This window comes from Streptomyces colwelliae, assembly GCF_048158785.1.
Lineage (GTDB): Bacteria > Actinomycetota > Actinomycetes > Streptomycetales > Streptomycetaceae > Streptomyces.
This window is the reverse complement of the sequence record NZ_JBLTJC010000055.1, coordinates 1-40633: the sequence shown is the minus strand read 5'-3', so window position 1 is coordinate 40633 and position 40633 is coordinate 1. Positions and strand designations below refer to the sequence as shown.

Below are 40633 nucleotides of genomic sequence, written 5' to 3'. Positions count from 1 at the left end.
CCTCCACCAAACCCGGCGCCCTGGCGCTCGAAGCGGTGAAACAGGCCCAGCTTCCCGACGGTCGCTTCTACACCTGGACGGCGGGCGAGTCCTCACTGGCCACCGGCGTTCGCCGCCATCTCGTCGGCGACCGCCACATCCCCAAGTCCGACATCTGCTTCCGCGGCTACTTCAGCCACGGCAGAGCCAGCCTCTGACCCCATCGCGTCAGCTGGTCGAAACCAATCGCCCGGACGCTCCGTCAACAACGTTCGTGGTCAATACATCTAGCTACGCACCATCAAGGATGACCTGGCCGTGAGTGGGTCGTCCGCCCACCCGAACGTTCGACTTCGCGATGCCTACGATGGCTCGCACCAACGCGGGGCAGGTAGCGATCGGCGGCCCTCCGGATCGAGCAGGTCATCACGGACAGGAGTGACCTGGCCAGGCCATCGACCGGAAATTTTCCTGATCGCCTCAACTCCGTCGGCCGGACGCAGCGACTCCAGCAACCGCACCAGGGCAGACGGAACAGGACCACCCAGCACCCCTCCGGCTGAACTGCCCATTCTCCAGGGGGACTTACTCAATGGCCCGCTTGTACAACCTACTCGTTGGTCAACCCGTTAACGGAGCCTTCGGACTGCTCAGCCGAGATCCCGTGCCCTCAGACGTCATCCGCTTATCGATCACGGGGCTGGGCTGGTCGAACAGGATTCCTGATCGGGTGATCGCGTGAGGGCCGACGCATGGCAGCAGAGCCTCTTGGTAGTTCGGGGGTGCGATCCCAACCGAGTACCAGGAGGTCCTGTTGCTGCAGTCTTTCGCGTCCGCGCGCGTGGAGTCCAACTCGCTGCCACCGTCGTGTGACTGCTTCGCGCACAGGTTCGGCAACGCGGCGGACGGGCCGGACCGCACTCCGAGTTATGGCTCCGACATGACGGAGGCGGAATGGCGGGTGGTGCGGCCGTTGCTGCCGGTTCCGGCCTGGCTGGAGGGGCGGGGCGGGCGGCCGGAGGGCTATTGCCACCGTGTGATGCTCGACGCGGTGCGCTATGTCGTGGACAACGGCCCGAAGTGGGTCAACCTGCCCGCGGACTTCCCGCCGTACCGGCGTGTGCATGCCTTCGCCCGTCGCTGGCAGGTCGCGGGTCTGCTTGCTGAACTCCACGACCGGCTGCGCGACCGCGTCCGGGAGAAGGAGGGCCGCCTTCCGGATCCGACGGCCGCGATCGTGGACTCCCAGTCGGTGCGGGCGGCGGTGAACATCCCGCGCCAGACCTCCGGCTGGGACGGCGGCAAGAAGGTGGGAGGCCGCAAAAGGCACCTGGTGGTGGACTGCCTCGGCCTGGTCCTGGCCGTCGCGGTGACCGCGGCGAGCGTGCAGGACCGCGACGCCGCCGTGCCGCTGCTTCAGCGGCTGCGAGGGCAGTACTTCTCCATCCGCCTGGTGTGGGCGGACGGCGGCTATGCCGGCCGGCTCGTCGACTGGGCCCGCGAGAAGCCCCGGCTCACCCTTCAGATCGTCAGACGCACCGATGACACAGCGGGGTTCGTGGTGCTGCCGCGCAGGTGGGTGGTGGAAAGGACGCTCAGCTGGCTGATGCGCTCGCGTCGCCTGGTGCGCGACTACGAGACGCTGCCGGCCATGCACGAAGCCATGGTGCTGTGGTCGATGACCATGCTCATGAGCGGTCGCCTGGCCGGACGTCGCCCGGTCGGCTTCAGACGGTCGACACCGCGAGAGCGGTGAACACTCCCGGCCGCACCTGGAGTGCCCACCCTCGCTCCACCAGGCGTTTCGCCTTCGACCGCAGTCCCTCGACCTTCGCCGGGACGGCTTCCATCCCGAGAGCGACGGCCAGTTGCTGGCAGCGCATGCCCTCGCCCGCTTCAGACTCCAGCACCGACAGGATCCGCTGGTAGTCCGGCGCGAGGGCTGTCGCCGCCATGCCCGTCTCCCGCCGGGGCACTGTCGAACCCGCCACCGTGCTGCCCGTCGGCTCCGCGACCGTCGAAGGCGGCCCGGCCAGCACCTCGGTCACTGTCATCCGGGCATCCACCAACCGCTGGAGCTCGCGTTCCGCCTCTCCGAGCGCGGCCTGCACCCGCTCGGCCTCCTCCCGCAACCGCGTGATCTCTTCCCGGACCATCTTCTCCCTGGCCTCCAGCAGACCGAGTACCGACGCCACCAGCGACCTCCACGAGCCAGACGAGCGGACGAGCCACGCCCATCTCTCCCGCCACGAACGAGAGTTCATGCCCACCCACCCGAACTAAACGATCACGTTCGGAAAGCGGATGACGTCTCAGCCAGACCCATCCGCTGGCTAGGGCGGCGTTCTGCGGGCTCTGGCACAGATCTTGTTTGCGCCGTGAGGCGCTGTTGATTCGAGTGGAGATGAAAGACCTGCACCAACGCCCTGTCGCAGCAGGGTTGTTGAAGCTGAGCGCAGTCTGATCCGGGTGGTGCCAGGGAGGACGGAGAGCGGCCCTGACAAAGCCGGGACGTGCCAGTACTGCCAGATGGTGCGGGTCCGGCGAGCGTGATGGAGAGGAGTACGCGAGAAACCGGCGTCTTACGTCTCTTAAAGCGACACCGGCTCGAACCTGGTGGATCTGGGCCGGGCGTGGCGCGCATCGCAAGTCATGAGCGCCATGAGGAAGCCAACCTCGCCGGACCCCGCCGTGAGGAGCAGCGATTGCGAACCGCTGCTCTTGAGGCAACGTTCCGCGTCGAGTTGATCACCACCGACCCAAGGCTCGTAGAAGCAGGTCGCCAAGCCCTCAACGCCATCGACCGGATGAACAGGGCTGACACTCGGGACCAGCTGGACCAAGAACGGTCTACTTCCCGGACTCTGCTTTACGGCTTCGCTCAGCCTCGAAGCCACATGTTGTCGGTCCAGGGCACGGTGGGTGACTACGCCTCCCCTGGGCTTGCACCTGCGGCTGCCTCCCCATAGACGATGATCAGCTGTGCCGCGGGACGGGCTGGCGGTCATACGCGGGTTCCCGTGATGCTCTGGTGGTCAGTAGCCCGTCCCGCTGGTGGTGCTACCTGAGTTCAACGGAGTAGCTGCTGCCGTCGAAGGTCCATCCGTCGGTGCCTGCGCCGATGTCCTGCACGATGACGTCGTCGATGAAGTGGTCCTCGAACTCGGTGTCGGTGAGCTCGCCAGCCATCCAGAGTCCCTCGATCGCGTCCCAGTCGCCCCGGCTCCCGTCGATCCGCAGGGGCGCGGCGCGTGTTCCGCGCTCGCGGCGGTCGGTTCCGGTGGTGACGTAGCCGCTGATCTCCCACTGACCGTCTTTGACGTGGTCGGGGATCAGGTCGGCGGGGACGATCGCAACGTTCTCGTAGGCGGTGTGGATGAGGTCCCGGTAGCCGCGGCGGACGTTGTACTCGGGATCGGACAGCCAGTTGAGGAGTGTTTTGGCGGTGACGTCGAGGCCGGCCTCGTCCAGAGCCTGGTAGCCGCGGTGGGATGCGGTGAGCTGGGAGAGCTGGGCGTGCCAGTGCTTGGCACTGTAGGACGAGAGCCGGTGGCGGGGTGTGACCTGGGAGCGCAGGAGGTCGCCCAGGGCGGCGCTCAGGGATCCTCCGCGGCCGGTGGGCCCGGCCATCAGTCGCCACCCTCAGGGATCATCTCGCCCGCCTGGATGAACTTCGCCTTGACCTCGCCGAAACCCGTCCCGATCCGGTACGTGGCGGGCGGCGTGTTCTCGGGTGCCCAGAAGAGGGCCGCGTCGACGTTGCGCAACGCGATGAGCGTGTGCCCGGCCTGGACCGCCTTGAAGGCCGCCATCCAGTGCCGCACGGACGCCTCTGCAACCATGCTCATGCGCCAGTCCGGCCTCCAGAACGGGGACCGCTGTTCCTGCCGCTTGGGCCACAGCAGACGCAGCGCGATCGACAACCGCGTCTTGTACTCCTTGTACGGCTCACCGCCGGCCTCGACGAGCTCAGTACGCGCCTTCCGGGTGGCCTCGTAGAACGGCTTGAACAGGGACTCGTTGGCCTTGCCCGTCCACGAGTCGTGGATGGTCGGCATCGCGGCGAGGTGCTCTTCGCGGACAAGCCTCGCCAGCTGCTTGATGTGCGGGGTGGTCACCCAGACGCGGCCCTGCTCGTCGGGCCGGTCGATGATCCGCCCCAGCGGGTGCGGCATGTCGGCGCGCGGCCACTGCGGGATGTCGATGAGGTAGATACCGGCACCCGCCTTGTCGAACGCGGCAAGAGGCCCCGTGTGCAGCAGCTTGTTCGGGGCCAGGGGGACGGCTGAACAGGCGGACGGGTAGGAGCCGTTGCGGTCGATCAGGCACATCACCCCCGCGCCGAAGGAGTCGGGCACGTCGAGCTGGTCACGCCGGACCCGCTTCCCGTTCTCCCGGTTGAAGGGCACGCGCGTGCTGGTGACGTCGGGGTGGACCCAGTGGGGCTCGCCGTCCATGTGCTCACTGATCAGCGGCCACGGACCGCTCTCCCGTGCCTCGGTGCCGATGACCGGGATCGGGTGCATCTTCGAGCGGCCGACCGCGTCCTTGAGGATCTTCAACGCCGGGAAGATTGCTGTCTCGGGCTCGTCCTCCTCGTCTCCAGGCTGAAGTTCCACTTCCCGTTCTGTGTCGTCTTCGTCGTCCGCGACGTGGCCGCTGCCCGCAGCGGACTGCTCGGCGCTCCCGGCAAGCTCGGCGGAGTCGTAGGCATTCAGCGCGGCGGCGAGGCGGCGTCCCTCGTCAGTGTCCGGCAGTTGGGGCGGCGCCGCAGCGATCTCGGCGAGCGACGGCCCGAGTTTGTCAAGGACGTCCTGGGCACCGTTGGTGAGTGCGGTGCGCAGCGCGGCCAGTACATGGGTGACGGCAGCGGGCAGTCCCTGCCGGGCGCCGGACGTGTAGGCAAGCGCCGCCTCGGCCAACTCCCGCTCCACGGCACTGCCCAGAGGCCCCGCGGGTTGGTCGCCAGCCGCAGAGACGGCGGGGGCGCCGCCGGCGTCGAGGAAGCGGGCGTGCAAAAGGTCGGGGCTCAGGTACGCCGAGCCGATCGCGCCGAAGTCACGCTCGGCGACCGTCACCTGGACCTTGGCAGGATCGTCGGTGGGCGTGAGCATCAACGTGACGTCGGCGTCCAGGAGACCCAGGAGCGTGAGGTCGTCGCTGTCCACGATGGCAAGGACCGGCACGTGCAGGGTGCGCGCGAGGGAGGCCAGAACCTGGGAGGCATCCGGAAGACGGTCCCCAGACAGCGGCAGCCGGGCGCTGCGGGCGGCCTGGAGACGATCCACTACCACCAAGGCCAGACCCTCCATGTGCGGGGCGGTCTCCGCGATGTCCTCGGCGGTCAGATCGCTGCCGTCGTCGATCATCAGTAGGTCGCCCGCCTGGACCAACTGGTGAGCGACCTGCTGCTCGTGCTCGGTGAGGCGGCCCTGCTTCAGACGCGGGTAGTCGCCCCCGGTCTCTGCGGAGACGATCCGGCGGAAGATGTCGTCCCGGTTGGGTCCCGACGCCGCGTACAGGACCGTACGGCGGTCGACGAGCGCGCTCTGCCGCGCGGCAGCCAGTCCCAGCAGGCTTCCGCCGACGTTCGGGGCGGCCGCCACGAGTGTCAGTCGGCCCGGCTGCAGACCGCCCGTCGCGGCGTCCAGCCCGGCCAGCCCGAAGGTGGGACCTCCGGCAGGGCCGGAGGTGAGTACGGACATGGCGTCGCCGAGCGTGGTGAGCCGGCGCGGCGTAGTGCCGCGGTCCTGTGTGTGTGGGCTGTTCACCGCACCTCCTGCGGACGCCGCGCCCGGGTGCGCAGCAGTGTCGGACGAGACGGCACTTGAGTCGGTAACGGGGAGCAGTACCGCGACGGGTGTCGTGTTGCGCCGGAGCACCTGCGGCTCGCCCCGAGCCGCCCGCGTGATGAGGTCACCGAACTCCTTCTGCGCCGCACTCAGGACGTGAGACGGGAACGCGCCGGGCTGCCTGGCTGCCGGAAACCCGGCCAGGGGCACCAGCAGCGCACGATCATCCCGCTTGTTGATCAGAGTCGAGACCCCGTCCTCCTCGGCGCGCTTCACCAGAGCGAAGAGCTCCGTACGGGCCTCGGTCGCGGTCATCGCGGTCCCAGCCGGCGGCTTCTGACTCTGGCTCACTCACCCTCCTAGAACACTCAACTCCCCACCACGATAACAAAATTCACTCACTAACCTGATCAGGCTCACACTTTTTTCCTGAAGATTTCACTTACTTATCCGACTCCGGGATTGCAGCAGCGCGTTCTGCACGAGGCGCGGCAGGATGTCCTCGACCTCGCCGGCCATGACGTGCAGCGCCACTGGCCGACCTGCTCCAGCACGGCCCCTCCACACCCATGTGGCGCCCCCTCCACGACCCCAACCGGCGAGTCCGCTGGACAGTCCTGGCCCCGGCCGACGTAACGCGCTCACCAGTTGTGGCCACGGTGAACGCGGCGTGGTCGGTCCCGGCGTCAGTAACATGCTGTTGGAAACGTCGGCTCCGTCGGCGGCCGTCTTCCTAGATCTTGTCGTTGCTGAACAGAGCTTTGTCCAGCGCGCCTTGGACGTTGCTGCGGGCCAGATCGCTGGTAGCGGCTGGGAGCAGGGCGAGGGCTCCGGAGGCAAACAGAAGGATTCGTACGCTATCGCCAGGCACGGGTTCGACGCCGGGAAGAAGGGGGATGAGGAGCCCCGCCGCAACGAGTACGGCCGGGCCGGTGAGCCTGTTGGCGGCACGCCGAAGCTGCGAGGCAGCAGTCAGCTCGGGTCCGTGTCGCAGCAGTTCGTCCCAATCAGATCTGACTACGGCGAGCAGCCCTGCCCGCAGGGAGTCGCAGATGCGGTCGTAGCCAGACAGGGAGTGGACTTGGGCGAGGGAGCGACTGTGCAGACGGAGCTGTTCGGCCAACTTGCTGTGCTTGTGGCGGATTTCGGCGCGCAGTCCGCGCTCGCGGAAGCGGACCGCACGGAGAGGTACTCGGTTGTTCCCAACACGGCGGGCACCGGCATCAATGTGGTTGCGCAAGTAGGCGACCTCCGAAGGTCTGTCCCAGTCGTCGCGTGACCGGTACAGGTTGACCGTGCTCAAAAAGAGGGATCGGATCGCTTCGTCATCGCTACAGTTCCACGGGGCCGGGCGGACGGACTGTATCCAGCCGTCGCCAACCACCATCACGCGGACCAGCACCCCGCCGAACCCGAGAGCCAGGGCGATGAGGATGTTCCATCCAGTGGGCCATGAAGCGTAGACGTCGGCAATGGTTGCCGCGGCCCATGGACAGCCCACGAGGATGACAGCCAGCAGCGGGACCGTCGCGTAGGGAAGGCCCCAGGCGACCCGACTACCGTCACCGAGGGCGGAGCGCAGTATTCGCATGGAGGTGTTCAAGCGGATGAGCAGGGCGCCGAGGCCGATGAGCGGGACGCTGATCAGCGCCTGGGTGCGGACGGACGAACCCAGGCCCTCCCCTGGCACGTGGGATACGAGCCAGCTCCCCAACTCACTGCGGACGCCCCTGTTAACAAACCAGAGCAGACTGGCGCAGCCCATGAGGGCAAACAGCAGCGTGAGCGCGATGGCGGCGGCAGCGCGTCGTTCCCGGCTCCACAGCAACAGCTGTCCGTCCGAGCAGGCATGGTAGGCGGCCGAGGTAATCGCTCCGCGTTCCTGTGCGGTGAGCCCTGGTATCTCGTGGACCCGCAGGAGTACCTAACGGCGCCAGGCGTTCTCGTTACCGTTCCGCCTGACGACGGGTGATGAATCGGAACCAGATATCCACGCCTCGATATTGGAGGACGGGGTGGCCACGCTGCCAGCACGGCGCCTAGATGATCAATTCCAAGGGGTCAGTGGTCATAGGCGGTCAGCCTCCCACGGATGCTTCCCAGATGGGGCCTCACCATAGCCGCTACCCGCCCGTTCCTGGCACGGACGTGTTCCGCCGGAGTTTCCGTCAGAGTGCTGGTTGATCCAGCCCAGGTCGCCGATGTCGAGGCGGCCGACATGTTCGTGAAGTACAAGGAGACGGCTCGGGGCGGGCTTGCGGTGAACATCATCGAGTGCTGAGAAAGTAGGCCCTGACCAGCGCGTTCGTTTCTTTCAGCGCTGTCAGGGCCTTCCCTGCTTACTCGGCGGAAAATCCCCGAAAAGTCCCTGGGACAGGCTTGAAAGTCCCCGAAAAGTCCCCAGGTTGCCCCCGGTTCGGCGATGGATTTCAAGGGGTGTGGGCACGAACACGGGGAACAACGCCTCACCTACCAGGCACGACCCCACACAGGCGTCCTCCGGGAATCCCGGGCCGCCAGGGGTGGACCGCACCGGGTTCGCTGTAGGGCGCACTACGTCTCATCAGTCGTGGAACGTGATGGGCTGTTCCAGCCAGCCAAGGGCGTGGAGATCTCGGGCAAGCCATTCGTAGGCGAGGTTGGATGCTGGGCGGTGGTCGCCGAGCAGCAGGACACCGTCCTCCACCATGGGCAGGTGGTAGGCCGTACGTGATTCGGGTCGGGTACCGCTCGGCGCGTACCAAAGTGGCCATTGACCTGGGTAGGTCTCGGTTCTCAACTCAATGTCAGGCACTGCAATGGACGACTTGTTCGGGTTCGGGTGCCAGGAGAAGCTCAAGCTGGCGGGGTACCCGTCCTCGCTCTCTGGCGGCTGAGTGATGGTGCCGCGGATGTCCACGGGCAGGATGCTGTACAGGCCGAGGGCGGATCCGAAGGCGGAAAAATTCGTCTGGACCAGGTCGAGGTATCCGGCGACGGCATCAACGAGTACTCGGGTGGTCAGATCTTCGGCGAGTTTCGGTGAATATCCCTGCGAACGCCACTGATGTCGCAGCATTGGCTGATCAGGGAAAGGCCAGGGGCATTTGAGGACCGCGCCTTCGAAGCGTGCAAACTGAGCGTCCAGCCAAATCACGTCGGCCGAGTTGACCATGTGGCGGCCCTTTTGCCATCTGGAGGATACGGAGTTGCGGACTTTTTCCATCATGGGCGCAACGCTCTTTCGGACCTCGTCGATTGGGATCGACTGACGGCCGAGTACGAACCCACTGGTGCTCGTGACGAAGCAGCTCAGGAACCACATGCGTTCGCTCGTGAGGGGGCTGTCGGCGCTGGTGGCAAGTACCCGCCGCCGCACGGCCTGTTCGAGACCCTTTCCGATCCGGGCGCGCGCCCATCGCCATCGCCCGAACTCCCCGGACGGATATGAAAACGCAGTGGAGCGCCAGCCGGATGCTCGCAAGTCGCGCACCTGGTCGAAGTCCGGCAGTGCGACGAGGGGAGGTGCTGTCCGTTCCCGATGTTCTGCCAGGGTCATCCAGTCGCCCGTCAAGTCCACTCCCCACTGCATCAGTTCACCGTCGCGGTGGTTCGCCAGTGCTGTGGCCGATGGACCGAATCCGTTGAGCAGCGCCGTGTAGGCCTCTCGCAGTTGAGAGCCGGCCGCAATGGAAGCGCCCGCTCGCCCTCCGGAGCACGGCGATACGGTTCTGTCACTGGTGAGATCGACATTGTTGCCTATGCGCGTCCCGGTGCGCATATCGCGGGATTCGATCTCGTTGATCGCCCAGGACAGTGCTGCGGGGTTGGCTTGCGCCAGGCGGCACAGAAGCGTCTCGCGCCCGGATTCTCGGGAACTGGTTGCGATCGCGCTTGCGATGGCGTAGCGCCATGCAGGGAACGAGTATCGGTCGGCGGCCTGTTCGATTCCGAACGCTTCGGTGGCTATCGCTTGGGCACCGAAGTGCTGCTCGAAGACGGGCAGGGCGAAACTGAGCCGCCCGTCGCGCTCCACAACCAGGCCGGTATCCGTCAGCTGCCATACATTTGCTTGGTTCCCCAGAGCCGCCGCCCGTACCGGACCACGCGCCTGAAGGATCAAGATTGCCAACCGCGCCAGCGCATCCCACACCGTGGGGCTGGCCGCAGCCGGCCGACGGTTGGCGATGATCGTTTGCGGAAGGTCTTGTAGCAGTTGAAGCCGCGACACGTCGGCGGTGCGGCCCGCAGCCAGCCTTGCGGCCAGCGCCAGCGCCGTTAGCGGTCGCTGAACCAGCTCGATCGTCTCTGGGGTCCAGATCTGCCGCGGCGGTTCGCTGCCCAGCGCCACTTGTACCAGCTCGACCCCGCGCCGTGTCGGCCACGGTTCGATCTCGATGACCTCCGCGGACGCCAGATCCAGACCGGGCTGCGCGGTCGCCACCACCGCCACGTGCGGCCAGACCTCGACCAACTGGCGGGCGTCCGCCACCAGTCGGCGAGCGAGTGGCGGATCAACATGATCCAGATCGTTGACCACCACTCGGCACCGGGACTGCGGGTCTTTGCCCAGCCGGGCGCGCACCGCATCCTCAAGTCCTCTTGCGGCCTCGTAAGCTTCCAGCCACACCGGAATGTCCACCGCGTCGTCGTCGTAGGCCTGCTGCAGCCCTGCTTCGAACCAGCACCACGCCTCCTCGGTCTTGCCGGCCCCCATCGGGGCAACCAGCACCCGGAACTGGCCCGCGCGCGCCGAGACCAGTAGCCCCGGTTCGGTACCCATCCAGCGCAGTAGTTCCTCGATACGGCCGGGGGCCACGGCGTTGAGGCGCGTGGAACGGGCGGCGCGGACACGACGTACGGCAAGCTCAAGCGCGTCCGCTCTCGGACGCTGCTGTGGTGAGAAGGGCATCGCGCTCTTGATCGCAGCGACAGCATCGTGAACTACTGAGACGAGGCTCGCGATGTCTTCAACCTGTTCATCGGAGAGATCCCAGCCCTTCTGGAACCGCGCGAACTCGGCCGACTGCGCCTGCTTCCACTCGTGCAGCAGCGACGAGGGATAGTGGTCTGGGGTGACATCGATCTCCCGTGCGTGCGCCTCGCACATGGGCAGAAGGTTGTCGAAGTGGCGATTCTCCTCAGTCGTCATGCCCGGCTTCCACCGAGGCCCACCCTCGCTGCGGGCATGGATGTGGGCGACATTGCTGTTCAGAATCGTCTCACCGGTGTCCGAGTTCACCCGGTACAGCGGCTCCCGGCATTCAGGCTTCGCGCATCGGAACGCGGTCCCGTACAACTGCTTGAACGTCGCGGGCGTCGGCGGCGGGTGTTCTGCGAGATTCGACGGCTTCTTCTTTGCCACTGCCCCATAGTCGCAGGTGCCACCGACAGCGCAGTGGAGAGACCAACTGCCAGTTGGCCACTCGGGTGAAAGGCCGACGGTGACGGTGGAACTCACCGTCAGAGGTCGCCCGCCACGGCCTCGACTGCCGCGGGCATCCCCGGCAGACGGCCATCAAATACCGACGGCGGCCGGACAACCGTCGCCTTCACCGGCGTTGGCCTCGACTGCTTCGCCCTCGCGGTCCTGGCCATCGGCCGGAGTGGACACTTCCGCCCTCAGCGCCTCCCTGAGCAACAAGTCGGCAGTTCAGAAAGCCAAGCGACTCCTGCTCACCAGAAGGCACATCACCGCATCCAGGTCTGCTGGAGAGTCACATCTGCGCGGTTTTGATTGTCGAGACTGCACAGCCCTCGCGCTGGCCGCCTCACCCGAATACAAAGCTGACAGGGATGCCTCCGCATGCTCGCCGCATACTTGGCCACTCGGCCGTGTTTTGAAAATCGGCTCCGTTCCTCGTCGCGGCTCCTGACGATCTCGGTGTGGGGCGAGGGGATCTTTCTGACGAGCAGTGGGCGGTGTTGGAGCCGTTCGCCGGCGACCGCCTTCGACGTGCTGAAGTCCGTGCTGGCGTAAGGAGACCGGGGTCCCGGGGAGAAAGGGCCAACTGGCCCCACAGCAAGGCCAGTTGGCCGGGTCACCGGCCATCACCACGGCCGCACCATGGCGTGCGCGTCTCCGGCCCGCAGGCGCGGGGCGTCCGGGGCGGGAGAGGTTCGACGAAGGGAGCCGGATCATGACCGGCACCGGAACGCTTCTGGCGAAGGTGGTGGGGTCGGAGCACGTTCTCACGGAGGACCGTGTGCCGGAGGAGTACGGACACGACGAGTCACTGGCCGCCGTGGCACGGCGGCCGAGGTTCGTGGTGCGGCCCGCGTCGGCCGCCGAGGTGTCGGGGGTCGTCGCGGTCGCCGCCGCACAGCAGATCCCCGTGACGGCGCGGGGTTCCGGCACCGGGCTGTCCGGAGCCTGCGTACCTGGTGCGGACGGCGTCGTCGTGTCGTTCGAGCGGATGAACCGGGTGCTGGAGATCGACACCGACAACCACGTCGCCGTCGTCCAACCCGGTGTCACCCTGGCCGAACTCGACCGCAGGACCGCCGAGTTCGGGCTGTGCTATCCGGTACGCCCGGGTGAGCAGAGCGCGTCGGTCGGCGGCACGATCGGCACCAACGCCGGCGGCATGCACGCCGTGCGGCACGGCGTCACCCGGCACCATGTCCTCGGCGTGGAGGCCGTGTTGGCCTCCGGGGCGGTCGTGCGCACCGGCGGGAAGTATGTGAAGACCAGCACCGGCTACGACTTGACTCAGTTGATCGTCGGCTCCGAGGGCACCCTGGCCATCGTCACCGAGGCGGTCCTGCGGCTGAAGCCCCGCGCCGGGCACGGCGCGACGGTGCTGGCGCCCTTCGCCACGGCCGAGGAGATCGCGCGAGCGGTACCGCGCCTACTGGCCGGAGGCCTGGACCCGCTGGCCCTGGAGTACGTCGACATGCTCACGATGGCCGCGATGACCGCCCAGCAGGATCTCGGGCTCGGCATCCCCGAGCAGCTCCGCGCCACCGCGCTCGGCTATCTGGTCGCAGTCCTCGAAGCGCGGTCGGCCGACCGCCTCGAAGCCGATGTGGAAACTCTGGGCGGGCAGTTGCTCGACCTGGGCGCTGCCGACGTCTATGTACTACCGGCAGCGGCGGCACGCCAGTTGATCGAGGCACGGGAACGAGCCTTCTGGGCCGCCAAGTCGGCCGGCGCCGACGAGGTCGTGGACATCGTCGTGCCCCGCGCGTCCCTCCCCCAGCTGCTCGCCGAGGCGGACGTGATCGCCCGGAGCAGTGGATCGATCATCACCGGCTGCGGACACGCGGGAGACGGCAACGTGCACCTCGCGGTCTTCCAGCCGGACGAGAAGCTGCGGGACGAAGTCCTACGGCGGCTGTTCCGCGCGGGAGTCGACCTCGGCGGGGCCGTCTCCGGCGAGCACGGCATCGGTACGACGAAGAAGCGCTACTTCCTGGAGCTGGAAGACCCCGCCAAGGTCGAGCTGATGCGCGGGATCAAGCGAGCCTTCGACCCCGACGGGATCCTCAACCCCGGCGTCCTCTTCGACTGAACCGGAACGAGCACCACTGCCGGAATGAACACGACTGAGCGCGTGAAAGGCGGAATCACCGTGAACGGCGCCCATGCCGTCGCCCGGACCCTCGTCGACTCCGGAGTGGAGGTGTGCTTCGCCAACCCCGGCACCTCCGAACTGCACTTCGTTGCCGCCCTGGACGACGAACCCACCCTGCGCGCCGTGCCCTGCCTGTTCGAGGGCGTGGCCACCGGCGCGGCCGACGGCTACGGCCGGATGACCGGCCGCCCCGCCGCCACCCTGCTGCATCTCGGCCCCGGACTCGGCAACGGCCTGGCCAACCTCCACAACGCCCGCCGCGCAGGCACCCCGGTGGTGAACCTGGTCGGCGACCACGCGACCTTCCACAAGAAGTACGACGCGCCACTGGAGTCGGACGTCGACGCGCTGGCCCGTACCGTCTCCGGCTGGGTCCGCCGCTGCGACGCCCCCGCCAGGGTGGGTACCGACGTGGCGGAGGCGGTGGCCACCGTGCTGCTGCCCGCCGACGTGTCCTGGTCGGAAGGTGCCCGGCCCGCGCCGCCGGTCGCCGCCCGGCCGCCGACTGCCGTACCCGAGCGGACCGTTGCCTCGGTGGCCGCCGCCCTGCGCACCGGCGAACCCGCGGCTCTGCTCCTCGGCGGCGCCGCCACCCGCGAACCGGCCCTGAGCACGGCGGGCCGGATCGCCGCCACCACCGGTGCCCGGCTGCTGTGCGAGACCTTCCCGGCCCGCCTGGAACGCGGCGCCGGCCTGCCCGCCGTGGAGCGGCTCGGCTACCTCGCCGAAGGGGCGATGGCCCAACTCGACGGCGTACGGCACCTGGTGCTGGTGGGCGCCCGCGCGCCCGTGTCGTTCTTCGCCCACCCGACCCTGCCCAGTGAGCTGACCCCCGACAGCTGCCGGATCCACACGCTGGCCACGACGGCCGACGGCATCCCGGCGGCGCTGGACGACCTGGCGGACAGACTGGCCGCGGTCGCACCGGCGGTGCTCCGGGCCGCCGTACGGCCGCCGCTGCCCACCGGCGAACTGACCGCCGAGACCGCGGCGGCCGTCGTCAGGGCGCTCCTGCCGGAGTGGGCAATCGTGGTGGACGAGGCCAACACCTCCGGCCTCTGGCTCCCCGGGGCCACGGCGGGCGCGCCACGCCACGACTGGCTCACGCTCACCGGTGGGGCCATCGGCCAGGGCCTGCCGCTCGCCGCCGGCGCGGCGAGGGCCTGCCCGGACCGGCCGGTGCTGTGCCTGGAGGCCGACGGCAGTGCCATGTACATCATCTCGGCGCTGTGAACCCACGCCCGCGAAGGGCTCGACACCACCACGGTGATCTTCGCCAACGGCTCGTACGCGATCCTCGACATGGAGTCACAGCGCCTCGGCACTACCGCGGACGGTCCAGCTCACCGCGACCTGCTCGATCTGCCCCGGCCCGGCCTCGACTTCGTCGCCCTCGCGCGGGGCATGGGTGTACCAGCGTCGCGCGCCGACACCTCCGGGGGCTTCTCGGCCCAACTACGTAAAGCGTTCGCCGAGCCGGGACCGCATCTCATCGAGGCGGCTGTGCCAGCTCTGTTCTGAGCTTGCGGCGAGGTCGTTCGTGAGGCCGCTGAACTCCGCTCTGGCCAGCACCATCGAGATAAGCCTCGCGCACGGGGCACGGCCAGACACCCCGTTCCTCCGGCACCCACCGGAACCGCCTGACCAAATGTCAAGCGCGCACGCTCTCGCAACGTAACCGCGTCCTGTGCGTCCTTCGCCCAGGATGCTCAAGCAACGACGGTGCACCTTTGTCCCACGGGAGACAGCCGTTCCTATTTCTGTGCGCTGGTGTCACAGCTATGGTGACCCGTCAGAGCTGCGGGATGGTCGGCTTGCGCCGGCATGAGGGGGGACCGTGATTCCAGCGCTCACTGACAGTGGTCTGCTACCGCCTGGCCGTCACATCTCGTCGATGGCCGAGATCGAAGAGATCTTCGTTGAGGCGGCTCCGCATTCCACTCACCGGAGGCGCATTTTCCGCGCCTTCCAGCTGTATGCCGACATGATCGGCGACATTCTTGAGCACGGCACCTTTTGGGTGGATGGTGGATTTTGCACCTATAAGGAAGCTCCGCCGGACGATCTGGACCTGGCCGTTCTCATCGACCCGTCGCTACCACTGACGGACAAGGATCACGAGAAGCTCATTCCGTTGTTCACGCTCCAGGGCGTGGAGGCGGAGCTGCCTCAGCTACGGGCCAACCGCGTCCAGCCCATGGGCGGGCTGATCGACAGCTTCGTCGTCATCGCGGGCGTCGTCGAGCAGGAGGAGTATTGGGATGGGATCTGGTCGAAGGTGAAGGGGCCTGACGGAGAACCCGCTCCTGGGGCGATCAAGGGATATCTGGAGGTGAGCTGGTGAGTAACGAGCTTCGCGACGCCTACGTCCGCGCCCTCCAGACAACCGAGGGCAGCGATCCACTCTCCCAGCTTGCCCGGGCCAGCCTCCAAGCATCGGCCATGAAGTTCAGCGGGCTCGGACTCCAGGAAGCCGCTACAGGCCCTGGCCTCAACTTCCGCCTGTCCGACACCACCCATGGTGGATTGATCTCGGCCAACGAAGTCGGCGACTTCCTTCAACGTGTGCAACGCGCTGTCGCTCGACTCGCCAAAGCGCGGCGCAGTCGCGTTGCGGATGTCATGAAGCTGCAGCTTCTGGACTTTGAGGTCGCCCGACTGGATGTGGCCGCCTCCGTGCCGGGATCGGTCATCGTTGACCTGCGACCTCACGCCCAGCCAGACGGCGAGGAACGAGGAGAGCTTCCGCCGGCCGGGGTGTCGTGGGCGGAAATCGGCGCTGTAGAGCTTGTACGGGCTCTTCCTGAGGGCCCCAATGACGAAGAGTCCATGGACTCACTGTTCAGCGCGTCACCCGTGGTGCGACGAGCCGTGGCTGACTTGATCTTCGGCCTGCCCAACCAGAATCTGGATATCAGCCTGGCCGTGAAGCGCGGGACAGGAGAGCGCATCGTCTCCAGCCTCTCTGCCGGGCAGTCCGAGTCTCTCCGCGAGCGGCTCAATATCATCCGCGAGGAACGAGAGATCGTCCGGATGCAGGGACGCCTCGATGGCCTCCGTACGCGTCGGCAGATCTTCTATTTCGAAACCCGAGCCGGCGTGGAGATCCATGGATTCGTGGACGAATCACTGGTCAACACCGTCAAAGCAAATCTTGACGAAGAGGTCGAGGTAGCACTGGAAAGCTTCGTCCTGCGCTCAGCCGCGGGCAGGCGAAGTCAACGCCGCTATCGGCTCATCGAAGTGGCCGGCCAGCAATCCCAGCTCCCACCCGCGAGCGAGTTGGATGACGAGGCCTAGGATCCGGGCGGCAACGGTCGGACGGTAACCGATCAACAGCCCTCACCGGACAGGGAATTCCGCGCGATGCCGGCGAGGGACGCCAAGATCGAAGACTGGACGTCCTGGCTGGTATCGGCTGAATCACGCGCTACCGCCATTACCCTTGCTGGCATACGCTCGCCGTGCAGGGCTTTCGCCTTTCTCGTTGGCCCGCATCTTTCGGCCCCTTGCCCCCGGGTCGCAGTGACTATCTGACCACTGTGAGCGGCTGGAGCCGTATCGCCGACTACGTAGCTCCAGCCCCTCGTCCTTCCCAGCCTTTTCGAGTCCAGGGTGCACTCCCGCGTCGCGCCTCTGGTGGCTGGTGAGGACGGTCAAGTGCGAGGTGGCGCCGGAAGGGGAGTCCAGCGCCGCCTCGCCACTCTCGGGCGGCGCCCGTGCTCGCCCCGTCAATCGGCCGCCAGGTTGAGTTGACGGACCGAGGTCCTCTCAGTGGGGAAGGGCCATGAGGCGAACCTCGACCTGATCTTCCAGAACGAGAAGCCAGCGCTCAGGACGTCCTCAAGGTGAGGCAGGCACAGGCCCCGTGGCCATGGAGCGACACTCCTTGATCACGGAGGAGACCTGTGCCCGCACTGCCGTCGCGTCCGACCGGGTCAGTCACCTGCTGTCGCTGCCCCCGGTCGTGTCCATGAGTGCCGCCCGTCCGGCCTCCAGGCGTGCCGCCGGTATGCGGAACGGCGAGCAGGAGACGTAGTCGAGCCCCACCCGGTGGAAGAAGTGGATGGACTCGGGGTCGCCGCCGTGTTCGCCGCAGACCCCGGTCTCCAGGCGGGAGTTGACCGCCCGGCCCGCCTCGACGGCCAGTTCCACCAGCCGGCCCACGCCCTCCTGGTCGATCGTCTCGAACGGCGACACGGTGAAGACGCCCTTCTCCAGGTACAGCGGGAAGAAGGAGGCCTCGGCGTCGTCGCGGGACAGGCCCCAGGTGGTCTGGGTCAGGTCGTTGGTGCCGAACGAGAAGAAGTCGGCGTACTCCGCGATACGTCCCGCGGTGAGCGCGGCGCGCGGCAGCTCGATCATCGTGCCGATCGGGCAGTCGAGGGTCGTGCCGGTCTCCTCCTGGACCTCGGCGAGGACGGCTTCCGCCTCGGTGCGCGCCAGGCGCAGTTCCTCGACCGTGTCGACGAGCGGGATCATGATCTCGGCGCGCGGCCGGCCGCCGGCGCGCAGCCGCGCGACCACGGCCTCGGCGATCGCCCGCACCTGCATGGCCATCAGACCGGGTACGGCCAGGCCGAGCCGGACGCCGCGCAGTCCGAGCATGGGGTTCTGCTCGTGCATGCGCTCGACGGCCGCGAGGAGTTCGCGGTCGTGCGGGTCGGGGTGCTCGGTGCGGGCCAGGCGTACGGCCAACTCCGTGCGGTCCGGCAGGAATTCGTGCAGCGGCGGGTCGATGAGCCGGATGGTCACCGGCAGTCCGTCCATCGCCGTGAGGATTCCGGTGAAGTCCTCGCGTTGCAGGGGCAGTAGAGCGGCCAGGGCCTCCCGGCGGGCGCTGTCGTCGCGGGCCAGGATCATCGCCTCGACCAGCGCCCTGCGTTCACCGAGGAACATGTGCTCGGTACGGCACAGGCCGATGCCCTGCGCCCCCAGACTGCGGGCGCGTACGGCGTCCTCGGGGGTGTCCGCGTTGGCCCGGACTTCGAGGCGTCGTACGGAATCGGCGTGGGTGAGGGCGCCCAGGACCGCCTCCGTGAGCGGGCCGTTCGCGGCGCCGGTCTCCAGGGCGCGGCCGACGTCGGACGCGGTCAGCGGGAGTGCGCCGAGGTGGACGGTGCCGGCGGTGCCGTCGACGGAGACGGTGTCGCCCTCGTGCACCAACACCCCTGCTTCCGTGGTGAATTGACGGGCTGTCGGGTCGACGGTGAGGGCTTCGGCGCCGCAGACGCAGACCTTGCCCATGCCGCGTGCGACGACGGCCGCGTGGCTGGTCTTGCCGCCCCGGCTGGTCAGGACGGCCTGTGCGGCGATCATGCCGGGGAGGTCGTCGGGGGTGGTCTCCCGGCGGACGAGGACCGTGTCCTCGCCGGCCGCGGCACGGCGTACCGCCTCGGCGGAGTCGAAGACCACGACGCCGACCGCCGCGCCCGGTGAGGCGGGCACGCCCTGGGCGAGGGGTATGTCGGCCGGGGTGGTGTCGAAACGGGGGAACATCAGGCGGGTCAGTTCGGCGCCGTCGACGCGGACCAGGGCCTCGTCCGGCGTGATCGTGCCCTCCTCGCGCAGGTCGTGGGCGATGCGGAAGGCGGCCTCGGCGGTGCGCTTGCCGACGCGGGTCTGGAGGATCCACAGCTTGCCGCGCTCGACGGTGAACTCGACGTCGCACAGGTCGCGGTAGTGCCGCTCCAACGTCCGCAGGTGATCGGCGAGTTGGACGTAGACGCGCGGGTTGAGCCGCTTCAGCTCGCTGAGCGGCAGTGCGTCGCGGACGCCCGCGACGACGTCCTCGCCCTGGGCGTCGGGCAGGTAGTCGCCGTACATGCCGCGTTCGCCGGTGGCGGGGTCGCGGGTGAAGGTGACGCCGGTGCCGCTGCTCTCGAATGTCACAGGGGAGCTGAGGTTGCCGAAGACCATCGCCTGGACGTTGACGGCCGTGCCGAGGTCCTCGGAGATGTGTTCGCGGCGGCGGTAGATGTGGGCACGTTCGCCGTTCCAGGAGTCGAAGACCGCGCGGATGGCGCGGGCCAGTTGCTCGGCCGGGTCCTGCGGGAAGTCCTCGCCGGTCTCCTTGCGGATGATGGCCTTGAACTCCTCGGTGATCAGGACGAGTTCGGCGGTGTCGAGGTCGTGGTCACCGGTCACCTCACGCCGTGCCTTGTGCGCGGCGATGGCCTCCTCGAACAGGTCGCCGTCCACGCCCATCACGGTGTGGCCGAACATCTGGATGAGGCGCCGGTAGGAGTCCCACGCGAACCGCTCCTGCCCGGACGCCTCGGCGAGCCCGGTGACGGAACGGTCGTTGAGGCCGATGTCGAGGATGGTGTCCATCATCCCGGGCATGGAGAAGCGGGCGCCCGAGCGCACGGACACCAGCAGCGGATCGTCGGGCGCGCCGAGGGTGCGGCCCATGGCCCGCTCCAGCGCGGCCAGTGCGCGGGCCGCCTCGACGGCCAGCTCAGGCGGTTCCTCGCCCGTCTTCAGGTAGGCCTTGCAGGCCTCGGTGGTGACGGTGAATCCGGGCGGCACGGGCAGCCCGAGCCGGGTCATCTCGGCCAGGCCCGCCCCCTTGCCGCCCAGCAGGGCCGCCATCTCGCGGCTGCCTTCGGCGAACTCGTACACGTACTTGGTCGGTGCGGTCATCAGGACTCGGGCCTCTCACTCGTGGGGTACGACGGCCACCGGGCAGCCGACGTGATGGATGGCGGCGTGCGTGACGGGCCCGATGCGCGGGCCCGCCGGACGGTCGGTGAGGTGCCGGCCGACCACGAGGAGGCTCGCTCCCGAGGCGGCCCGGAGCAGCGCGGACCGGGCCCGGCCCTCCGCGACCGTCTCGGTGACCTCGACGCCGGGGTACTTGTCGCGCCACACCTGGAGTACGGCGGACAGGAAGCCGAGCCATTCCTCGGCCCGCCGCGCTCCGCCCATCAGGCCGATCTCGCCGGGGCCGAGCCCCAGCGCGGACGGTTGCCGCCAGGCGTGGACCACGCGGAGCCGCGCGCCACGGACCCGGGCCGCCTCGAAGGCGAACTCGATCACCGCGTCGCACCGCTCGCCCAGGTCGACGCCCAGGACCACGTCCCGGTAGCCGGTCAGGACGGAGGGGCGGCCGCCGCGCGCCGGAAGGTGTTCGCCGGCGGCTTCCTCGTCCACCCGGACGAGAACCACGGGACGGGTGGCACGGGCCACCACACCCTGGGCGACCGAGCCCACCAGGAACCCGGTGAACCCGCTCAGCCCACGTGAACCCAGCACCAGCAGCTCGGACTCCTCGGCCGCCTTCAGCAGGGCGGCGGTCGCGGGACCCTCCACCTGCTCGTCGTACGGGAGGACGTTCGGGGCGACGGCACGGACCCTCGCCCTGGCCTGCCGCAGGACACGGCGCGCCTGATGCCTCCCCCACTGCCTTAAGGGCGTGGGAGGTACCCCCATGGCGGCCGTGACGGGCTCGCCGTCCTCCTGGCGCGGGTGCCAGTTCCAGACGTGCACGAGCCGCAACGGCAGGTCGCGGCGTGCCGCCTCGCGGGCGGCCCAGTCGGCGGCGGCGAGGCTCTCGGCGGAACCGTCGACTCCGGCGATGACGGGCGGCAGCATGATCCGCACCTCCTGCGCTCGGTCTGCTCCTCCCCTCCAGCGTCGTCCCGCGGCCTACGGGCAGGTAGGGGCCGCCAGGTCTCCGACCGGGGTCCGTTCGGCCCCTGCCCGGGCCCGCCCCGCACGGTCAGGGTGGAAGGGCCACGGACCTGGAGGGCGGCACACCATGGAACGAGTGATCATCGCCGGAGTCGACCGGTCGGCACGCAGCCGTGTCGCCGCGGACTGGGCGGCGCGCGAGGCACTGCGGCGCGGACTGCCCCTGCGGGTGGTGCATGTGGCACCGCCGGAGAACCTGGACCCGGTGGAGCGGTGGCCCTACCGCCCGGACACCGTGGCGGACCACGTGGTCGCCGAACTCACCGCCCGCCACCCGTCGTTGACGGTCCGGGCGGTGAGCCTCACCGGGCCGCCCGTCCCCGAGCTGCGGGCAGTGGGCGCACACGCGGAACTGGTCGTGCTCGGCCTGCGCGGCGAGGGCCGGCACGCCGGGGTCGCCCTGGGGTCGACCGCGGCGGCCCTGGCCACCGGGTGCGCCGGCCCCCTGGTGCTGGTGCCCGAAACCCTCGCGGGGACGGACGCCCCGGACCACACCGACGCCGTGACCGTGGGTGTCGATGCCCGTGACCCGGCGGGCGGCGCGCTCGGCTTCGCCTTCGAGGCCGCCCGCCTGCACCGCGTCCGGCTGCACGCGGTGCACGCGTGGGCACTCCCGGCGGGCGCCGCCCCGTCGCCCGTACCGGTGTCGGAGACGGACCGTGCCACCTGGGAGGACCACGAGGAGGACCTGCTGTCCGACGCGCTGCGTCCGTGGCGCGGGAAATACCCGGACGTCGACGTCCGGGAGGACGTACTGCTGTTCCCCCCGGCCGGGGCACTGGCCCACGCCTCCGAGACGTCCGGACTGGTGGTGGTCGGACGGCACACCGCCCCGGGCTCCACCGCCCTGGCCCTCCTGGAGCACGCGCGCTGCCCTGTCGCCGTCGTGCCGTCATAGACCGGGGCGGTGAGAGGCATGAGGACGCGTACGCGCATCGCCGTCATCGGCGTCGGGAACGAGTTCCGGCGCGACGACGGTGTGGGCTGGGCCGTGGTCGAACGGCTCCGGAAGCGGGCCGAGGCCAGGCCGCACCCTTTGGACACCGTGTGGGCGACCTGCGACGGTGATCCCGGCCGGCTGATCGCACTGTGGGAGAGCGCCGCGCTCGCCGTGGTCGTCGACGCGGCCCACGCGCACCCGGGCACCCCCGGCCGCGTCCACCGGCTCGAACTCGACGCCCAGCGCCTCGACGGGCCGCGGACCACCAGTTCGCACGGACTGGGTCTGGGCGAGGCCGTCGAACTGGCGCGGGTCCTCGAACTTCTGCCGGGCCGCCTGGTCGTGTACGCGGTGGAGGGCGCCGACGGTTCGTTCGGCACCGGTCTCTCCCCCGCCGTCGCCGCCGCCGTCGACCCGCTCGTGACGGCAGTCGAGGACGAACTCACCCGATATCAGGACGAGTTGGCCGGGGGGCGGTCGTGATGATGCGGCGTTTCCAGGTGTACGGCACCGTCCAGGGTGTCGGCTTCCGTCCCTTCGTGTACCGCACTGCGGCCCGGCTCGGCCTCGACGGCTGGGTGGCCAACGTGAATGGTCATGTGGAGGGTGAGATCGCCGGACCGCCCCACGCGATCGACGAGTTCGCGGCCCGGCTGCGGACCGACGCGCCGGTGCTGGCGCGGGTACGCCGGGTCCAACTGGCCGACGGCGGACGGCAGTCGGCGTACCGTCCGGGATTCCACGTCCGGCACAGCGCGCCCCCGCACACAGACGGCGCTGCACGCGAGGTCCCGCCCGACGCGGGGATCTGCGAGGCCTGTCTGCGCGAACTGCGCGATCCCCGCGACCGGCGCCACCGCTACCCGTTCATCAACTGCACGGACTGCGGGCCACGGGCGACCATCATCGAGGACCTGCCCTACGACCGTGTCCGCACGACCATGAGCCGCTTCCCGCTGTGCCGGGACTGCGCGGCCGAGTACGCCGCCCCGGCCGACCGGCGCTTCCACGCCGAGCCCATCGCCTGTCCCGTCTGCGGACCGGAGCTGGCCTGGGGGGAACTGCGCGGTGAGGCGGCGTTGCGGTCTGCGGTCACGTGCGTCGCCGGGGGCGGGATCGTCGCGCTGAAGGGGCTCGGCGGCTACCAACTGGTGTGCGACGCGGGCGATTCGGTGGCCGTGGCGGAGCTGCGGCGCCGCAAGCGCCGCCCGACGAAGCCGTTCGCGGTGATGGTCCGCGACCTCGGCACCACGGCGCGGCTGGCCCGGATCGGTGCCACCGAGCGCGGGGTTCTGACGTCCCCGGCGCGTCCCGTGGTGCTGCTGGCCCGGATGCCGTGGCACGGCACGGACCCGCTCGCGCCCGAGGTGCATCCCGGCCTGCGCCGCATCGGCCTGTTCCTGCCCACCACCGGCCTGCACCACCTCCTGCTCGACGAGCTGGCCAGGCCGCTCGTGATCACCAGCGGCAACCTCGGCGGCGAGCCCATCACCATCGACGACGAGGAGGCCCGGCGCGTCCTTGCGGGCGTCGCGGACGGCTTCCTCACCCACGACCGACCGATCCGCTCCCGCTACGACGACTCGGTGGTGCAGTGCACCGGCCGCACCAGGATCACGGTCCGCCGGGCGCGCGGGCTGGCCCCGGCCCCGCTGCCGCTGCGCGTGCGCGAACCCGTCGCCGGGGCCGGCGCCCAGCTGAAGCACACGTTCACGCTCGCCGCCGACGGCCGGGCCCATCTCGGGCCGCACACGGGCGACTTGGCGGACGTCGCGGCCCACGAGGCGTTCCTGGCGTCGTACGACCGGCTCAAGCGGCTCACCGGCATCGAGCCGGTGGCCCTCGCGCACGATCTGCACCCCGGCTATCTGTCCACGCGGTGGGCCGAGGCGCAGGGGCTGCGCCGCGTCCCGGTGCAGCACCATCACGCGCACGTGGCCGCCTGCGCGGCCGAGCACGAGGTGCGGGGTCCGTTCCTCGGGGTCGCCTACGACGGCCTCGGGCTCGGCGACGACGGCACGCTGTGGGGCGGCGAGATCCTCGTCGCCACCCTGAGCGGCTACCGCCGCGTGGGCAGGTTCGCGACAGCTCCCCTGCCCGGCGGCGACGCGGCGGTACGCCATCCCTCCCGTACGGCCCTCGGCCGGCTGCTCGGCGGTGAGACCCTGGGCTCCCCGCTCCCCTACCCGTGGCTGACCCGGTCCTTCACGGACCGGCTCGATCCGGCGGAAGTCGACATCGTGCGCGCCATGGTCACCCGGAACGTCAACTGCCCGCAGGCCTCCAGCGCCGGACGGCTCTTCGACACGGTCGCCGCCCTGCTCGGCCTCGCCGACCGGGTGAGTTACGAGGGCGAGGCGGCCGTCCTGCTCGAAGCGGCGGCGGGCGACGAACACGCCGTACCGCTCGCCCACCGCGTCGTACGGGCGCAGGGCCTGTGGGTGTACGACCCCACGCCCACCCTCACCGACCTGCTGGAACGGCAGGCCGACGGGGAACCCGTGGCCAGGCTGGCCGCCGCCTTCCACGTGACGCTCGGCCTGGTCACCGCGGAACTGGTCGCACGGGCGGTGGCCGACGGCGCACCGCACACCGTCTGCCTCGGCGGCGGCTGCTTCGTCAACCGGCGGCTGCTGACCGAGGTGAAACGCCGACTGCACGCGCAGGGACTGCGGGTGCTGGTCGGCGGTCAGGTCCCCGTCGGGGACGGCGGAATCAGCTACGGCCAGGCGGCGGTCGCGGCCGCACGGCTGGCCGGGGAGAGGTGAACACGCATGTGCCTGGGCATACCGGGACGGATCCTGGAGATCCACGACGACGCCGGACTGCTGATGTCCACGGTCGACTTCGGCGGCATCCGGCGCGAGGTCTGCCTCAGCTGCACACCCGAGGCGGACGTGGGGTCGTACGTCATCGTGCACGTCGGCTTCGCGATCACTCTGGTCGACGAGGCGGAGGCACGGCGCACGCTGGACGTGCTGCGGGCGATGGCGGGCGCGGTCGAGGGCGAGCTGGGCGAGCCGCTGCGGTAGCGCTCCGCTGGGTGCAGCCGGGAAACCGCTGGTCGTTTCGAGACCGCGGGCCGCCCGTGGCCGGGCGCGCAGTTCCCCGCGCCCCTTCGGGGGCGCTGGTTGTCACGTTCCTTGCTGTTGATCCGGTCGGCTCGGTCGGCAGGGCCGGTCGGCCCCTGCCGCGGGCGCTGCCGCGCGTCGGAACCTGAAGGTGGACAAGCGCGATCCGCCCGGTACGAGGAGGACGACGACATGACCGCCACCACAGCCCCGGCCGCCGTACTCGACCGGCACGGTCTGGACGCCCTGGTCGCGGCTCTGGTCGCACAGGGACGCACTGTCGTCGGACCGACCGTCCGCGACGGTGCGATCGTGCTGTCGGAGCTGACCTCGGCGGAAGCACTGCCGTACGGCTGGGGCGTCGAACTGGACGCCGGACGCTACCGGTTGGTCCCCCGCGAGGACGGGGCCGCCTTCGCGCACAGCGCGGGCCCGCAGTCCTGGAAGTCGTATCTGCACCCCGCGCGTGAGCGGTTGTGGAGCGCCGACCGGACATCGGAGGGCGGCATGGTGTTCACCGGGCAGACGGCCGAGCCGCCGTCGTACGCGTTCCTCGGGATCCGGCCCTGTGATCTGCGGGCCATCGCGATCCAGGACCGGGTGCTGACCGGCGGAGCGCACGAGGACACCGGGTACGGGAAACGCCGGCGGCGCGCGCTGCTGATCGCCGCCGAGTGCACCGAACCCGGCGCGACCTGCTTCTGCGTGTCCATGGGCGGCGGCCCCGCGGCCGATCCCGGCTACGACCTCGCTCTGACCGAGGTGGTCGACGCGGACGGGCACCGGTTCCTGGTGCGTGTCGGCAGCAGGGAGGGCGCGCAGTTGCTGGAGCAGGTGCCGCACCGCACGGCCGACGCGCGTACGGAGACCACCGCCCGCGAATCGGTGGACGCGGCCCGCGACCGTATGGGCCGCTCCATGCCGCCGGTCGACCTGCGGGCGCTGATGGGCGGGAGCCTGGACGCCGAGCGCTGGAACGACGTCGCCGAGCGCTGTCTGACCTGCGGCAACTGCACGATGGTCTGCCCCACCTGCTTCTGCACCACCACGGAGGAGGTCACCGACCTGACCGGTGACCACACCGAGCGCTGGCAGCGCTGGGACTCCTGCTTCGACCTGGACTTCTCCTATCTGCACGGCGGGTCGGTCCGCTCCACGCCCCGCAGCCGCTACCGGCAGTGGCTGACCCACAAACTCTCCACCTGGCACGACCAGTTCGACACCTCCGGCTGTGTGGGCTGCGGGCGCTGTATCGCCTGGTGCCCGGCCGGTATCGACATCACGGAGGAAGTCGCCGCGCTGGACGCCGAACACGGAACGGAGACGGACTGATGCCTCCCTCGATGGCTCTCCGCATGAATCACGCGCTGCCCCACGACCACCGTGACCGACTGCTGCACATCGGTCGCGAGGTCCAATTCCCGCCGGGTACCCGGCTGTTCGAGGAGGGCGGGCACGCCGACCGGTTCTGGATCATCCGGGACGGCACGGCCGCCCTCGACATGCACGTGCCCGGCCGTCGGCCGCCGGTCGTCGAGACGCTCGGGGTCGGGGATCTCGTCGGCTGGTCCTGGCTGTACGAGCCGTACGTCTGGCAGTTGGGCGCCGGGTCGGTGACCCAGCTGCGGGCCTACGAGTTCGACGCGGTCGCCGTCCGGCTGATGTGCCTGGACGACCCCGCCTTCGGCCAGGCCGTCGAGCACTGGGTCGGCCGGGTGCTGGCCCACCGGCTCAACGCGGCCCGCGCCCGGCTGATCGACCTGTACGGGACGTACGAGACCAAGGAACCGCGATGACCGCCGTACCGGTCCCCCATCGCGTGATCGCCCGCCGGCAGGAGACCGGCGACACGGTGACGCTGCGACTCGAACCGGTGGACGGCGCACTGCGCGACTTCGTGCCGGGGCAGTTCGCGATGGTGCACTGCTTCGGTCGCGGCGAGATTCCCGTCTCGGTGAGTTCCGTTCGGGCCACGGGAGGTCTCGCGCACACGATCCGCTCCGTGGGCGCGGTCTCCGACGGGCTGTGCGCGGCCCGGGTCGGTGACGTCGTCGGCATCCGCGGCCCGTACGGAACGAGTTGGGGCCTGGAGCAGGCGCGCGGCCGGGACGTGCTGGTCGTGGCCGGCGGCATCGGGCTCGCCCCGCTGCGGCCGCTGATCCTGAGCGCGCTGGCCGAGCCGGAGGCGTACCGCCGTATCAACGTGCTGATCGGGGCCCGCACCCCGGACGACCTGATCGGCCGGAAAGAGATCGAGAGCTGGGCCACCGCCTACACCGGCGTGATGGTCGACCAGCCCGACGCGGACTGGCACGGGGACGTCGGCGTGGTCACCCAGCTGCTGGGGCGGGCGCACTTCGATCCGGACGACACCACGGCGTTCGTCTGCGGTCCGGAGCCGATGATCCGCGCCACCGCCCGCGAACTCGCCCACCGCGGTGTGCCCCGTGACCACATCAGGGTCTCGCTGGAGCGCAACATGCGCTGCGCGACCGGGCATTGCGGGCACTGCCAGCTCGGTCCGCTGCTGGTGTGCCAGGCCGGTGCGGTCGTGGGCTGGGACCTGGCCGAACCCCTGCTGTCCGTAAGGGAGTTGTGAGATGGCACCTACACTCGCGGTGTTCAAGCTGGCCTCCTGCGACGGCTGTCAGCTCACCCTGCTGGACTGCGAGGACGAACTCCTCGCGCTGACCGGCGCGGTGGAGATCGCCCACTTCCCGGAAGCGTCGAGCGCGATGGCCCCCGGTCCGTACGACCTGACCCTCGTCGAGGGCTCGGTGACCACGGCCGAGGACGCCGAGCGCATCCACGCGATCCGCGCGGACTCGCGCCACCTGGTGACCATCGGGGCGTGCGCGACCGCCGGCGGCATCCAGGCACTCAGGAACTTCGCGGACGTGGACGAGTACCGGCGTACGGTCTACGCGCACCCGGAGTACATCTCCACGCTGGCCGCCTCCACGCCCGTGTCGGCCCATGTGGACGTCGACTTCGAGCTGCGCGGCTGCCCGGTCGACCGGCGGCAGCTCATCGAGGTGATCACCGCGTTCCTGGCAGGGCGCAAGCCGGATGTCCCGGACCACAGCGTGTGCTTCGAGTGCAAGCGGCGCGGCACGGTCTGCGTCACCGTCGCCCACGGCACCCCCTGCCTGGGCCCGGTCACGCACGCGGGGTGCGGGGCGCTGTGCCCGGCCTACCACCGCGGTTGCTTCGGCTGCTTCGGCCCGTCCGGTTCGGTGAACCTGCCGGCGCTGATCCCGCTGCTGCGCCGCGACGGCCTCGACGAGGACGCCGTGGTCCGGTTCCTGCACACCTTCAACGCCCCTGCTTTCGACAAGGAGTTGGGAAAGTGACGCACCGCGGATCCCGTGTGCTGCACGTCGGCTCGCTGTCGCGGGTCGAGGGCGAGGGGGCTCTCAGCCTCCATGTGCACGACGGCACGGTCACCGACGCGCGGCTGGAGATCTACGAGCCGCCGCGCTTCTTCGAGGCGTTCCTGCGCGGCCGTTCGTACACCGAGCCGCCGGACATCACGGCCCGGGTGTGCGGAATCTGCCCGGTGGCCTACCAGATGAGCGCGTGCGCGGCGATCGAGGACGCCTGCGGGGTGAGCGTCGACCCGGTCATCCGTGATCTGCGCCGGCTGCTGTACTGCGGCGAGTGGATCGAGAGCCAGGCCCTGCACATCTACCTCCTGCACGCCCCGGACTTCCTGGGCCGACCCAGCGCGATCGACCTGGCGCGCACGCACCGCGCCGAGGTCGAGCGGGGGCTGCGCCTGAAGAAGGCGGGCAACTCGTTGATGGAGCTGCTCGGCGGACGGGCCATACATCCGGTCAACGTCCGCCTCGGCGGCTTCCACCGCGCTCCGGCGCGCACCGAACTGCGGTCGCTGACAGAGGAGTTGAAGCAGGCCCTCGACGACGCGTGGCAGACCGTGCGCTGGGTCGCGGGCTTCGAGTTCCCGGACGCGAGCGTCGAGGCCGACCTGCTCGCGCTGACCAAACCCGGCACGTACGCCATCGAGGGCGGCACCCCGGCCGTCCTGCGCGCCGACGGCACCACCTCCTCCTCCTCCTTCCCGGTACGGGACTTCACCGAGCACGTCGTCGAGACCCACGTCGCCCACTCCACCGCCCTGCACTCACGGCTCGACGGGCGCCTGCATCTCACCGGCTCCCTCGCCCGGTTCGCGATCAGCGGGCGACTGCTGTCGCCGGTGGCGCTGGAGGCGGCCGTCGAGGCGGGGCTCGGCGATCCGCGCGAGGGCGCGGTGTGCCGCAATCCGTACCGGTCCATCCTGGTGCGCGCGGTGGAGACGGTGTACGCCGTCGCCGAGGCGCTGCGCATCATCGACGGCTACGAGCCGCCCGCGCGCCCGTACACGGACGTGCCGCCGGTCGCGGGCGTCGGGCACGGTGCCACGGAGGCGCCGCGCGGGCTGCTCTACCACCGCTACGAACTCGACGCCGACGGCATCGTCAAGAGCGCGCTGCTGGTGCCGCCCACCGCGCAGAACCAGGGCGCGATCGAGGACGACCTGCGCCGTCTGGCCCAGCGCGCGATCGGTGAACACGACCCGGACGACGACGAGTTGACGGCCCTGTGCGAGCGGGCGATCCGCAACCACGACCCGTGCATCTCGTGCTCCACCCACTTCCTCGACCTGACCGTCGTCCGTACCTCGGACACAACCGCGGGAGGCTGTGATGTCTGAATCTCCGTACACCGTGAGCGATGTGATGACCCACACCGCCGTCGCCATCGGAAGCGAGGCGCCCTTCAAGGAGATCGTCGAGCTGCTGGACCAGTGGAAGGTCAGTGCCGTGCCGGTGCTGGCGGGCGAGGGCCGCGTGGTCGGGGTCGTCTCCGAAGCGGATCTGCTGGCGAAGGAGGAGTTCCGGGACACCGACGAGGGTGACCCCGAGGCTCGGACCAAGGCTGTCGCCGTGTCCGCGGGCGAGCTGATGAGCGCCCCGGCGGTCACCGTGCACGCGGACGCCACGCTCGCCGAGGCCGCCCGCATCATGGCCCGGCGGCACGTCAAGCGACTGCCCGTCGTGAACGCGGTCGGCATGCTCCAGGGTGTCGTCAGCCGCAGCGACCTGCTGAAGGTGTTCCTGCGGGGCGACGAGGAGCTCGCCGAGGAGGTCCGGCACCACGTGCTCGGCCGGCTCCCGGTCACCACCGCCCTGACGGTGAGTGTCACCGAGGGCGTGGTCACGCTCGGCGGTTCCCTGCCCGACCGGTCGCTCGTGCCCGTGGTGGCCCGGGCGGTGCGGGCCGTGGAGGGGGTCGTCGACGTCCGGCTCGACCTCACGCACCGATGAAGTACCTGGACGAGTACCGGGATCCGGAGCTCGCCCGGCACCTGCTGGACGAGCTGCGGCGGACCGCCACGCGGCCCTGGCGGATCATGGAGGTGTGCGGCGGCCAGACCCACACCCTGGTCCGCCAGGGCATCGACGAACTGCTGCCCGCCGGAATGCGGATGATCCACGGCCCGGGCTGCCCGGTCTGTGTCACCCCGCTGGAGACCCTGGACCGGGCCATGGCCGTCGCCGCCCGCCCCGGCGTGCTCTTCACCAGCTTCGGCGACATGCTGCGGGTGCCCGGCACGGACACCGACCTGCTGTCGCTGCGGGCGCGCGGCGCGGACGTACGGGTGGTCTACGCCCCGATGGACGCCGTACGCCTGGCCGCCCAACACCCCGACCGCGAGGTCGTGTTCCTCGCCGTCGGCTTCGAGACGACGGCGCCAGCCAACGCGATGGCGGTACTGCACGCGGCCCGCCTCGGACTGGCCAACTTCTCCATGCTGGTCAGTCACGTCCTCGTGCCGCCGGCCATGACCGCACTGCTCGACGATCCCGACTGCGAGGTGGAAGCCTTCCTCGCCGCCGGGCACGTGTGCGCGGTGATGGGCTGGACCGAGTACGAGCCGATCGCCGCCCGGTACCAAGTGCCCATCGTGGTCACGGGGTTCGAGCCGCTGGACCTGCTGGAGGGCATCCTCATGGCGGTACGGCAGCTGGAGTCGGGCCGCTACGAGGTGGAGAACCAGTACGCGCGGGCCGTGCGGCGGGCGGGCAACACCGCGGCGCAGGACGCGGTCCGCCAGGTGTTCCGGGTGACCGACCGGGCTTGGCGCGGTATCGGCGAGATCCCCGACAGCGGGCTCGAACTCGCCGATGAGTACCAGGAGTTCGACGCCGCCCGGCGCTTCGACGTGGGCGGACTGTGCCCGGTCGAGGACCCCGAGTGCATCGCCGGGACCATCCTCACCGGGGCCCGGCTGCCCACCGACTGTGCCGCGTACGGCACCCGTTGCACGCCCCGTCATCCCCTCGGCGCCCCGATGGTGTCGTCCGAGGGCACCTGCGCCGCCTTCCACGCGGCCGGACGCACGCCCACGAGGAGCACGGCATGAACATCCAGTGCCCCACCCCCGCCCACGAGGACGAGGTCGTCCTGCTGGGCCATGGCGCCGGCGGACGGCTCACCGGGGAACTGCTCGACGAGCTGGTGCTGCCCGCCGTCGGCGGCGGGACGGGACCCATGGAGGACGCGGCGCTCCTGCCGGGACACCCCGGGCTGGTGATGAGCACGGACAGCTTCGTCGTGAGCCCGCTGTTCTTCCCCGGCGGGGACATCGGGTCCCTCGCCGTGCACGGCACGGTCAACGACCTGGCGATGCGGGGCGCGTGGCCGCTCGCGCTGTCGGTCTCCCTGATCATCGAGGAGGGACTGCCGCTGGCCGAACTCCGGGCCGTCATGGAGTCGTTGGGGAAAACGGCCCAGGACGTCGGCGTGCCTGTGATCACCGGGGACACCAAGGTCGTGGGGCGCGGTGCGGCCGACCGGCTGTTCATCAACACCACCGGCGTCGGACAGCGGCACGAACTCCTCGCCCCGTCCGCCGCGTCGGCGCGCCCGGGGGACGCCGTACTCCTGTCGGGGCCGATCGGACTGCACGGCACGACCGTGCTCAGCACCCGCGAGAACCTCGGCTTCGAGGGCGACATCGCCTCCGACTCCCGGCCCCTGCACCGGCTGGTGCGGGCCCTGGCGCCGCTCGGCGGTGCCGTGCACGTACTGCGCGACCCGACGCGGGGTGGGCTGGCCGCCGCGCTCAACGAGATCGCCCGCGACTCGTCCGCCGCCGTCGAGATCGAGGAGAGCGCGGTTCCCGTGCCCGAGGCGGTCGCCTCGGCCTGCGACCTGCTCGGCCTGGACCCGCTGATCGTCGCCAACGAGGGCTGTCTGGTCGCCTTCGTCGACGCCGACGCGGCCGGGGACGCGCTGGCCGCGATGCGGTCGGTACCCGAGGGGGCGCAGGCCGTACGGATCGGCGAAGTCCTGCGGGAGGGGCCGCGGGAGCGGGTGACCCTGCGGACCCTGGTCGGCGCCCGGCGCATCGTGGAGATGCCGCTCGGTGAGCAACTCCCCCGAATCTGCTGACCGTTGACGCAGGGGCCCGTCAGCCGGTCCTGTGACCCCACCGCGGACCGACGCGCGCCCACTCGGCGTCCCACTGGTCCAGGCGCCGCTGTTCCAGCCGCCAGGACATCCCCCGGCCGACGAGGAGCACGGCCCCGCCGGCGCCCACGGCGGTCCACACCGCCAGCACCACACCTTCGAGTCGCGCCTGAGCCGAGCTGACGGGGGTGGGCACCAGACGGCCCCCGGCGTCCAGCCATACCTGTGTGGTGGACCCGGCCATGCTGTCGGAGTCCACGTGGGCCAGCCCCGTGCGCTTCGTCCCGTCCGCCGCGGTCCAGCGCACGGTGGCCCGGTAGCTGTCGCTGCCGTCGCTCGTGCCCACGGTGCGCACCGCGTCCTCGACGAGCACGGCCGGCACCGGGTGCCGCTCGGCCCGCAGGGCGTCGACGTGCCGCTCGACGGCGAGGGCCGTCCACGCGCCCGTGCCGACCGCCGCCAGGACCGCGAGGATCCAGGCGGCGAGCAGCAGCCAGGCCTCGACGACGTGGCTGCGGCGCCTCAGGAGGTTGGGCCGAAGCCGCCAACAGCGCACCTGGGCAGGCTTTCCGCGCCTGCTGGGGGTCATGGTCCTCACCTGACCGGCAGGTCACTGCGGAGCAGCGTCTCGGCGGGCCCGCGGCGTGGCGTGGCCCATGTCTGGTTCGTGTGGCCGAGGCGCAGGACCAGCTGCGGGAACCGGCCGAAGGCGATGCGTGTACGGACCTCCGCACGCACCGCGGGCACTTCGAGGGGCTGGGTGTGGAAGGCCGCCCGGACCCCGTGGGCCGCCGCGTACAGCAGCACGCGCTGGAGCGCCTGCCCCGCGCGCAGCCAGTCCGCGCGGGTGTCGTAGGGGGTGGTCAGCACGACGACCGTGCCGGTGCGCGACACCCATTTCTGCGGCGGGACGGCGAACTGCCGGACCAGGCCCAGGTAGTCACGGCCGGCCAGCAGTACGCAGTCCGGGTGGTACAGGCACGCCTCGGCCGGCACCCCGGCCGGCCCGACGCACCCCGCGATCTCGGCGGTGTGCCCCCGGTCGGCGCGGTGCACGTCCTCCGCGGTGCGCACCAGGTCCGCGAGCTGGTCCAACTGGTCCGCACCGTCGACGACTTGGAGATCGGCCCCCTCGGCCCGTGCGTGCTCCCGCAGGTCGTCGAGCAGCTCCTCCCCAACCCGGTCGGCCCCGAACGGCCCGCGGTGCGTGTGCCGGTGCGCCATCGCGCCCGCCATCAGCGCCTCGTCGTAGGTCGCCGGGGCGTGGGCGGCGAAGGCCACCCGGGCCAGATAGGCCGGGTTCCCGGTCTCCGGCAGCAGGTCGACGGCGGGCCGGAAGCCGAGGTCGCGCACGGCGATCCGCGCGTTGAACAGGGCGGCCCCGCAGGCGATCACCGTCTCCCGGCCGCCCGGGTCGGTCAGCGCGAGGCGCCGCCCGCGGTCCGCGTGGATCTCGAAGCCGTGGTCGTGGCCCTCCTCGGCAAAGAACCAGGGCTGACTGTTGTGCGGCGAGGGCGCGAGGGACGCGGCGTGGGCCAAGTGCAGGGCCGCACGGCCGTGTTGTGCGTGGGCCAGAGACATGGTGCCCCCTTCGTCGACCGTTCCCTTCAAGGGTCCTCGCCCACCGGCCCCCGGCGCATGGGCCTTCCGTCCCCGCGTCGGGCCTGCTCGGCCCTCTCCGTATCGGCGTCGGGGCTGCTGCGGACTCGGGCGCGGCGGTTGCTCCCAACCGCCCGAGGTTGCGCGGCCGTTCGGCCCTGGGCCTGGGTCGTGCGGCCCTGGCGGCGTGCTCCGGGCAGGAGTTCGCTTGAAGTGTCGGAGGAGAATGCCATGAACAGCACATCATCACTCGCGTCCCGCAGGCACCGGCGCCGTTCCACCGTGCTCACCGCGGCCGTGACGCTGCCTCTGCTCGCGGCCACCGCGTGCGGTACGACCACCGGTACGGGAAGAGCGGCCGCCACCGGCCCGACCTCGCCGCCCACAACCGGTACGGCCACGTCGGGCGGCACCTCGGGCACCCCCGCCCCGTCCAGGACGACGGCCCCGCAGACGACGACGGCCCCCGCCACCGGCAACTCCGGCGGCACCAGCGGTACTTCGGCGACCCGCGTCCGTACGGGGGTGTACTTCCTGCACGGCGAGAAGGTCTCCCCCGCCCCGCGCACCGTGACCGCGCCGACGACCGCCACCGCCGCCGTACGGGCTCTGCTGGCCGGTCCCGACCGCTACGAGCGAGCCCACGGCCGTACCACCGCTGTCCCGTCCGGAACCCGGCTGCGCTCTCTCGTCGTCCGCGACCACGTGGCCACGGTCGACCTCTCCGGCCGCTACGACGACGGAGGCGGCAGCCTGTCGATGCGGGAGCGCCTCGCCCAGGTCGTGTTCACGGTGACCCGTTTCCCGACCGTCCACAAGGTCGCGTTCGAGGTAGACGGCAAGGCGGTCACGTCCTTCGGCGCCGAGGGCATCGTCCTGAACGGGCCGGTCGGCCGGGCCGACTTCGAGGACCGGGCGCCCGCCGTGCTGGTGGAGTCGCCGATGACCGGTGACACCGCGCGTACCCCGCTGAGGGTGTGGGGTAGCGCCAACACGTTCGAGGCGCGGTTCCGGCTGAAGGTCACGGACGCCACCGGGCGCACCGCCGACGACGTCATGGTCAAGGCCACGTCCGGCACCGGCACGCGTGGCACCTTCGACGTGACGTTCCCCTACAAGGCAGCCCGCACCGGCGCGGGTCTGCTCACCGCGTACTTCCTGTCCCCCAAGGACGGCAGGACGGTGACCGTCGACACCGTACCCCTGACGGTGAACCGCTGACACGGACCCGCGACACGGAACAGCCCCGGCGCATCGGGTTTCGCGCCAGGGCTCTTCGTGAGGGAGGTACAACAGGTCAGCCCTCCTCTCGCCCCGTCAGCAGCTCGTCCGCGATCCGTGCCGCCCAGTCCTCGATCGCGCCGAAGTCGCGGAAGTCCCCGCCCTTCCCGTTGCGCACGATCGACTGAGCGATACGTCCCTTGGCTCCTTCCTCCAGGCAACCGCCGAAGGTGACATGACCCCTGACGTCGAGCCGGATCATGGCCCGCCGTACGCCGTGCACGGGCGGGATGTCCCGCTCGGAGGCGGAGGCGTCGAACGGTCCGCTGCTGAAGAACCACAGCGGGCGCTTGGCCAGTTGGCGGCCGTGCCGGCTCAGGAACCGGCGGGCGTCGCGGTGCCAACGGCCGGCGTACAGCCCGCCGCCGACCACCACGGCACCGTACGGCGTCACGTCCACGACGGACCTGGCGGGCAACAGGTCGGGGACGAGCCCCGCTTTGCGCAGGACCTCGGCAACGGCCTCGGCGATCTGCGCGGTGGATCCATTGGTCGTCCCGTAGGCGACCAGCACGCTGGTGGGCATGGTGTTCTGCCTCCTCTCACTTCACAGGTGACGCAGCCAGTTCTCGGAGACTCCTTGGTACTGCTGGTCCTCCGGTTGGATGCGGGAGTCGTCCGTCCGGTAGGAGAGCTGGTCGACGACCGCGACGACACCGTCGATCTGCCGGACCATGGAGACGGCGATCTCCGTCTCGCTCTTGCGTTCCATGTGACCGGCGAGCGTGACGACGCCTTCCACCACGGAGACGTCGACGCTGCTCGGCGCCAGCCACAGGGCACGCACCAGGACCTCGGCGACGACCTCGTCGCGGATCTCCGCGTCGGGCCGCAGGAAGACCTGGAGCACGTCGCGGCGGGTGACGATGCCGACGAGCCGGTTCTCCTCGTCGAGGACGGGCAGCCGCCCCACACGGTGCTGGGCCATGGTCCGGGCGGCCTCGACGATGGTGTCGTCGGCGTGCACGGTGACGGGCGGCGCGGTCATCAGCCGGCCGGCGGTACGGGCCGTGGACTTCGCGGCCCGCTGCCTGCCGCCGCGCGTCAGGTCCGCGAACCGGAACCGCTTCCTCGGCTCGTACGGGTCGGGCGCTTCGGCCTGATGGGCCATCAGGTCCGTCTCGGAGACGACTCCGATGACCTGGTCGTCCTCGTCGACCACGGGCAGGCCGCTGATGCGGTGTGCGCCGAGCAGGCGTGCCACCTCTTTGAACGGCGTGCCGTACGTGGCGCGCACGACCTCCGCGGTCATCACGGAGCCGACCTTGTTGTGCTTCATGGTGTTCCCTCCTCAGCGAAGTCGGCGCAGATACGGGTCCTGCGGCCCGGTGGGCAGCAGGCGGACGCGGGCATCGAGGACGGACACTCCGCCCGGTGCCGCGAGTACGGGGTTGAAGTCGGCCTCGGCCAGCTGCGGCAGGTCGCTCGCCATCCGGGACAGCCGCAGCAGGCGGATCGTACGAACCCTCCGGTGGGCCGCCGACGGCACCCCTGTCTTCGGGGAAGCGGCAAACTCTCAGGTCACCGCATTCCGTGTCGGCGGCTCTGGGCTCAGCCCTTCGCGAACAGTGCGTCCAGCGCGTCAGTGGTGGACGGGTGTCCGCCGGGTCGGCCGGTGTGTGCGGACCAGCGGTGAGGCCGGCGGCCGCTGCGGTGTCCGGTGGGCGCGCATCCGCAGCACCAGCGCGTCGAGTACACCGCTGAGTACGGCGGTGGCCACGGTCGCGATCACCAGCAGGACGGCGAACTGCCTCCAGAACTCCGGTGTCAAGGTCGTACCCACGGTGTCCACCCCCTCGTGCTCAGTCGATCGAGTACCTCTCTCGGTTACATCGAACCGCCGACAACCCGGTGGCACAGGGTGCCGTAGGGCTCTACCGGGGCGCCGATCGGCCCGGCCCGCGGGCCGGGTGGCCCATGGTCCGTCGGGACACACGGGCGGACGGTGGAGGTGGTAGATACGTGCGTTTTCCGGAGGTACGCCATGAACGCTTCCCCGACCACGAGCATGCCGCGGGCTCTGACCGCGGACCACCGCGAACAGCTGATGAAGCTCGCCCGCGAGGTGTCGATCCCGCAGGGCACCCGGCTCGTCCAGGAGGGTGCCCACGTCGACCGGTTCTGGATCATCCGCACTGGCACGATACGACGAGTTCGTTGTGCCCCAGCGACTCGCTGACGGCGGCCTGGCGGCCGGGCACGTGCATGTCGAGGGTGGCGGGAACACGCCCAGATGGTGCTCCGCCTGGGCTACGGCAAGCAGGGGCCCGCCTCACCGCGCCGCTCGGCGCGTCAGGCGTTGGAGCAAGGCACACCGCCGACCGCTGTGTCGGGTGTGCCCGCCCGTTGAAGCGGCCGTCGGCAGAGATGGCGGACCTGGCCCGATCGTCCGCCGCACGTGCCAGTGGCCGGTGGAACACCAACTGGTGTTCCACCGGCCACTCGCTGCTCTGCTGCGGCCGTCCGCCGGGGCTAGCAGCGAACGAGGGCGACGGGGCAGTCCGCCTCGCGCAGAGCCGTCCGGCCGACCGGGTCCAGCAGGCCGCCTCCGAACCGGAACCGGCCACGCACACCCACCACCAGGAGCTGGCTGTCACCGCTGGCCTCGACGAGAGCCCGGCTGGATCGACCGTGTGGCCGACGGCAGCTCAGGTTGACGTCCGGGTACCGCTTGCGCAGCTCGGACAAGGTCTCGGCGAGCGCGAAGTCCTCGTCGTCGCCCGCCACGGCGGTACCGGACCCGCCGTACGGCCGCGTGGCGACGAACGGCCGCGTGGCGACGAACGGCCGCAGATGCACGGCCACCAAGTCGGCTCCCCGCAACGAGGCCTCGGCGAAGGCGAATTCGGCGGCTTCACGAAGTGTCGACATACCGTGGACGGCGAGCAGCACGGGGCCGGCCGGGTTCGGCCTGCCGCGCACCACCAGCAGCGGCCCGGACGCTCGTGCGGACAGGCGCCCGGCGAGCGAGTCGTCGCCCAGGGTGCCGTGTCCTCGGGTGCCGTTGCTTCCGACAACGGTCAGGGACGCGCGGTCCGACTCAGCCGCCAGCAGGTTCCCTGGTTCACCGACAAGAACTTCGCGCGAGATCCTCACGCCCGGTGCGGCGCTGTGCGCACGTCGCTCGGCCTCGGCCAGTGCACCGGCCCTGACCGCATCCCACGAGGGAACTGCGGACGGTGCGTCTGCGGACGGCCAGCCGATGACCTGCATCAGATCCAGGCCGACGCCGAGCCGCTCGGCCTGCTGCGCGGCGACTTCCACCACCGCCAGACTCGACCGCGAACCGTCCACGCCCACGACCACGGGTCCACTCATCACAGTCCACCCCTCTCCAGGCACCCTCCCTGGACGGAAGAGGCGCTCCACCGGACTCCAGACTCGTGCGGCCCCCGGCACTGCCACAGGGGCCGGACGGACCCATCAACACACCAACAGGTCCCGATTGCAGACCCGTTGGGTCCGACGCGTACCCGGTCGATCAGCCCCCCTCGACGGACAGCCCGCGCGGCCGGAACGCACGGGGTGGGGTGACGGACGGGCCTCTGCCGCCGATCGTCGTCCCACCCCGAACCTCAGTGTTCGGTGAGCCTGGAGCCGTCCGTACGCAGGACGGCCAGGCGGTTGCGGTACTCCTCCTCGTCCATCTCCCCGCGGGCGAACCGGTCGGCGAGCACCTGCTCGGGCGGGGGCGCGGCGACGGTGTTCGAGCGCTGGGAGGTGTGGATCTGGTTGCGGATGAGCAGGACGGCGACGGTCAGGAGCACGGCCCACAGCAGGACCGAGCCGATCGACATCGCGAACCAGTCCCAGCCGCTCATGTTGTGTTGGTTCCAGTACGTCATCACGGTGGTCGCTCCTCAGACGTGCGAGATCACGGCGACCGGGCAGTCGACGTGCTGGATGGCGGCGTGAGTCACCGGGCCGGTACGGCGGCCGACAGGCCGCTCGGCAATGCGATGGCCGACGACGAGCAGAGCTGCCCCGGAGGCGGCCCGGATCAGCGCGGTCTGGGGCCGGTCCTTGGTCACCGCCGCGACGACCTCGACATCGGGGTACTTGTCGCGCCACAGCCGCAGCGCGCCGTTCAGGAGGTTCTGCCATTCCTCCGCCCGGTGCGGGTCGTTGAGCAGGTCGACCTCGCCGGGACCGAGTCCCAGGACCGGCGTCTGCCAGGCGTGGACGACACGGAGCCGCGCGCCGCGCAGCCGGGCCGCCTCGAAGGCGAACTCGATCTCGGCGTCGCCCGGTGCGTCCAGGTCGACGGCCAATACCACGTCCCGGTACCCGGTCCGCCGGCCGACCCTGTTGTCGTCGGTCGGCAGGAGTTCGTCAGCCGCCGTCTCGCCGCCCCGGACGAGAACCACGGGACGCGTGGCACGGGCCACCACGCCCTGCGCAACCGAGCCCACCAGGAACCCGGCGAACCCGCTCAGGCCGCGCGAGCCCAGCACCAGCAGTTCGGCCTCCTCGGCCGCCTTCAGCAGCTCCGCGATCGCGGGCCCCTCCACCAACTCGTTGGCCAGGCGGACGTCCGGGCACACCGCCTGGACCCGGTCCTGCGCCTGCCGCAGGGCGCTCCGCGCCAGATGCCGTTGGACGGCGCTTTCGGACTCTTCCTCCGCCGGGCGCGGATGCCGGTCCCAGACGTGCACGAGCCGCAGCGGCAGGCCGCGACGCGACGCTTCACGGGCCGCCCATTCGGCGGCGGCCAGGCTCTCCGCAGATCCGTCCACTCCGGCCATGACGGACGCAAGCATGATCAGCACCTCCCCTTGCTCGGTGTGTTCCTCGATGCCAGCGTCGTTCGTCGTCCGCCGGGGTGGGAGGGGTCTCCGGGGCCTCTCACGGGGCCATTCGGCCCCATCCCCCTGTCGCCGACGGTCAGTTGGCGAGTTCGAGCCGACGCGAGTCGCCCGGCTGGACGCGGATCGCCCGGTCGGGCAGTCAGGCAGTCGTACGTCGATCGCGGACGGTCCGACGACGGCACGGCGATCGACGGTCATCCCGGCTGTTCGTGGGACACCGCTCGGCGTGGTGCGGCTGAGCCGCGGGTAGGGACCTGATCGGGCGCAGGTGCGGGCACGCGGTTCAGGCGGAGTGCCATCACCGGGCACGCGGCGACCGCGCGTCGGGCGTGGGGGAGCAGCTCGGGCGGGATGGTGGGGCCGTGGAGCACGGGGTAGCCCCATTCGTCCAGGCCGACCAGTTCGGGCAGCAGTTCGGCACAGAGTCCGTGTC

Annotated in this window: 36 protein-coding genes and 2 pseudogenes; 21 read left to right on the top strand and 17 right to left on the bottom strand. The window is 70.3% G+C overall.

The features are described 5' to 3' along the window. Both ACNFOC_RS14480 and ACNFOC_RS14475 read left to right on the top strand, forming a co-directional pair. Positions 1–197, top strand: a 197-nt coding sequence (locus ACNFOC_RS14480) for an SIP domain-containing protein (RefSeq protein ID WP_416959519.1), incomplete at its 5' end; no start/stop codon positions are given. 596 nt (positions 198–793) lie between these two features. Continuing rightward, positions 794–1735: an IS5 family transposase gene (locus tag ACNFOC_RS14475; protein ID WP_416959518.1), complete on the top strand. Its 942-nt coding sequence runs from the start codon at positions 794–796 to the stop codon at positions 1733–1735. On the opposite strand, the gene ACNFOC_RS14470 is transcribed toward ACNFOC_RS14475, so the two are convergent. Then, positions 1707–2174, bottom strand: a complete 468-nt coding sequence (locus ACNFOC_RS14470; protein WP_416959517.1) for a hypothetical protein — start codon at positions 2172–2174, stop codon at positions 1707–1709. The genes ACNFOC_RS14475 and ACNFOC_RS14470 overlap by 29 nt on opposite strands. Positions 2175–2531: 357 nt before the next feature. Between ACNFOC_RS14470 and kilB the strand changes: the two genes are divergently transcribed. Then, on the top strand, positions 2532–2948 hold the full coding sequence (gene kilB, locus ACNFOC_RS56070; RefSeq protein ID WP_521985183.1) for a plasmid transfer protein KilB: 417 nt from the start codon (positions 2532–2534) through the stop codon (positions 2946–2948). 91 nt (positions 2949–3039) lie between these two features. On the opposite strand, the gene ACNFOC_RS14465 is transcribed toward kilB, so the two are convergent. From ACNFOC_RS14465 to ACNFOC_RS14450, 4 genes are all read right to left on the bottom strand, one after another. After that, positions 3040–3609, bottom strand: coding sequence for a hypothetical protein (locus tag ACNFOC_RS14465; RefSeq protein ID WP_416959516.1), 570 nt, complete (start codon positions 3607–3609; stop codon positions 3040–3042). Then, on the bottom strand, positions 3609–6122 hold the full coding sequence (locus tag ACNFOC_RS14460) for a DnaB-like helicase C-terminal domain-containing protein (protein WP_416959515.1): 2514 nt from the start codon (positions 6120–6122) through the stop codon (positions 3609–3611). Before ACNFOC_RS14460 ends, ACNFOC_RS14465 begins: the two co-directional genes overlap by 1 nt. Before the next feature lie 382 nt (positions 6123–6504). Beyond that, positions 6505–7599 (bottom strand): hypothetical protein, encoded by a 1095-nt coding sequence (locus ACNFOC_RS14455; RefSeq protein WP_416959514.1) that lies wholly within the window; start codon positions 7597–7599, stop codon positions 6505–6507. 735 nt (positions 7600–8334) lie between these two features. Further along, entirely contained in the window at positions 8335–11115 is a 2781-nt protein-coding gene (locus ACNFOC_RS14450; RefSeq protein ID WP_416959513.1) for an NACHT domain-containing protein, read from the bottom strand. Positions 11116–11890: 775 nt separating this feature from the next. On the opposite strand from ACNFOC_RS14450, the gene ACNFOC_RS14445 reads away from it, so the two are divergent. From ACNFOC_RS14445 to ACNFOC_RS14430, 4 genes and pseudogenes are all read left to right on the top strand, one after another. Next, positions 11891–13264, top strand: a complete 1374-nt coding sequence (locus tag ACNFOC_RS14445; protein WP_416959512.1) for an FAD-binding oxidoreductase — start codon at positions 11891–11893, stop codon at positions 13262–13264. Positions 13265–13288: 24 nt separating this feature from the next. Further along, a pseudogene (locus ACNFOC_RS14440) lies at positions 13289–14848 on the top strand (acetolactate synthase large subunit). A 316-nt stretch (positions 14849–15164) separates the two neighbouring features. Then, on the top strand, positions 15165–15671 hold the full coding sequence (locus tag ACNFOC_RS14435; RefSeq protein ID WP_416959511.1) for a DUF6932 family protein: 507 nt from the start codon (positions 15165–15167) through the stop codon (positions 15669–15671). Then, positions 15668–16627 (top strand): hypothetical protein, encoded by a 960-nt coding sequence (locus tag ACNFOC_RS14430; protein ID WP_416959510.1) that lies wholly within the window; start codon positions 15668–15670, stop codon positions 16625–16627. The genes ACNFOC_RS14435 and ACNFOC_RS14430 overlap by 4 nt, the downstream gene beginning before the upstream one ends. A 642-nt stretch (positions 16628–17269) precedes the next feature. Here the strand turns inward: ACNFOC_RS14430 and ppdK are convergent. Both ppdK and ACNFOC_RS14420 read right to left on the bottom strand, forming a co-directional pair. After that, the gene (gene ppdK / locus ACNFOC_RS14425; RefSeq protein WP_416959509.1) at positions 17270–19972 is read right to left on the bottom strand and encodes a pyruvate, phosphate dikinase; all 2703 of its coding nucleotides are present in this window, start codon (positions 19970–19972) and stop codon (positions 17270–17272) included. A 15-nt stretch (positions 19973–19987) separates the two neighbouring features. Further along, positions 19988–20923 (bottom strand): universal stress protein, encoded by a 936-nt coding sequence (locus ACNFOC_RS14420; protein ID WP_416959508.1) that lies wholly within the window; start codon positions 20921–20923, stop codon positions 19988–19990. A gap of 166 nt (positions 20924–21089) precedes the next feature. Between ACNFOC_RS14420 and ACNFOC_RS14415 the strand changes: the two genes are divergently transcribed. The 12 genes from ACNFOC_RS14415 (at position 21090) to hypE (ending at position 32494) form a co-directional block, all read left to right on the top strand. Continuing rightward, positions 21090–21920, top strand: coding sequence for a universal stress protein (locus ACNFOC_RS14415; RefSeq protein WP_416959507.1), 831 nt, complete (start codon positions 21090–21092; stop codon positions 21918–21920). Between the two features lie 18 nt (positions 21921–21938). Further along, positions 21939–22445: a hydrogenase maturation protease gene (locus ACNFOC_RS14410; protein ID WP_416959506.1), complete on the top strand. Its 507-nt coding sequence runs from the start codon at positions 21939–21941 to the stop codon at positions 22443–22445. Next, positions 22445–24730, top strand: a complete 2286-nt coding sequence (gene hypF / locus ACNFOC_RS14405) for a carbamoyltransferase HypF (protein ID WP_416959505.1) — start codon at positions 22445–22447, stop codon at positions 24728–24730. Before ACNFOC_RS14410 ends, hypF begins: the two co-directional genes overlap by 1 nt. Positions 24731–24736: 6 nt before the next feature. After that, the gene (locus tag ACNFOC_RS14400; protein WP_416959504.1) at positions 24737–24994 is read left to right on the top strand and encodes a HypC/HybG/HupF family hydrogenase formation chaperone; all 258 of its coding nucleotides are present in this window, start codon (positions 24737–24739) and stop codon (positions 24992–24994) included. 231 nt (positions 24995–25225) lie between these two features. Further along, positions 25226–26365, top strand: a complete 1140-nt coding sequence (locus ACNFOC_RS14395) for a 4Fe-4S dicluster domain-containing protein (protein ID WP_416959503.1) — start codon at positions 25226–25228, stop codon at positions 26363–26365. Continuing rightward, the gene (locus ACNFOC_RS14390; RefSeq protein WP_416959502.1) at positions 26365–26829 is read left to right on the top strand and encodes a Crp/Fnr family transcriptional regulator; all 465 of its coding nucleotides are present in this window, start codon (positions 26365–26367) and stop codon (positions 26827–26829) included. The genes ACNFOC_RS14395 and ACNFOC_RS14390 overlap by 1 nt, the downstream gene beginning before the upstream one ends. Then, complete coding sequence (locus ACNFOC_RS14385; RefSeq protein WP_416959501.1) at positions 26826–27632, top strand: FAD/NAD(P)-binding protein; 807 nt, start codon at positions 26826–26828, stop codon at positions 27630–27632. The genes ACNFOC_RS14390 and ACNFOC_RS14385 overlap by 4 nt, the downstream gene beginning before the upstream one ends. 1 nt (position 27633) lies before the next feature. Next, positions 27634–28386: an NADH-quinone oxidoreductase subunit B family protein gene (locus ACNFOC_RS14380; protein ID WP_416959500.1), complete on the top strand. Its 753-nt coding sequence runs from the start codon at positions 27634–27636 to the stop codon at positions 28384–28386. Then, the gene (locus ACNFOC_RS14375) at positions 28383–29750 is read left to right on the top strand and encodes a Ni/Fe hydrogenase subunit alpha (RefSeq protein ID WP_416959499.1); all 1368 of its coding nucleotides are present in this window, start codon (positions 28383–28385) and stop codon (positions 29748–29750) included. Before ACNFOC_RS14380 ends, ACNFOC_RS14375 begins: the two co-directional genes overlap by 4 nt. Next, positions 29743–30363 (top strand): CBS domain-containing protein, encoded by a 621-nt coding sequence (locus tag ACNFOC_RS14370; protein WP_416959498.1) that lies wholly within the window; start codon positions 29743–29745, stop codon positions 30361–30363. The genes ACNFOC_RS14375 and ACNFOC_RS14370 overlap by 8 nt, the downstream gene beginning before the upstream one ends. Next, on the top strand, positions 30360–31463 hold the full coding sequence (gene hypD / locus ACNFOC_RS14365) for a hydrogenase formation protein HypD (RefSeq protein ID WP_416959497.1): 1104 nt from the start codon (positions 30360–30362) through the stop codon (positions 31461–31463). Before ACNFOC_RS14370 ends, hypD begins: the two co-directional genes overlap by 4 nt. Beyond that, positions 31460–32494, top strand: coding sequence for a hydrogenase expression/formation protein HypE (hypE, locus tag ACNFOC_RS14360; RefSeq protein WP_416959496.1), 1035 nt, complete (start codon positions 31460–31462; stop codon positions 32492–32494). The genes hypD and hypE overlap by 4 nt, the downstream gene beginning before the upstream one ends. 19 nt (positions 32495–32513) lie before the next feature. On the opposite strand, the gene ACNFOC_RS14355 is transcribed toward hypE, so the two are convergent. Together ACNFOC_RS14355 and ACNFOC_RS14350 are read right to left on the bottom strand one after the other, a co-directional pair. Next, positions 32514–33101 carry an Rv1733c family protein gene (locus ACNFOC_RS14355; RefSeq protein WP_416959495.1) on the bottom strand — a complete coding sequence of 196 codons (588 nt, stop codon included), beginning with the start codon at positions 33099–33101 and terminating at the stop codon, positions 32514–32516. A gap of 5 nt (positions 33102–33106) precedes the next feature. Further along, positions 33107–34093 carry an Acg family FMN-binding oxidoreductase gene (locus tag ACNFOC_RS14350; protein ID WP_416959494.1) on the bottom strand — a complete coding sequence of 329 codons (987 nt, stop codon included), beginning with the start codon at positions 34091–34093 and terminating at the stop codon, positions 33107–33109. Positions 34094–34342: 249 nt separating this feature from the next. On the opposite strand from ACNFOC_RS14350, the gene ACNFOC_RS14345 reads away from it, so the two are divergent. Then, positions 34343–35332: a GerMN domain-containing protein gene (locus tag ACNFOC_RS14345; protein WP_416959493.1), complete on the top strand. Its 990-nt coding sequence runs from the start codon at positions 34343–34345 to the stop codon at positions 35330–35332. A 76-nt stretch (positions 35333–35408) separates the two neighbouring features. Here the strand turns inward: ACNFOC_RS14345 and ACNFOC_RS14340 are convergent, their stop codons facing one another. From ACNFOC_RS14340 to ACNFOC_RS14325, 4 genes and pseudogenes are all read right to left on the bottom strand, one after another. Then, positions 35409–35918 carry a flavodoxin domain-containing protein gene (locus ACNFOC_RS14340; RefSeq protein ID WP_416959492.1) on the bottom strand — a complete coding sequence of 170 codons (510 nt, stop codon included), beginning with the start codon at positions 35916–35918 and terminating at the stop codon, positions 35409–35411. A gap of 21 nt (positions 35919–35939) precedes the next feature. Further along, on the bottom strand, positions 35940–36671 hold the full coding sequence (locus ACNFOC_RS14335) for a CBS domain-containing protein (RefSeq protein ID WP_416959491.1): 732 nt from the start codon (positions 36669–36671) through the stop codon (positions 35940–35942). A gap of 12 nt (positions 36672–36683) precedes the next feature. Next, positions 36684–36842: pseudogene (locus tag ACNFOC_RS14330) on the bottom strand (acetate--CoA ligase family protein); the annotation flags it as partial. Between the two features lie 132 nt (positions 36843–36974). After that, positions 36975–37175, bottom strand: a complete 201-nt coding sequence (locus ACNFOC_RS14325; RefSeq protein ID WP_416959490.1) for a hypothetical protein — start codon at positions 37173–37175, stop codon at positions 36975–36977. 201 nt (positions 37176–37376) lie between these two features. Between ACNFOC_RS14325 and ACNFOC_RS14320 the strand changes: the two genes are divergently transcribed. Continuing rightward, positions 37377–37571 carry a cyclic nucleotide-binding domain-containing protein gene (locus tag ACNFOC_RS14320; RefSeq protein ID WP_416959489.1) on the top strand — a complete coding sequence of 65 codons (195 nt, stop codon included), beginning with the start codon at positions 37377–37379 and terminating at the stop codon, positions 37569–37571. Between the two features lie 293 nt (positions 37572–37864). Here ACNFOC_RS14320 and ACNFOC_RS14315 read toward each other — a convergent pair whose 3' ends face one another. The 4 genes from ACNFOC_RS14315 to ACNFOC_RS14300 all read right to left on the bottom strand — a co-directional run. Further along, positions 37865–38710, bottom strand: a complete 846-nt coding sequence (locus tag ACNFOC_RS14315) for a universal stress protein (protein ID WP_416959488.1) — start codon at positions 38708–38710, stop codon at positions 37865–37867. A gap of 257 nt (positions 38711–38967) precedes the next feature. Next, on the bottom strand, positions 38968–39237 hold the full coding sequence (locus tag ACNFOC_RS14310; RefSeq protein WP_416959487.1) for an SHOCT domain-containing protein: 270 nt from the start codon (positions 39235–39237) through the stop codon (positions 38968–38970). A 15-nt stretch (positions 39238–39252) separates the two neighbouring features. Next, on the bottom strand, positions 39253–40152 hold the full coding sequence (locus ACNFOC_RS14305) for a universal stress protein (protein WP_416959486.1): 900 nt from the start codon (positions 40150–40152) through the stop codon (positions 39253–39255). A gap of 242 nt (positions 40153–40394) precedes the next feature. Beyond that, on the bottom strand, positions 40395–40633 hold a 239-nt coding region (locus tag ACNFOC_RS14300; RefSeq protein WP_416959485.1), incomplete at its 5' end, for a ferredoxin.

Coding starts and splice junctions, on each gene's coding strand:
- kilB (WP_521985183.1), top strand. CDS start 2,532: ATGGAGAGGAGTACGCGAGAAACCGGCGTCTTACGTCTCTTAAAGCGA.
- ACNFOC_RS14465 (WP_416959516.1), bottom strand. CDS start 3,609: ATGGCCGGGCCCACCGGCCGCGGAGGATCCCTGAGCGCCGCCCTGGGC.
- ACNFOC_RS14445 (WP_416959512.1), top strand. CDS start 11,891: ATGACCGGCACCGGAACGCTTCTGGCGAAGGTGGTGGGGTCGGAGCAC.
- ppdK (WP_416959509.1), bottom strand. CDS start 19,972: ATGACCGCACCGACCAAGTACGTGTACGAGTTCGCCGAAGGCAGCCGC.
- ACNFOC_RS14420 (WP_416959508.1), bottom strand. CDS start 20,923: ATGCTGCCGCCCGTCATCGCCGGAGTCGACGGTTCCGCCGAGAGCCTC.
- ACNFOC_RS14415 (WP_416959507.1), top strand. CDS start 21,090: ATGGAACGAGTGATCATCGCCGGAGTCGACCGGTCGGCACGCAGCCGT.
- ACNFOC_RS14410 (WP_416959506.1), top strand. CDS start 21,939: ATGAGGACGCGTACGCGCATCGCCGTCATCGGCGTCGGGAACGAGTTC.
- hypF (WP_416959505.1), top strand. CDS start 22,445: ATGATGCGGCGTTTCCAGGTGTACGGCACCGTCCAGGGTGTCGGCTTC.
- ACNFOC_RS14400 (WP_416959504.1), top strand. CDS start 24,737: ATGTGCCTGGGCATACCGGGACGGATCCTGGAGATCCACGACGACGCC.
- ACNFOC_RS14395 (WP_416959503.1), top strand. CDS start 25,226: ATGACCGCCACCACAGCCCCGGCCGCCGTACTCGACCGGCACGGTCTG.
- ACNFOC_RS14390 (WP_416959502.1), top strand. CDS start 26,365: ATGCCTCCCTCGATGGCTCTCCGCATGAATCACGCGCTGCCCCACGAC.
- ACNFOC_RS14385 (WP_416959501.1), top strand. CDS start 26,826: ATGACCGCCGTACCGGTCCCCCATCGCGTGATCGCCCGCCGGCAGGAG.
- ACNFOC_RS14380 (WP_416959500.1), top strand. CDS start 27,634: ATGGCACCTACACTCGCGGTGTTCAAGCTGGCCTCCTGCGACGGCTGT.
- ACNFOC_RS14370 (WP_416959498.1), top strand. CDS start 29,743: ATGTCTGAATCTCCGTACACCGTGAGCGATGTGATGACCCACACCGCC.
- hypD (WP_416959497.1), top strand. CDS start 30,360: ATGAAGTACCTGGACGAGTACCGGGATCCGGAGCTCGCCCGGCACCTG.
- hypE (WP_416959496.1), top strand. CDS start 31,460: ATGAACATCCAGTGCCCCACCCCCGCCCACGAGGACGAGGTCGTCCTG.
- ACNFOC_RS14355 (WP_416959495.1), bottom strand. CDS start 33,101: ATGACCCCCAGCAGGCGCGGAAAGCCTGCCCAGGTGCGCTGTTGGCGG.
- ACNFOC_RS14350 (WP_416959494.1), bottom strand. CDS start 34,093: ATGTCTCTGGCCCACGCACAACACGGCCGTGCGGCCCTGCACTTGGCC.
- ACNFOC_RS14345 (WP_416959493.1), top strand. CDS start 34,343: ATGAACAGCACATCATCACTCGCGTCCCGCAGGCACCGGCGCCGTTCC.
- ACNFOC_RS14340 (WP_416959492.1), bottom strand. CDS start 35,918: ATGCCCACCAGCGTGCTGGTCGCCTACGGGACGACCAATGGATCCACC.
- ACNFOC_RS14335 (WP_416959491.1), bottom strand. CDS start 36,671: ATGAAGCACAACAAGGTCGGCTCCGTGATGACCGCGGAGGTCGTGCGC.
- ACNFOC_RS14320 (WP_416959489.1), top strand. CDS start 37,377: ATGAACGCTTCCCCGACCACGAGCATGCCGCGGGCTCTGACCGCGGAC.
- ACNFOC_RS14315 (WP_416959488.1), bottom strand. CDS start 38,710: ATGAGTGGACCCGTGGTCGTGGGCGTGGACGGTTCGCGGTCGAGTCTG.
- ACNFOC_RS14310 (WP_416959487.1), bottom strand. CDS start 39,237: ATGACGTACTGGAACCAACACAACATGAGCGGCTGGGACTGGTTCGCG.
- ACNFOC_RS14305 (WP_416959486.1), bottom strand. CDS start 40,152: ATGCTTGCGTCCGTCATGGCCGGAGTGGACGGATCTGCGGAGAGCCTG.